Annotated in this window: 57 protein-coding genes and 3 pseudogenes (1 of these 60 running past the window's edge); 25 read left to right on the plus strand and 35 right to left on the minus strand. The window is 58.1% G+C overall.

Annotation, left to right across the window (positions count from 1 at the left end; all coding sequences use genetic code 11):
- Positions 1-424: 424 nt before the first annotated feature.
- Positions 425-976 (minus strand): carboxymuconolactone decarboxylase family protein, encoded by a 552-nt coding sequence (locus tag FQ320_RS15340; RefSeq protein ID WP_148473798.1) that lies wholly within the window; start codon positions 974-976, stop codon positions 425-427.
- Positions 977-1,024: 48 nt separating this feature from the next.
- Entirely contained in the window at positions 1,025-1,981 is a 957-nt protein-coding gene (locus FQ320_RS15345) for a LysR family transcriptional regulator (RefSeq protein ID WP_148473799.1), read from the minus strand.
- A gap of 120 nt (positions 1,982-2,101) precedes the next feature.
- Here FQ320_RS15345 and FQ320_RS15350 point away from each other — a divergent pair, with 120 nt between their 5' ends.
- The 5 genes from FQ320_RS15350 (at position 2,102) to FQ320_RS15370 (ending at position 7,722) form a co-directional block, all read left to right on the plus strand.
- Entirely contained in the window at positions 2,102-3,499 is a 1,398-nt protein-coding gene (locus FQ320_RS15350) for an acyclic terpene utilization AtuA family protein (protein ID WP_148473801.1), read from the plus strand.
- A complete protein-coding gene (locus FQ320_RS15355; protein ID WP_148473803.1) occupies positions 3,496-3,807 on the plus strand; it encodes a hypothetical protein in 312 nt (103 codons plus the stop codon). Before FQ320_RS15350 ends, FQ320_RS15355 begins: the two co-directional genes overlap by 4 nt.
- A gap of 34 nt (positions 3,808-3,841) precedes the next feature.
- Positions 3,842-4,819, plus strand: a complete 978-nt coding sequence (locus tag FQ320_RS15360) for a TAXI family TRAP transporter solute-binding subunit (protein WP_148473805.1) — start codon at positions 3,842-3,844, stop codon at positions 4,817-4,819.
- Positions 4,820-4,900: 81 nt separating this feature from the next.
- Positions 4,901-6,778 (plus strand): TRAP transporter fused permease subunit, encoded by a 1,878-nt coding sequence (locus FQ320_RS15365; RefSeq protein WP_148473807.1) that lies wholly within the window; start codon positions 4,901-4,903, stop codon positions 6,776-6,778.
- Positions 6,779-6,780: 2 nt separating this feature from the next.
- Positions 6,781-7,722 (plus strand): 3-hydroxyacyl-CoA dehydrogenase NAD-binding domain-containing protein, encoded by a 942-nt coding sequence (locus FQ320_RS15370; RefSeq protein ID WP_148473809.1) that lies wholly within the window; start codon positions 6,781-6,783, stop codon positions 7,720-7,722.
- Between the two features lie 445 nt (positions 7,723-8,167).
- On the opposite strand, the gene FQ320_RS15375 is transcribed toward FQ320_RS15370, so the two are convergent.
- The 9 genes and pseudogenes from FQ320_RS15375 to FQ320_RS15415 all read right to left on the minus strand — a co-directional run bounded on the left by FQ320_RS15375 (position 8,168) and on the right by FQ320_RS15415 (position 16,049).
- Complete coding sequence (locus FQ320_RS15375; RefSeq protein WP_148473811.1) at positions 8,168-9,184, minus strand: Gfo/Idh/MocA family protein; 1,017 nt, start codon at positions 9,182-9,184, stop codon at positions 8,168-8,170.
- Positions 9,184-10,221, minus strand: a complete 1,038-nt coding sequence (locus FQ320_RS15380) for a Gfo/Idh/MocA family protein (protein WP_148473813.1) — start codon at positions 10,219-10,221, stop codon at positions 9,184-9,186. Before FQ320_RS15380 ends, FQ320_RS15375 begins: the two co-directional genes overlap by 1 nt.
- 10 nt (positions 10,222-10,231) lie before the next feature.
- Complete coding sequence (locus FQ320_RS15385) at positions 10,232-12,088, minus strand: TRAP transporter large permease subunit (protein ID WP_148473815.1); 1,857 nt, start codon at positions 12,086-12,088, stop codon at positions 10,232-10,234.
- 70 nt (positions 12,089-12,158) lie between these two features.
- Complete coding sequence (locus tag FQ320_RS15390) at positions 12,159-13,196, minus strand: TRAP transporter substrate-binding protein (RefSeq protein WP_222861614.1); 1,038 nt, start codon at positions 13,194-13,196, stop codon at positions 12,159-12,161.
- 43 nt (positions 13,197-13,239) lie between these two features.
- Positions 13,240-13,962 carry a GntR family transcriptional regulator gene (locus FQ320_RS15395; RefSeq protein ID WP_148473816.1) on the minus strand — a complete coding sequence of 241 codons (723 nt, stop codon included), beginning with the start codon at positions 13,960-13,962 and terminating at the stop codon, positions 13,240-13,242.
- 404 nt (positions 13,963-14,366) lie between these two features.
- On the minus strand, positions 14,367-14,585 hold the full coding sequence (tnpB, locus tag FQ320_RS15400) for an IS66 family insertion sequence element accessory protein TnpB (protein ID WP_148473818.1): 219 nt from the start codon (positions 14,583-14,585) through the stop codon (positions 14,367-14,369).
- Positions 14,582-14,863 carry a hypothetical protein gene (locus tag FQ320_RS15405; RefSeq protein ID WP_222861615.1) on the minus strand — a complete coding sequence of 94 codons (282 nt, stop codon included), beginning with the start codon at positions 14,861-14,863 and terminating at the stop codon, positions 14,582-14,584. Before FQ320_RS15405 ends, tnpB begins: the two co-directional genes overlap by 4 nt.
- A gap of 26 nt (positions 14,864-14,889) precedes the next feature.
- Positions 14,890-15,053: pseudogene (locus tag FQ320_RS15410) on the minus strand (DNA repair protein RecN); the annotation flags it as partial.
- Between the two features lie 159 nt (positions 15,054-15,212).
- Positions 15,213-16,049 carry a LysR family transcriptional regulator gene (locus tag FQ320_RS15415; protein WP_148473822.1) on the minus strand — a complete coding sequence of 279 codons (837 nt, stop codon included), beginning with the start codon at positions 16,047-16,049 and terminating at the stop codon, positions 15,213-15,215.
- Positions 16,050-16,211: 162 nt separating this feature from the next.
- Between FQ320_RS15415 and FQ320_RS15420 the strand changes: the two genes are divergently transcribed.
- From FQ320_RS15420 to FQ320_RS15450, 7 genes are all read left to right on the plus strand, one after another.
- The gene (locus FQ320_RS15420) at positions 16,212-17,156 is read left to right on the plus strand and encodes a glyoxylate/hydroxypyruvate reductase A (protein WP_148473824.1); all 945 of its coding nucleotides are present in this window, start codon (positions 16,212-16,214) and stop codon (positions 17,154-17,156) included.
- A 32-nt stretch (positions 17,157-17,188) separates the two neighbouring features.
- Positions 17,189-18,403 carry a pyridoxal phosphate-dependent aminotransferase gene (locus FQ320_RS15425; protein ID WP_148474114.1) on the plus strand — a complete coding sequence of 405 codons (1,215 nt, stop codon included), beginning with the start codon at positions 17,189-17,191 and terminating at the stop codon, positions 18,401-18,403.
- A gap of 300 nt (positions 18,404-18,703) precedes the next feature.
- Positions 18,704-19,648, plus strand: coding sequence for a LysR substrate-binding domain-containing protein (locus tag FQ320_RS15430; protein WP_148473826.1), 945 nt, complete (start codon positions 18,704-18,706; stop codon positions 19,646-19,648).
- A 298-nt stretch (positions 19,649-19,946) separates the two neighbouring features.
- Positions 19,947-20,789, plus strand: a complete 843-nt coding sequence (locus FQ320_RS15435; RefSeq protein ID WP_148473827.1) for an aspartate dehydrogenase — start codon at positions 19,947-19,949, stop codon at positions 20,787-20,789.
- Between the two features lie 69 nt (positions 20,790-20,858).
- Entirely contained in the window at positions 20,859-21,821 is a 963-nt protein-coding gene (locus FQ320_RS15440) for a tripartite tricarboxylate transporter substrate binding protein (protein WP_148473829.1), read from the plus strand.
- A 14-nt stretch (positions 21,822-21,835) separates the two neighbouring features.
- The gene (locus tag FQ320_RS15445) at positions 21,836-22,324 is read left to right on the plus strand and encodes a tripartite tricarboxylate transporter TctB family protein (RefSeq protein WP_148473831.1); all 489 of its coding nucleotides are present in this window, start codon (positions 21,836-21,838) and stop codon (positions 22,322-22,324) included.
- 86 nt (positions 22,325-22,410) lie between these two features.
- Positions 22,411-24,027 carry a tripartite tricarboxylate transporter permease gene (locus tag FQ320_RS15450; RefSeq protein WP_255509546.1) on the plus strand — a complete coding sequence of 539 codons (1,617 nt, stop codon included), beginning with the start codon at positions 22,411-22,413 and terminating at the stop codon, positions 24,025-24,027.
- Positions 24,028-24,230: 203 nt separating this feature from the next.
- On the opposite strand, the gene FQ320_RS15455 is transcribed toward FQ320_RS15450, so the two are convergent.
- Together FQ320_RS15455 and FQ320_RS15460 are read right to left on the minus strand one after the other, a co-directional pair.
- Positions 24,231-24,938, minus strand: a complete 708-nt coding sequence (locus FQ320_RS15455) for a DUF3047 domain-containing protein (protein ID WP_148473835.1) — start codon at positions 24,936-24,938, stop codon at positions 24,231-24,233.
- 113 nt (positions 24,939-25,051) lie between these two features.
- On the minus strand, positions 25,052-25,507 hold the full coding sequence (locus FQ320_RS15460) for a DoxX protein (protein ID WP_187393916.1): 456 nt from the start codon (positions 25,505-25,507) through the stop codon (positions 25,052-25,054).
- Positions 25,508-26,262: 755 nt separating this feature from the next.
- Between FQ320_RS15460 and FQ320_RS15470 the strand changes: the two are divergent.
- A pseudogene (locus FQ320_RS15470) lies at positions 26,263-26,517 on the plus strand (ATP-binding protein); the annotation flags it as partial.
- Positions 26,518-26,913: 396 nt separating this feature from the next.
- On the opposite strand, the gene FQ320_RS15475 reads toward FQ320_RS15470, so the two are convergent.
- Positions 26,914-28,059 (minus strand): alpha-D-ribose 1-methylphosphonate 5-triphosphate diphosphatase, encoded by a 1,146-nt coding sequence (locus FQ320_RS15475; RefSeq protein WP_148473839.1) that lies wholly within the window; start codon positions 28,057-28,059, stop codon positions 26,914-26,916.
- Between the two features lie 50 nt (positions 28,060-28,109).
- Between FQ320_RS15475 and FQ320_RS15480 the strand changes: the two genes are divergently transcribed.
- Entirely contained in the window at positions 28,110-28,784 is a 675-nt protein-coding gene (locus FQ320_RS15480) for a DUF1045 domain-containing protein (protein ID WP_148473841.1), read from the plus strand.
- Here the strand turns inward: FQ320_RS15480 and phnN are convergent.
- From phnN to phnG, 7 genes are read right to left on the minus strand one after another with little or no spacing between them, the layout of a single operon-like run.
- Positions 28,766-29,308, minus strand: coding sequence for a phosphonate metabolism protein/1,5-bisphosphokinase (PRPP-forming) PhnN (phnN, locus tag FQ320_RS15485; protein ID WP_148473843.1), 543 nt, complete (start codon positions 29,306-29,308; stop codon positions 28,766-28,768). The two genes, FQ320_RS15480 and phnN, sit on opposite strands and share 19 nt — an antisense overlap.
- Positions 29,305-29,988, minus strand: a complete 684-nt coding sequence (phnL, locus tag FQ320_RS15490; RefSeq protein ID WP_148473846.1) for a phosphonate C-P lyase system protein PhnL — start codon at positions 29,986-29,988, stop codon at positions 29,305-29,307. The genes phnN and phnL overlap by 4 nt, the downstream gene beginning before the upstream one ends.
- A gap of 4 nt (positions 29,989-29,992) precedes the next feature.
- Positions 29,993-30,763, minus strand: coding sequence for a phosphonate C-P lyase system protein PhnK (gene phnK / locus FQ320_RS15495; protein WP_148473848.1), 771 nt, complete (start codon positions 30,761-30,763; stop codon positions 29,993-29,995).
- Positions 30,760-31,629, minus strand: coding sequence for an alpha-D-ribose 1-methylphosphonate 5-phosphate C-P-lyase PhnJ (locus FQ320_RS15500; protein WP_148473850.1), 870 nt, complete (start codon positions 31,627-31,629; stop codon positions 30,760-30,762). The genes phnK and FQ320_RS15500 overlap by 4 nt, the downstream gene beginning before the upstream one ends.
- Positions 31,626-32,714 carry a carbon-phosphorus lyase complex subunit PhnI gene (locus FQ320_RS15505; RefSeq protein WP_148473852.1) on the minus strand — a complete coding sequence of 363 codons (1,089 nt, stop codon included), beginning with the start codon at positions 32,712-32,714 and terminating at the stop codon, positions 31,626-31,628. The genes FQ320_RS15500 and FQ320_RS15505 overlap by 4 nt, the downstream gene beginning before the upstream one ends.
- Positions 32,714-33,274, minus strand: a complete 561-nt coding sequence (phnH, locus tag FQ320_RS15510; RefSeq protein ID WP_148473854.1) for a phosphonate C-P lyase system protein PhnH — start codon at positions 33,272-33,274, stop codon at positions 32,714-32,716. The genes FQ320_RS15505 and phnH overlap by 1 nt, the downstream gene beginning before the upstream one ends.
- Positions 33,274-33,729 carry a phosphonate C-P lyase system protein PhnG gene (phnG, locus tag FQ320_RS15515; RefSeq protein WP_148473856.1) on the minus strand — a complete coding sequence of 152 codons (456 nt, stop codon included), beginning with the start codon at positions 33,727-33,729 and terminating at the stop codon, positions 33,274-33,276. The genes phnH and phnG overlap by 1 nt, the downstream gene beginning before the upstream one ends.
- 93 nt (positions 33,730-33,822) lie before the next feature.
- On the opposite strand from phnG, the gene phnF reads away from it, so the two are divergent.
- Both phnF and FQ320_RS15525 read left to right on the plus strand, forming a co-directional pair.
- Entirely contained in the window at positions 33,823-34,536 is a 714-nt protein-coding gene (phnF, locus tag FQ320_RS15520; RefSeq protein WP_148473858.1) for a phosphonate metabolism transcriptional regulator PhnF, read from the plus strand.
- Positions 34,537-34,601: 65 nt separating this feature from the next.
- Positions 34,602-35,792: an alpha-D-ribose 1-methylphosphonate 5-triphosphate diphosphatase gene (locus FQ320_RS15525; RefSeq protein WP_148473860.1), complete on the plus strand. Its 1,191-nt coding sequence runs from the start codon at positions 34,602-34,604 to the stop codon at positions 35,790-35,792.
- 64 nt (positions 35,793-35,856) lie between these two features.
- Here FQ320_RS15525 and FQ320_RS15530 read toward each other — a convergent pair whose 3' ends face one another.
- From FQ320_RS15530 to phnC, 6 genes are all read right to left on the minus strand, one after another.
- Entirely contained in the window at positions 35,857-36,486 is a 630-nt protein-coding gene (locus FQ320_RS15530) for a chloramphenicol acetyltransferase (RefSeq protein WP_148473862.1), read from the minus strand.
- Positions 36,483-37,124, minus strand: coding sequence for an SDR family NAD(P)-dependent oxidoreductase (locus FQ320_RS15535; protein ID WP_148473864.1), 642 nt, complete (start codon positions 37,122-37,124; stop codon positions 36,483-36,485). The genes FQ320_RS15530 and FQ320_RS15535 overlap by 4 nt, the downstream gene beginning before the upstream one ends.
- A complete protein-coding gene (gene phnE, locus FQ320_RS15540; RefSeq protein ID WP_148473866.1) occupies positions 37,124-38,449 on the minus strand; it encodes a phosphonate ABC transporter, permease protein PhnE in 1,326 nt (441 codons plus the stop codon). Before phnE (FQ320_RS15540) ends, FQ320_RS15535 begins: the two co-directional genes overlap by 1 nt.
- On the minus strand, positions 38,446-39,303 hold the full coding sequence (gene phnE / locus FQ320_RS15545; RefSeq protein ID WP_187393927.1) for a phosphonate ABC transporter, permease protein PhnE: 858 nt from the start codon (positions 39,301-39,303) through the stop codon (positions 38,446-38,448). Before phnE (FQ320_RS15545) ends, phnE (FQ320_RS15540) begins: the two co-directional genes overlap by 4 nt.
- 84 nt (positions 39,304-39,387) lie before the next feature.
- Positions 39,388-40,296 (minus strand): phosphonate ABC transporter substrate-binding protein, encoded by a 909-nt coding sequence (gene phnD / locus FQ320_RS15550; RefSeq protein ID WP_148473868.1) that lies wholly within the window; start codon positions 40,294-40,296, stop codon positions 39,388-39,390.
- Between the two features lie 60 nt (positions 40,297-40,356).
- The gene (gene phnC / locus FQ320_RS15555) at positions 40,357-41,175 is read right to left on the minus strand and encodes a phosphonate ABC transporter ATP-binding protein (RefSeq protein WP_148473870.1); all 819 of its coding nucleotides are present in this window, start codon (positions 41,173-41,175) and stop codon (positions 40,357-40,359) included.
- A gap of 481 nt (positions 41,176-41,656) precedes the next feature.
- Here phnC and FQ320_RS15560 point away from each other — a divergent pair.
- A pseudogene (locus FQ320_RS15560) lies at positions 41,657-41,974 on the plus strand (IS481 family transposase); the annotation flags it as partial.
- 413 nt (positions 41,975-42,387) lie between these two features.
- Complete coding sequence (locus FQ320_RS26450) at positions 42,388-42,663, plus strand: IS110 family transposase (RefSeq protein WP_255509533.1); 276 nt, start codon at positions 42,388-42,390, stop codon at positions 42,661-42,663.
- Here the strand turns inward: FQ320_RS26450 and FQ320_RS15575 are convergent.
- From FQ320_RS15575 to FQ320_RS15605, 7 genes are read right to left on the minus strand one after another with little or no spacing between them, the layout of a single operon-like run.
- Positions 42,583-42,795 (minus strand): type II toxin-antitoxin system CcdA family antitoxin, encoded by a 213-nt coding sequence (locus FQ320_RS15575; RefSeq protein WP_370513077.1) that lies wholly within the window; start codon positions 42,793-42,795, stop codon positions 42,583-42,585. The two genes, FQ320_RS26450 and FQ320_RS15575, sit on opposite strands and share 81 nt — an antisense overlap.
- Before the next feature lie 31 nt (positions 42,796-42,826).
- Complete coding sequence (locus tag FQ320_RS15580) at positions 42,827-43,753, minus strand: isoaspartyl peptidase/L-asparaginase family protein (RefSeq protein WP_148473871.1); 927 nt, start codon at positions 43,751-43,753, stop codon at positions 42,827-42,829.
- Positions 43,750-44,667 (minus strand): polysaccharide deacetylase, encoded by a 918-nt coding sequence (locus FQ320_RS15585; RefSeq protein ID WP_148473873.1) that lies wholly within the window; start codon positions 44,665-44,667, stop codon positions 43,750-43,752. The genes FQ320_RS15580 and FQ320_RS15585 overlap by 4 nt, the downstream gene beginning before the upstream one ends.
- Entirely contained in the window at positions 44,664-45,419 is a 756-nt protein-coding gene (locus FQ320_RS15590; RefSeq protein ID WP_148473875.1) for an SDR family NAD(P)-dependent oxidoreductase, read from the minus strand. The genes FQ320_RS15585 and FQ320_RS15590 overlap by 4 nt, the downstream gene beginning before the upstream one ends.
- On the minus strand, positions 45,410-46,435 hold the full coding sequence (locus FQ320_RS15595; RefSeq protein ID WP_148473877.1) for a ketopantoate reductase family protein: 1,026 nt from the start codon (positions 46,433-46,435) through the stop codon (positions 45,410-45,412). The genes FQ320_RS15590 and FQ320_RS15595 overlap by 10 nt, the downstream gene beginning before the upstream one ends.
- On the minus strand, positions 46,432-47,133 hold the full coding sequence (locus tag FQ320_RS15600; RefSeq protein ID WP_148473879.1) for a creatininase family protein: 702 nt from the start codon (positions 47,131-47,133) through the stop codon (positions 46,432-46,434). The genes FQ320_RS15595 and FQ320_RS15600 overlap by 4 nt, the downstream gene beginning before the upstream one ends.
- Positions 47,120-48,130 carry a GntR family transcriptional regulator gene (locus FQ320_RS15605; RefSeq protein ID WP_255509534.1) on the minus strand — a complete coding sequence of 337 codons (1,011 nt, stop codon included), beginning with the start codon at positions 48,128-48,130 and terminating at the stop codon, positions 47,120-47,122. Before FQ320_RS15605 ends, FQ320_RS15600 begins: the two co-directional genes overlap by 14 nt.
- 185 nt (positions 48,131-48,315) lie before the next feature.
- Here FQ320_RS15605 and FQ320_RS15610 point away from each other — a divergent pair, with 185 nt between their 5' ends.
- The 7 genes from FQ320_RS15610 (at position 48,316) to FQ320_RS15640 (ending at position 55,783) form a co-directional block, all read left to right on the plus strand.
- A complete protein-coding gene (locus FQ320_RS15610; protein ID WP_148473881.1) occupies positions 48,316-49,884 on the plus strand; it encodes an ABC transporter substrate-binding protein in 1,569 nt (522 codons plus the stop codon).
- Between the two features lie 101 nt (positions 49,885-49,985).
- Positions 49,986-50,960: an ABC transporter permease gene (locus tag FQ320_RS15615; RefSeq protein WP_148473883.1), complete on the plus strand. Its 975-nt coding sequence runs from the start codon at positions 49,986-49,988 to the stop codon at positions 50,958-50,960.
- Positions 50,960-51,898 (plus strand): ABC transporter permease, encoded by a 939-nt coding sequence (locus FQ320_RS15620; RefSeq protein ID WP_148473885.1) that lies wholly within the window; start codon positions 50,960-50,962, stop codon positions 51,896-51,898. Before FQ320_RS15615 ends, FQ320_RS15620 begins: the two co-directional genes overlap by 1 nt.
- Complete coding sequence (locus FQ320_RS15625) at positions 51,895-52,860, plus strand: ABC transporter ATP-binding protein (protein WP_148473886.1); 966 nt, start codon at positions 51,895-51,897, stop codon at positions 52,858-52,860. Before FQ320_RS15620 ends, FQ320_RS15625 begins: the two co-directional genes overlap by 4 nt.
- On the plus strand, positions 52,857-53,882 hold the full coding sequence (locus FQ320_RS15630; protein ID WP_148473888.1) for an ABC transporter ATP-binding protein: 1,026 nt from the start codon (positions 52,857-52,859) through the stop codon (positions 53,880-53,882). Before FQ320_RS15625 ends, FQ320_RS15630 begins: the two co-directional genes overlap by 4 nt.
- A complete protein-coding gene (locus tag FQ320_RS15635; RefSeq protein WP_148473890.1) occupies positions 53,879-55,351 on the plus strand; it encodes a carboxypeptidase M32 in 1,473 nt (490 codons plus the stop codon). The genes FQ320_RS15630 and FQ320_RS15635 overlap by 4 nt, the downstream gene beginning before the upstream one ends.
- A 102-nt stretch (positions 55,352-55,453) precedes the next feature.
- A complete protein-coding gene (locus tag FQ320_RS15640; protein ID WP_255509535.1) occupies positions 55,454-55,783 on the plus strand; it encodes a recombinase family protein in 330 nt (109 codons plus the stop codon).
- On the opposite strand, the gene FQ320_RS15645 is transcribed toward FQ320_RS15640, so the two are convergent.
- Positions 55,738-56,366 carry the 3' portion of an Ldh family oxidoreductase gene (locus FQ320_RS15645; RefSeq protein ID WP_148473892.1) on the minus strand. It continues 418 nt past the right edge of the window, so the window shows 629 of its 1,047 coding nt (coding positions 419-1,047); its start codon lies off the right edge, out of view; its stop codon occupies positions 55,738-55,740. The two genes, FQ320_RS15640 and FQ320_RS15645, sit on opposite strands and share 46 nt — an antisense overlap.

Here is a 56,366-nt window from a genome sequence, read left to right on the forward strand (position 1 = left end):
ACATCTTTGCATTCAACATGTCTTCTATAGTGCGTCTCTCACGTAATCCTAACTCTGTGTGGCCCATCTTCCGTTCTCCTTGCTTTCCAGCAAGATAGGGGATTTGTCGCAACCCAGTTTAGAATGTTCCCCGCGTACACATGGAGTGGGTGATAATGAGGATTATGTAATATATAGACGCTAAGGCCATCAAACCTAGACTCAGCACTTTGGTATCGGGGACGTTTCGGTAAATCGCATTTCGCAATGTGTATCCTGCCGCCGGTTGGCGGATTTGATCAGGCTTTCTTTAAGCCATCCTGTTATCAGAGCCGCCTTCGCATGGGATCATCCAAGTGCACACTTTGGTGCGTTTTTAGTGCGGAGCTGCGAATGCGCGAAATATCTACCTGTTCCCCTTGTTCAGATTTCCAGAGTATCTTGATCAGAATGGATCATCTTCTCCATCTGGAAGGGGCACGTTGAAAGTATTTATGGTCATTGAAATCAGTGTGTAGTAACCAAGTATTCCAACCAGCTCGACCGCCCCCTGAACGCCAAAGTGTGCTACCACTGCCGCATAGGTTGAATCTGAAATTTGGTGGGTTTGATGAAGCTCTTGTGCAAAGGCATAGACTGCCGCTTCATCATCGGCAGTAAAAGTGGGTATTTTTCGGCAACGAATATCCTCAATGATCGGAGCCGCGAGCCCCTCTTGCAATGCGATCGGCGCATGAACGGCCCATTCAAAACCCGAGGCCCAAAAGGCCCCGGTCACTAAAATTGCCAGTTCCGAAATGCGTGGCGGTAACTGAGTATCATACCGACAGAACGCTCCCAATGCTTGCGCCCGGTCGGCGAGTTTTGGCGATTGCAGCCAGACCCGCAGCGGACCCTGTACCAAACCGCGCTTACTCCCTGCGATCGCGTCAAAGGCGGTCTGCTGTTCGGCGGTGAGGGCGGTTTCATCTAGTATGGGGTGACGATTGTCTGGCACGGGGGTAACCTTTCATAGTGATAGTAGAAGCGTGCTGCGCCGCTCAAATCAGCGGCTGGATGCAGGGTTTGAGCTGTTTTCAAATCGGATGAGACCGCGATAAGCGGCAAAAATACCGTTCGGAATGGTACGGTGGAGTTCAGCAAGGAATGAGGCTGCGGCCAGTGACAGATCTTGCTGTCGGCGCGTCAGCAGACCAAGACTACGCTCGGCTTCAGGACCGGTGATACTGCGCCACGTAAGGTCTGGACGGATGACCACAGGCAGACACAGGGCCGGCAACGCACTGACGCCGAACCCTGCCTGAACGAGCCCCGAGATTGTCGCAAGCTGATCCACCTCTAATGCGATTTGCATAGTAATTTGGGCATTTTCTAATGCGCGGTCAGTTAGCTGACGAACTGATGTGGTTTGCGTCATCAATATTAACTTTTCGGCATTCAGTTCGGCCCAAGTAACGGTCCGACGTTTTGCCAATGGATGATCTTTGCGCAGAATCGCCACGATTTTATCATGAACCAAGGGCTGAAATGCAATGTCAGGCTCAGATGTCGGTTCCACCGAGATGCCAAAATCGACCTGACCTGAACGGACCATTGCAACTACATTATTGTGGAGCACATCACAAATCACGAGCCGAACAAGTGGATGATCGACAGCAAAGCGCGCCACCACGTCGGGCAGCATCCCTGCCGCCAGTGAAGGAAGCGCGGCGACTGCCGCTCGGCCATGCTGTATGGCGGCGACATCGGACATTTGGCTGAAGGTTGACCTCCAGCCATGCAAAAGGCGATGCGCCAAAGGCAGAAAGGTCTGCCCTTCCGAGGTCAGGAAAACGGTCCGCGAGGTTCGTTGGAACAACTTCATGCCCATCGAATCCTCTAATCGCTGAATCGATAAACTGAATGCAGGTTGTGACAGGCCGACATGGTGTGCCGCTTTGCTGAAGCTTCCCAGCTCAGCAAGAGCCAAGAAATTTTCGACCTGCTTGATCGTCGCGTGCATTTATAAAACCAATAGTTGGATTTGATTTATTAATTCGACAAATATTAACGTAAGACGGTAGGCTTGTCACAGCGATTTTTGGCGGGGGAGCCTCAGACTGGATCGCGGATGGGGGAGCATATGCAAAGTAATCTGTTTCGGATTGGCTGTGGCGCTGGTTTCGGCGGCGACCGGCTTGATGCTGCAGTTCCTGTTGTGGATGCCCTCGTCGCCTCGGGTGGCCCTGCCTGTCTGATGTTCGAAACCCTGGCCGAACGCACGCTTGCGCTTTCCCAATTGGCGCGCAGAGGTGGGGGCGTAGGCTATGATCCGCATTTAATGGATCGTCTGCGTCCAATTCTTGGTACTTGCCTGCAACATGGGATAAGCATCGTCGGAAATTTCGGCGCGGCCGATCCGGTCGGTGCGGCCCAGGCCATCGACGCATTGGCGCGAGAGATCGGCGCGCGGGTGCCAAAGATTTTTGTCGTCTCCGGCGACGATTTGATGGTGAGCCCGCATCGCGCTGAAATCGATCCGACCTTGCAGGCGTGCCTGCCGGCGGGGGCCTTGCCCCTCAGTGCGAATGTGTATCTGGGCGCGTCACAAATTCGCGACGCGTTGATTGCTGGAGCCGATATTGTAGTGACGGGCCGCGTGGCCGATCCGGCATTGGCACTGGGGGCCGTGGCAGCGCATTTTGACTGGTCATTTGACAATCTCGACCTGATAGCCGCTGGGACGATGGCAGGCCATCTTCTAGAATGTGGTGGTCAGGTTACAGGTGGGTACTTTGCCGATCCCGGCATGAAGGATGTGCCAGACCTTGCAAATCTGGGCTTTCCTATTGTCGAGATTTCCGCCGACGGGGCGATGGTGGTGACGAAGCCAGAAGGAACCGGGGGATGCGTGAACGCGCGCACGGTCAAAGAGCAACTGCTTTATGAGATCCACGACCCGGCGGCCTATCTTACTCCGGACGTGGTCTTGGACCTGACCAGTGTGTCGGTTAAGAATCTGGGCCAGAACCGGGTCGCCTTGCGGGGCGCTCGTGGCACAAGACGGCCTGAAACTCTAAAGGCTACTGTGTGTTATGATGGTGGTTTTATTGGTGAAGGTGGAATTTCCTATTCAGGCCCCGGTGCCGATGCACGGGCCCGTCTAGCGATTGATATCCTGCGCGGACGTCTTGCACCGGATTTGCAGATGCGTGCGCAGACGGTCAGCACACAGGCTCAAATGACCGCCCTTTTCGACGACGGCCCCAAGCGTCGTATCGCGACGAGTCCAGCAGGTTCATTTGACCTGACCGAGATTGCCGAGATCCAAAATGATGTGCGTGTGCATATCGCCGTACGATCAACCGATCGGGCCGAGGTTGCGCATGCGATGCATGAACTTGGTGCCCTATACACATGCGGGCCAGGCGGCGGAGGCGGGGTGCGCAGCACTATCCGCAGCCGGCTTTACACAAGCTCGGCGCTAATCCCGCGCGATCTTGTTGACGCATCCTGCCAAGAATGGAGCGATGCACGATGACCGTTCTACACGAAATTGCCCATTCCCGCGCTGGCGACAAGGGCGATCGCCTGAATGTCAGCGTCATCGCCTATCGCGCTGAGGATTATACGCGGCTGGTCGAACAGGTCACTGTGGCTCGCATCCGCGAAATGCTTGCCGATCGCAACCCCGGCGCGATCGAACGCTATGAGTTGCCCAACCTTGGGGCGCTGAATTTTGTAATCGACGCGGTTCTTGATGGCGGCGTTAACGCCAGCCTGGATCTGGACGGACACGGCAAGTGCCTGTCTTACCGCATTCTCGGGATGCATTTAAACCCGAACTAAACGTACCTGTGAATTTCTTTGGAGGAGGAAAAATATGAAACTTATTAAAGCACCCCTTGCCGCTATTGCGGCACTGGCAATCTGTGGCGGCGGTATGGCTGCGGCGCAGGACACCCGGCTGCTCATCGGCTCGACCTCGGCATCGTCCAGCCAGTATGGATACTTTGTGGCTTTGGGCCAGCTGATTAACGATAAGGTTCCCGGAGTCAGGGCGTCGGTTGCTGAAACAGGAGCCACTATGGACAACCTGCGCAGGATGCAGCGCGGGCAGGTTCATATGGGGCTGGTTACGACGAATATCATCGAACACGCCTATAACGGCACTCAAGAATTCGAAGGAAACCCACAAGAGGCGCCGCTGCTCTGGGTTTATGCCCCCGCGCCGCAAAATGTCGTCGTCCGGGCTGATGCCGGCATCACGACATTGGAGGACCTGAGTGGCAAACGGTTCAATCCGGGTATTCGTGGCTCGGCCACGGAAGCGACGGCTGAAGCCGTGATGGCTAAACTGGGCGTTACGCCAGATTATGTGCGCGGATCGACCACGGATGTCGTTGACATGATCAAGGACAACCGCGTCCTGGGATATGTGAAATCGGGTGCCGGCAATCGTCTGGATGCGTCGTCGCTGGACATCAATACCTTTACACCGGTGCAGGTGGTGTCACTGACGGATGCTCAGGTCGACACCATCAAGGCCGAGATGAAGGATATTTCGGTTGTGTCTATCGATGACGCTGGCGAAGACATCGCTCCCTACAAGACATGGGCCTTTGCACTTGCCGTTTCGGCCACGCCTGAAATGGACGAACAAACCGCCTATGAGATTACCAAAGCTGCGATGGAAGATACGACCGTCCAGCGCAATGCCCTGTCATCCCTGGCAAATTATGATCTGTCCGAGTTGACGATGGAATACGGAACTGTCCCCCTGCATCCAGGTGCAGCGCGATATTTCACCGAAAAAGGGTTCGACATCCCTGAGCATATGCAGCCAACCACAAGCCAGTGATAACTTTGCGTCCCGGGACGGGTTTGACCACCTGTCCCGGGATTCACGCGAACCGCAGCTGCACCTCAGGAGAAATTTGCGATGCGTGATACTGCCGCCAAGATACTGGCTGTCTTCATCGGACTGTTCGTTCTTTACACATCCGCAGCCGGACCGTTTGAAAGCCTGGTGCAGCGAGCGCTGTTTCTAGGTCTGGTGGTTACTCTGGCGGCACTAATGTATCCGCTGGCGCCTGGCAGTCGTTTGCGCCCGGTCGCCATCGTACTTGATCTTGCACTGGTCGTCGTAACATGGATTGCCTGCGGCTATATCGTCCTGAACTATGATAAGATTATGAACTCGCTGCCCTGGGCCACCGGGGCGGATGTCGCCATGACCGTGGGCCTTGTGTTGGCGATCCTGGAAATGGGACGCCGGGTTGTTGGATTGATTTTTCCAACGCTGGTGGTCATCGGTTTGGTCTATGCGCTTTTGGGCCATTACATTCCTGGCCTGCTGGGACACAGCCAGTTCGATCCGTATTTCGTGACTGAAACCCTGTTCTTGGGCGATTTAGGTATCTGGGGCAGCCTCCTCAGCATCGCCGCGACTGTTATTGCGGCTTTCGTCCTGTTTGGCGCATTTCTGCTACACACTGGCGGTGGTCAAACTTTCATGGATCTAGCGATGCGCGTCGGCGGCAAAAGCCCCGGCGGGGCCGCAAAAATGGCAACGATCGCATCCGGGCTCTTTGGAATGGTCAGTGGCAGTGCCGTAGCCAATGTTGCCACAACCGGCAACTTCACGATTCCATTGATGAAACGTCTGTCATACCCGGCCCCTTTTGCCGCTGCTGTTGAGGCCGTTGCCTCCACGGGTGGTCAATTGGCGCCGCCGATCATGGGCGCGGCCGCATTCGTCATGGCCGAGATTTTGGGTGTCAGTTATGTCACCGTCATGGTCGGGGCAATCCTGCCTGCCCTGTTGTTCTATCTATCGGTTTTCATGACCGTCCACGTCGTCTCGCTTCAACGCAATCTGCGTATCGTGGATGAGGAAAGCATTCCGAGCTGGCCAACGATCCTGCGCTGGCGTCGTTTGTTGCCGGTGATCGCCGCTCTTGGTGGGTTATTTTTCGGAATTCTAACGGGCCGGTCAGTTCAGACGGCTGCGTTCATCGGAATAGCTGCGCTACTCTTGGCGTTCGTGTTGGTCTCTATCGGCAGCAACCGCCCCAAGGACATGTTTCGTCAGATGCTTGCAGCGCTTGACGATGCAGGGCGGGGCCTGGTTATCATCGGCATCCTGTTAGCTGGTGCGCAAATCCTTGTCGCCATGATTAACCTGACGGGAATTGGCGTCACATTATCGTCTTTGATCGTCACTTTGGCAGGTAATTCGGTGGTGCTGGTTGCGATCATCGTCGGTTTGATCTGCATTGTGATCGGAATGGGCCTTCCGACCACCGCAGCGTATGTTTTGGTCGCTGCTGTTTTGGCGCCTGCTCTCACCAGCGTTGGCGTTAAGCCGTTGGCCGCGCATATGTTTGTGTTCTACTTCGCCACTATTTCCGTCATCACTCCGCCCGTTTGCGTCGCCGTATTTGTTGCAGCAGGGATCGCGCAGACCAACTGGCTACCCGCTGCACGCGAGGCAGTGCGGCTGGGTGCGATGACTTATGTCGTACCGTTCATGATCCTGATTTACCCGGGTATGATTGGCCAGGGTGGCGCTCTGGCCATTGGCGAGGCGCTGCTGTCCGGTCTTGTGCTGGTGGTTGCCATTCCCTTCCTGCTAGCCGGGATGCCGATGACCGGGAACCGTCTGCTTGATATCGCGGCCTATCTTTTGGCCATCGGCATCGCTTTGATCCCGCACCCGGCCGCACCCGTCTTTGCTGCGCTTATCTTGTTTGTAGGATGGTGGATGGCGCGAAAAAGCCGCTTGACTGCGGTAGAACCCAATGCGTCACAGGAGTGAAAATGCCCCGTACTGCACCAGATAAAGTCACAGAAGTTGCCATAGTCGGAACGGGTCTGATCGGCTCCAGCTGGGCGGCATTGTTCCTTGCAACTGGCCTAAAAGTTCATGCGATTGATCCCATGCCGGACGCTGAAGTCCGTCTGCGCGACACGATCCGCTCGATGTGGGGGAGCCTACAAGAGCTGGGCCGCACATCGCAGCCAACGCCTCCGCTTGATGCACTAAGCTTTTCCCCAATCCCCGGTGCCGAATTAGCCTCTGTGCAGCTTGTTCAGGAAAGTGCGCCGGAAAATCTCGGCCTTAAGCAACAGCTTCTGGCAGAGATTGAAGCGTGGGTTCCCGCTGAAACGATTATCGCCTCATCCACCTCAGCCCTTCTAATAGGTGACATTCAGGCCAAAGCCCGCCATCCGGGCCGTTGTCTTGCAGCGCATCCCTTCAACCCGCCGCACATCCTGCCCTTGGTCGAGGTCTCGGGTGGACCCAAGACCGACAACGACGTGCTGGATTGGGCGATGTCCTTTTATGAATGGCTTGGCAAGACTCCGGTCCGCCTGTCGCGACAGATCGAAGGGCATATTGCTGGACGCCTCGGGGCGGCGATGTGGCGCGAAGCCGTATCACTGGTTGACCAAGGCGTGGCAACGGTCGCCGACATCGACGCCGCCGTGCGCAATGGACCAGGCCCACGTTGGGCAACTACCGGCTGCCACATGGTCTATCATCTAGGTGGCGGCGACGGCGGTATGGCCCATTATCTTGCGCATCTGGGCGCAAGCCAGCAACGACGTTGGGACGATCTAGGCACGCCTACCCTGACAGAAGACCTTTGCCAAAAACTGACTGAGGGTGTCACCCAAGAGTCTGGCGGCCGAAGCATCGCAAGCTTAATGGAAGAGCGCGACCGAAAGCTGGTTCAGATCATGCAATCGCGTGGGTAGGATCGTCTTGGATATTCGGTTCGGTGCGAACAGAACTGCCTAAGTGTGCCAAAACGAAGGGATTTCCGATCTCGCTGCTCAACCGAATAGTCAATCCTGCGACGATACTTCATTCACAATACTCCATCTATTCTTTAGGATTATTGCGTTGAATGGCGTTGTTGCGGAACTCCAGCCTGAAACGCGCCCTACCCTTTCCCGGTTGGTTCAGACTACGCGAACGATCTCAGCGGTACCGAGAGCTGAGAAGCGATTCATCAGTGACGGCGCAGGCCGAGCAGTTCTAAGAAATTGCGTCGGACATTTTACCCCTCGGCTGGACGAAGAAGACGCGTTCTGACCTGCGCAACTATCAACAAGCGGCTGGAAAAAAGCGTACAATCTCTGGCCAAAATCGCGGGCTGATGCGCCGGTGTGGCACCGTTCAGTTCGGTAAAAGCTACAGTCAGCTTTGGCTATGGCGTCTGACAGCCATGGTTTGCGCTTGCATCGCTAATTCGCAGACACGAAACGTCCGTGATTGCGGACAAGTTGTCTCCGTCCGGTTGCGGATATCGGCCAGCAAATCTGCAAAATAAGGCAATTCTGCGTCGGAGCAGTCAATATGTTCGCATCGCGTGCCATTGACCAAATACAAATGGTCTGTTCCGGGCCGCCCCGCGACGTCTACATATTTTCTCAGCTCAATTGTGCCTTCGGTCCCCGTAATAAACAATCGTCCATCGCCCCAGTTCGGCAGCGCATTCGCCGTGTACCAATCCACCCTTATATAAGCATGTGCCCGATCGGAACGCAGCGCGATTTCGCCAAAATCCTCAAATTCTGGATGGCTGGGGTTGGCGAAGTTACCAACCGAAGCGAGAGTGATCTCAGCATCCTCGCTGTCAGTGAAATGAAAAAACTGTTCGATCTGATGCGAAGCGATATCGGTCAGGATGCCGCCATAGGTCGCCGCATCAAAGAACCAATCGGGCCGCGATGGCGCGTTAAGTCGGTGTGGGCCAAGGCCGACGGTCTGGACAACCCGACCGATCGCCCCTTCCCGCACCAGACGGGTCGCGACTGTGGTCGCTGGAACCTCAAATCTTTCAGAGAAATTGACGGACCATATGCGCCCGGTCTGCTCGACAGTTTCACGCAGGCGGTTCAGTTCCTCGGGAGAAATGCAGCCGGGCTTGTCCGTCATCACATCCTTCCCAGCCATCATCGCGGCAATTGCCAGATCGGCGCGTTGGTCTGGGCGGCAAGCGATCAAGACGAGGGCAATACTCGGATCATCAAGGATTGCCGAAAGTTCAAGTTGCGGTGAATCGGGGAAGCGCTCCACGAACCCCTCAACTGGCTGCGGCGCACCATCCGTCCACCAACACGCCAATTCCGCGCCTGCATCCAGCATTCCCTGGGTCATGCCAAAAATATGGCGATGATCAAGACCGAGCGCGGCAAAACGTATCTTACTCATCAGACAGTCCTCACTTCGACTCTATGGCCTTCAGCGCTGGATCTTGTCATCGCATCAATCAAGGCATGAACACGAAGCGCCTCTCGCCCCGGAATTCTGGGAGGCTGGCCTGCTGATATGCTTTGCGCGAAATCCAGGATCAGATCGCGGTGCCAATCGCATGGGAAGGCCATCGGATCGGCCCCGCCCCCAGTGCCCGAGGCCTCTCCCAATTCTTCGGTCCGGCCGTCTCGCCAAGTGACCTTCAGCGAGCCGCCCTTTAAGATTGCAGTACCCTTGGTGCCATCCAGCACCAGACTTTCAGTGTCGCCTGGATAGGTGGCGGTCGTCGCGACGACGGAACCCACCGCGCCGTTGGCAAAGATGATCCCGGCGGCGGCGAAATCTTCGGCTTCCATGTGATGCATGCGCGTGGTCGCGGTCAGGGCCTGCACGGTTTTTGCCGAGCCTGTCAGGCTCAACATCAGGTCAAGGACGTGGATCGCCTGCGAGATCAGCACCCCTCCGCCATCGCGGGCCAAGGTGCCGCGCCCCGGAACGTCATAATAACCCTGATCGCGCCACCAAGGAATTTCTGCTCGCACCAGGGCTAAATCACCAAGCGCCTTTTCCTCAATCAACGCACGCAACCGCAACGCGGATTTGCGGAACCGATGCTGGAACACGATGCCAAGCGTGACGCCGCGCGTTTCACACATGGCCACGATGGCTTGCGCTGCCTCAAGGTTGCGTTCCACCGGCTTTTCCATCAAGATATGCTTACCGGCACCTGCCATCACCGCAGCAATCTCGGCGCGTTGGTTCGGAGGCGTGGCGATAATCACGCCATCGGTTTCCGGATCGTCTGCGATTTCTTTAAGGCTGGCAAAAACCGGAAATCCGAACTTCTCGCCCACGGCATCGCCCTTGGCCTTGGTCCGGTTGAAAACGCCTGAAACATGTACCCGGCCGCGCAATTCCGCCAGAGCGTCCAGATGCGGTTTTGTCGCCATTCCAAGGCCGATGACAGCCAAGCGCGCAATGGGTTTTTGGGTCATTGCGACCTCCTTACGGGCCGAACCATTGGATCGGCAATGTTGTGAGTTGCGGGAAGAAGGTAATCAAGCCAAGCACCACAAGCTGCGCTGCGATGAAGGGGACGATGGCTCGGAATACATCGGTTGAGGGCGCGCCGCCCACACGCGCGGTCGTAAAGACCAGCACCCCCAACGGCGGCGTCAACGCGCCAATGACAAGGTTCATCACCATGATGATTCCGAATTGCAAGGGGTCAACCCCAGCAGCAACAACGACCGGCACAAGGATTGGAACAAGAATGACCAACGCGGCGATCATCTCGATAAATAGACCGACAAAGATCAAGAACAGATTGATTAGCAAAAGCAGTGCGATGGGATCACTTGTTAACGCTCCAAGCCACGCAGCGATTTTCTGCGGCGCTTGCTCGAATGTCAGAATCCAAGCGAAAGGCGACGAAGCCGCGATGATGACCGCAACGGCGACAGTATCTTCAACCGCTTCTTTGAAGGCCGCCAACAGGTTCGCCGATGTCAGCCCGCGATAGATAAACGCGCCGCAAAACAGGGCAAAGACAAAGGCAATCGCCCCCGCCTCAGTGGCGGTGAAGATGCCAAACCGAACGCCGCCGACAATGATGACGGGCAGGCAGAGCGCCGGAGTTGCCAGCAAAAACGAGCGCCATTTTTCGCCACCGCTTGAGCTTGTCTGTTGCCCGCCGTAGCCGCGTCGGACCGAAACCAGCCAGACCACCAACGACAGCGCCGCTGCCATCATTAGCCCCGGAACAATGGTGCCGACAAACAATGCCCCGACCGAAACGGAAGCCAAAGCAGCATAGATGATCAGCCCTAGTCCCGGCGGGATAAGGTTGGCTAAGGTCGATGCCGCCGCCGTCAGCGCACACGAAAACGCGCGGGAATAGCCGTGTTTTGCCATCTCTGGCACCAGCAGTTTGGCCGTTGCTGAAGCATCTGCAGTGGACGAGCCCGAAACACCGGCCAGCATGACGTTCGTCACGATATTTGCTTGGCCCAAACCGCCGCGCAGATGGCCGACCAGATGAAAGGCCAGATCTACAATGCGTAGGGTTATGCCACCCGCGTTCATCACCGCGGCTGCCAGAATAAAGAACGGAATCGCAAGCAGCGTAAAGGAGTTCAACGCACCCGACATGTTTTGGGTGATGGTCACCAGCATCAGCGGCGGTAACGGTGTAAGAGCCGCAAAAGAGCCTACGACAAGCGCAAACACTATCGGCAATTCGGCAAAGATCAACACAAGCGATACAATCATCAGAATTGTGGTGCTGCTCGCCTCGCCAAAAAAGGCGCTTCCGCCCTGACGCAGCGCGAAATAGAGAATTAGACCCCCGGCCAGAACGGCAAGCCCGCTCCACCATGCTCGAGCCTTTAAGGGAGCGGACAGAAAGATCAGGCCCAACGCGCCACCCACAGGCACTGCCATAAACAAATAACGCAGCGGTATTCGCAGCGCCGGCAGGACCTGCAAGGAGCGGTTCATGAAATCAACGCCGTGGATCAACATGACGATACAGGCTGTTGCCGAGACGACCCGTAGAACGACCGCGTGAGCAGACTGAAATCGTGGAGTCAATTTTGGCACAAATAGCGATATCGCGATATGCCGTTCGCGGAAGGTCAAGATCGCCATTCCCAAAAAGACCGCCCAAACAAATAGAAACTGCGCCGCTTCTTCGGGCCAGGGCAGTGAGGCGTTCAGGACATAGCGGCAAAAGACCTGCAACACGACCACACAGGTGGCAGCCAGCATCAAAAGGACGGCCGCCGCCTCCAAAACCTTGTCGAGCAAGAGGTATAACGGCGTCGCCTTGGTCGCGCCGGGGATCATTTTGGTCGTGATCATTCGGGTATTCTTTCAGCCTCGTTCTTGGTTTTCCCCGCCCAACGCAGCACGCAGGACGGGGGTTTTCCAGTTACGCCAAGCCGCGGATCTTCTCGATCATCGCGGCCGTCTCGGGGCTGGTTGCGCCAAAGCTTTCATAAAGCCCTGCGCTCTTCTCTTCCCATCTTGCCTTTTCCTCGGCCGGGAAAGGATGCACGATGCAACCCACGGCCTTGAGGTCTTCCAACGCTTGGTCGGCACCGGCGCGGTTCAGCGTCCGCTGTTCTTCAAACGCTTCTTTGGCCGTGGTGCGGCATAACTCTTGCAGATCAGCGGGCAATTTATCCAGCCAAGCCGCGTTCATACGGATCGCCTTGGGAAGGAACCAGTGATAGGTTGGCAAGATATTCTTGGCCTGTTCGTGCCACTTGAACCCGAGGATTGAGAAATAGTCAGAGTCCAACCCGTCGATGACGCCTGTGGACAGGGCCGAGTATTGCTCCGAATAGGGCAGCGGGGTTGGATTTGCGCCCAAGGCTTTCCAGAAATCAACCCAGATACGCACTTCCGGCACGCGTAACTTTACACCTTGCAAGCTGGCCAGATCCGTCACCGGCTCCTTGGTGAGCAGGTGGCGAAAGCCAACCTCGCCATATGCAATAAACTCCACTCCAGTTTTTTCGCGTGCGATTTGGCTGATTTCTTGCCCTATATCGCCTTGCAATACAGCATCGACATGCGCTTCGTTCTTGTAGATGAATCCGGGCGCGCCGGCCGTCGCCGCAATCTCAGGCGCGATGGCCTCTTCACTGTCAGGGCCTGCTGCGGTTACCTGAATGGTGCCGATCCGGCTCATCTCCAAAAGCTGCGCAAGGCCGCCAAGTTGGCTCGCGGGGAAATGCTGCGCGTCGATACGACCTTCGCTTTTTTCGTTCAGCACTTTGGCCCAGTTGTCGAAGGCATTTGTAAACGGCGAGCCGATTGCTTCGGAGTGGGCGATTTTGCAGACAAAGGTTTCCTGCGCCCAAGCACTGCGCATCAGCATTGGCGCCGCCAGCGCAGTGCCACCAAGTTGCAGCAGAGTCCTGCGCCCTATCACATTATGTGTTAAACTCATATATTCCTCCATATTTTGCCTCACCCTCTGGGTTCGGCGCTCCCTAATCGTTTTGCTAAGCCTCATTCGGCGGCGGGCTGCCTGAACCAAGATTCTCCAAAGGTTCAAAAAAGTCAGGCAACGCACATGCGACCACCGGAATATCTTCTAGAATCCGGCGCAGGTGGTTGCGAATGTGCTGCTCCGCAGTAGCGGCGTCGCCTGCGCGGATCGCCTCGACAATCTGCCGGTGCTGTTTCACCAGAATGCGGCGCGGCAATTGGCGAGCACTTAGGTGTCGGACACGATCCATCTGCGTCTTGAGTGGCTGCAGAAACTCCCATCCTGCACCCTGCCCCGCGATCTCTGCCAGTCGACGATGAAACGCCTCATCCAATATCAAAAACTGGACAGGGTCGTCGTTTTCTATGGCAGCTTCTTGAGTGGTCAGGATAGCGTCAAGTTCACGGCAAATTTCAGGACTTGTGTGTTTTGCGACCCAACGAACGATATCTGCTTCGACAGCTTCCCGTATGAATTGCGCAGACATTACAGCCGCTATGTCAATGCGAAGAACAAAACTGCCACGTTGTGGACGGATCTCGATAAGCGAAGCCTCTGCGAGCTTAATGAAGGCTTCACGCACAGGTTGGCGGCTGGTGCCGTAGCTCGCAGCTATATCAGCTTCGAGAAGTCGGGTGCCAGGCGCCAGATGACCGCGAATAATGCGATTCCGCAATACCCTGTAGAGCTGCGGACCAACGGGCGCACCTAAATCCAAGGTTATGGAACTTTGCATCACATCTATTCTGCTTTTTTGTCTTCATCTTGCAGTACTTTTCTCACCCTGCAGTTAATCAACCATACTAGTCAACATTAATCACTGGAACATTCCACCCGGCGCTGTTGCACGACTGAAATTGGCCGCAACGCCCCTTTTCCCGGACACACTTATCCTGCGGCTATTGAGACGCGTATGCCGTGGGCGGTAAAACGGTTCAGCACTGCAACTATGAGGGCCGGAGCAGAGTCCTCCGTTTCACAGAGTCTGGCATTTAAAGATCGGCGCGCGCTTGGGCAGCTTCGGACAGGCTCTCGGTCCAAATCCCTGTACCATCCGACACCAGATCAAGCGCAGCGGGAACGGGCAGACTGGCAAGGCGGGCGGACAGTCCTGCGAGATGATCAATATTGCATCATCGGCTAGAACGCCGTCCATCTGGCTGGCAAGCGCGTATTGCAGATCCAGCGGGTCGGGACCAAGCGTGCGCAACGTAAGGCCCGGAATGCAAACACGGCACCACTGGTGGGCTTCTGATGCAGGACGTCCTGCGCCGATGCGGCCAACCCCGCGATTCCTTTCCGCATATCTGTCACGCCGCAGGCCAAATATACGCGAACACCGGTGCCAGGACCGATCATGCCGTCTCCACCGCGCCGATCAGAGACGTCAGGGCGACCGGGTCTATTGTGCTCTCAAAATGCAAACAGCGACCGCGCAGACGCAATTCAACAGCGGTTGGTGATAGCGCTTCGGGGACAGGCAGTTGCGGCACCGCAACCCCGGACGTGACCGGAATATCCACAGAATAAAAGAGAGCGCCAGCGTCAGACGACCAAAGCCCTTTCTTTTTCAGGTCGTGGCGCCACGCATAAATTTGTTGTCGCCTACGCTCATGACGCTGGGCCACCTGTGTCACGCTCGCCCCTCCGACCCTAACCGACATGCGGCGACCTGTGGTGAATGGGTGAGGACCAGCACCTGTTGCCCCTCGGCCAGAGCCGACAAACGCCGCCCGACAGCATCGGCGTTGGCCCCGCCGACACCCCGGTCGATCTCGTCAAGATCATCGTCAGGCCAGTCGCTGCGCGAGTCAGGCAAACCTTGATCTGGTCTCGGGACGCGTTGTCAGCTTTTCGATGCGGGAGTTAACACCACATCGGCAAGAAGCGCCGCCTGTTCAGGGCTCCGAAGACAAGGCCGGTGGTGATGACTGATTCTCGAAGCAATCACACCTTGTACAAAACGAGTCTGAAACGCCTTGGCTATTATGATCGGAACAGCCGAACATGGGCTTCGTTAAGGTGACGATGCAGGAGAACCAGATTTCTTTTTTGCTTCAGAGTTGGAAGTGGAATGCGCCGCACCGATGTCAATTCTGCCAGGCCCTGCCAGTCTGGAACGATACTGTATCCGATGCCACGACCAACCGCGATTCCAATAGCCTCCAACGCATCCAACTCACACAGAACGCGATCGTGCGGAATCCATTTCCTGATCCACGGCATGCTAAGTTTCCCGCCCCAACTGGTCGAGTCGTAGATCAATGCCCGCTCGCTGGCGATGATCTGCTCGACCGATCGATCGTCATCCGCTGAAACGATCATGATGAAGGGCTGCGTCTCTATGTGAACAGACGTGATTGATTTCGGGATTCTGAACGGCGGATGAACGACGAAGGCCGCATCGATTTGGTCATCCAGGAGCTTAGCGTACAGGTCTTTTGATGTTCCCGGAACAAAGCTGAGGCTTGCCGTCGGCGCATACTTGGCGAATTGGGCAAGAACATTCGGGATCCGATCGCTCAGCGCCGTCGAGATCGATCCTAGTCGGACAGGTCCACCAAGCCCCGCCTCGTCCAGATCTGTGGCAATCTGGCCGACCTGTTTCGCGATATTACGCAAGCGAGGCAGGATCGATAAACACTGCTGAGTTGGGGCGACCTGCTGCCCCACCCGCCTGATCAGATCTTGCTTCAACTCAGCCTCGATACTCCTGATGCGCTGAGCCACCGCCGCGGGCGTCATGTTTTCCTTGCGCGCGGCGCCAGCAAACGAACCCGAGTCCACCACGGCAAGAAGTGTCTGAATAAAACGCGTGTCCATATGAAACCTATCTTCTGAAAGAACTAAAACATACTAACGGTAACTTTTGAACTTTGGTAGTGATTGGTCGGAACACGTGGGGCGAACCCTGCTATGTCCCGCCCGCCGATCCCGCATGCCGGTTATCAAGCCGCATCAGACTTAAACGCTGAGATATTGCCCATGAAGCCTATCGTCCCTTTTGTTCACAGCTTGTCCGAAGGCGTTGCGCTTGCCTGGGCGGATGCGCTGCAGGGTGCCGCGCCTGACATCGATATCCGTTTCGTCACGGACATCCCGGAAGCCGAGCTGGGCAAAGTCGAAGTGGCGATTGTGGCGAACCCTGATCCGGCGGCCCTGACGTCATTTCCCAATCTGAAATGGGTGCAAAGTCTTTGGGCGGGCGTAGAACGTATCCTGCGCGAGATGCCCGGAGATGAGGTCCAGATTGTTCGTCTGATCGATCCACAACTTGGTGATACCATGGCCGAGGCCGTGCTTGCCTGGACCCTGTACCTGCATCGCTCCATGCCAACATATGCGGCTCAGCAAGCCGAACGGATATGGCTGCAGCACGAACTGCGCACCGCGTCCGAACGCACGATTGGCATCCTCGGTCTGGGCAATCTTGGCCTGAAATCCGCAGAGCGCCTGACGCAGAACGGTTTCAACGTTCTCGGGTGGAGCCGCTCCGCAAAGGATCTGCCGGGGGTAACGACGTTCAACGGCGCTGACGGGCTGGCCGAGATTGCGGCACAGTCGGATATCATCGTCGTCCTACTTCCGTCGACACCAGACACACGCGGATTGCTGGACGCTCGGTTCATCTCGAACATGAAGCGCGGTGGCTCTTTGATCAACTTCGCGCGCGGCGATATCATTGAGCGTGACGACCTCGTCCATGGGTTGGAAGCGCGTCAGATCGAACATGCCGTTCTCGACGTTTTCGCCGTAGAACCCTTACCAGAGACCGATCCGCTTTGGGGCAATCCGCACATCACCATCTTGCCCCATATCTCTGCCCCGACGACCAAGCGCACCGCTTCCGAGGTCGTAGCAACGAACATCAATGGCTATTTCACGACTGGAAAAATGCCAACCACTGTTTCCCGCAAGGCTGGATACTGATCCGCCTGCCACCAAGCTTACTGGAGCCAGATATGACGACTCTCGATGAAAAATTCCGGCTGCTGGCCGCAGACAATGCGCCCGGCCAAGAGGTCCGTCAGAAATTGACCGACCTCGACGCTCACATGCGTGGCGGTCTCTTCAATGGCGTTCCCGTCGATTTCTCCCATGGGGATGTTGACGCTTTTCCGCCAACACCGGGCTCGGACGATGCATGGAATAAGGGCTTCGCGGTCGGCGGACAGCAAGCCTATACTGAATATCGCGGCGCCGCGGCCATCCGCACCGGGCTGGCCGAGCGTCTGGCCGCCTTCACCGGACACCCCATTTCGGCAGAGCGTGAACTGATTATCACCCCCGGCACACAGGGCGCGCTTTTCCTTGCGCTTGGCGCGACAGTCACAGCGGGAACCAAGGTTGCTGTTGTCGAGCCCGACTATTTCGCCAACTCCAAGCTGGTCAGGTTCTTTGGCGGCGAAGTGGTTCCTATCGCTCTGTCCTATTTGGGCAGCCGATCTGAAAACGGTCCCGATCTCGGACAACTTGAGACTGCATTCAGCAACGGCACCGAAGTCCTTGTGTTCTCGACTCCGAACAATCCGACGGGTCTGGTTTATTCAGCAAGCGATATCAATGCGATTGCTGAATTGGCCTCAAAGCATGGCGTGACCGTCATCGTCGATCAGCTTTACTCCCGGCTCCTCTATAGCGGTGAAAGCTACACGCATCTTCGCGCCCATGAAAAGGCGCCCGAAAACCTGATCACCATCATGGGCCCCTCCAAAACCGAGTCGCTCAGTGGCTTCCGGTTGGGCACGGCCTTTGGCACCGCAAAACTGATCGAGCGGATGGAGCGCCTTCAGGCGATCGTTTCGTTGCGAGCAGCGGGATATAATCAGGCCGCGCTTGATACATGGTTCAATGAGCCTGAAGGCTGGATGAACAACCGAATTTCGCAGCATGAAGCAATCCGCGACGAGCTGATTGATATTTTCCGCGAGGCAACTCTTGGCATCGCTGTGCCGCAGGCAGGAAGTTATGTCTTCCCGGCGCTCCCGACATTGACCGTCGCACCGGAAATGTTCGTGCGTTTACTTCGGCATCAGGCTGGTATCACCGTGACACCGGGATCTGAATTCGCTCCGTCAACCAGCGCAAGCATACGGCTGAACTTTTCCCAAGATCATAAGGCGGCGGTTGCGGCTGCAGGACGGATCGTTGAAATGGTCGAAAGGTATAAAGCATGAGCCAGATTGCCCACCGGCCTGTCCCGTAGGGCCGCTATCTGCCTGCCGTGCGCCTCGGCGACTTGATTTATACGTCGGGGTTCACACCACCCAAAGATGGCAAGCTGATATATTCCGGGAGGAAAAAGCCAACGTTTCAGAGGAGATCGACCGGATAGAGGTGCGGCATCCAAGGGAAGATCTCCCAGTCTGCGGCGCGTTCGATTTCGACCGGATTCTGCACCGTGCAACTATTGCCTTGCCCCCGACATTGGGGCCCTATGCACGACAAAAGGTTATCCATCGAGAGGGATTATCCATATGACGCGCCGGTTTCCTTCGCTGAATGCCCTGCGCACTTTTGAAGCGGCTGCGCGTCATTTGAGTTTTTCGAAGGCCGCCGAAGAGCTGAATGTCACTCAGGCCGCCGTGTCACGCCAGATCAAGATACTGGAAGACGACTTTGGCATTGCGCTGTTTCACAGGCGTACCCGGGCTGTGGAATTGACCGAAGCAGGCGGTCGTCTGTATCCGCAGCTGCAGGGAGCATTCAATCAGATCGAAGCCGCCTCCAACAGGGTTTGGGGCAACAGGGGCAGCGGAATTCTTACGGTTTCGGTGCTGCCAACCTTTTCGGTGAAATGGCTGATGCCTCGGCTTCTGAACTTTGCCGAACTCCACCCGGAGATAGAAGTTCATCTGATCAACACCATCGCTCCGGTCGATTTCGACCGTGCGGAGGTGGACCTTGCGATCCGGGTCGGCTCGACCTCACCGCAGTTGAGCAATGCCTCTCAAGTCGGAATTGATCTCTTGATGGTTCGCGGAAGCGAGCCACTGGCTTATCAAGAGCTATTGCCTGACCAGATGATCGCAGTTGCATCGCCCGGTTATCTCGAACGGCACGGTCCGATCGCCACTGCCGAAGATCTGGAGAGGATCACGCTGGTTCACATGGCCACACGCCAGAACGCGTGGAGCGACTACTTTGCCGCAATTGGCTGGCAGCAATTGCCACAGCAGGATGGTCCATCCTATGGCCATTTCTTTTTGTCGCTTCAGGCCGCCATCGAAGGACGGGGTATCGCCTTGGTGCCGCAGATACTTGTCGAAACAGACATACAGGCAGGGCTGTTGGCGCAAGCATTGCCCTACAAGATTCAGAGTGCGGGGGCTTACTACCTGATCGGCCGCAAAAGCGGCTGGCAGCAAGAGAAAACCAAGATCTTTCGAGACTGGATATTGGAGAGTATCGGGGCGGTTTGAGGGCATCGCTTTGAGTGCGCAGTAGCCTCGATCATCGCAGGCGCGGGCGGAAAAGACTGCGGCTCGGAACAGCTCTCAAAATCTGGGGTATAATTAAAAGTTATGCATCGCGGCCCCTATTGTAATTTGTCTAACCCAGCTCCTATGCGCTACGATCTACAGAACGCTGGAATGGCCTAAATGGCGCTTCGCTCGGTCCATGTGGCTGTTATTGAACAACTATCGCTGGTTCCGGATGATGCGCCGACGGTCAGGTTTCTACCGCAAAAACGCGGGACATATTTCAAAAGGAGAGGGCATGCCGAAGAACGAGATAGACACACCTATCGCAGCTGCGCCGACGACACGGGTGGCAATTGCCAGCCTTGGTGCTGTCGGACTCAAGTTGGCGCAGGTTATTGATGCCGGATTTGAGGGGTATCGCCTGACGGCGGTTTCAGCGCGCGATCTTGATGCGGCTGCGGAACGGGTCGCTTCGTTCAGGACGCCGCCAAAGGTGCTCCCGGTTTCAGCGCTTGAAGAATTCGCTGATATAGTGATTGAGTGCGCTCCCGCCGAGATCTTCTCAGACATCGCAGAACCGTTCCTGCGGGCGGGTAAAACAGTCATTGCGCTTTCTGCTGGTGCGGTCCTTCGCAACGAGCATCTGATCAAGATCGCTGCCGACCATGGCGGGCGCATCATAGTGCCGTCAGGCGCTTTGCTGGGACTCGATGCTGTGGCTGCGGCTGCACAAGGCAAAATCGAATCCGTGCGGATGATCACACGCAAGCCCGTGCGTGGCCTCCTTGGCGCGCCGCATCTCGAAACCCATGGCATCGAGATCAAAGACATCACGGAGCCAATGAAGATTTTTGAAGGATCCGCCAGAGAGGCCGCCGTCGGATTTCCGGCAAATCTGAATGTGGCCGTCGCCCTTTCGCTTGCCGGTATCGGGCCCGATCAGACCATGTTGGAAATCTGGGCTGACCCCGCACTTACGCGCAACAACCATCAGATTCAGGTGGTTTCGGATAGTGCGTGTTTTAGTATGCAGATCGAAAACATCCCCTCCGAAAACCCGAAAACGGGTCGGATCACTGCCCAGTCCGTTCTGGCAGTGCTGCACAAGATGAAAAGTCCGTTGCAGGTGGGAACATAGGCCCGGGAAACACAACAATTTCCGGATCTCGAAACGTAAGACACTATAAAAAAACTCAGGGAGATTCGTATGTATCTGTTAAAATCTTCGGCACTTGCAATCGCTTGTTGCCTTGCACCTATTGCATCGTTCGCCGCGGTAGATCTCGAATGTTCGACCGCAAAGGTACTGGTGGGCTTCCCCCCCGGTGGCGGCACTGACTTTCAGGCGCGCGTGGTCGTGGACGCAATCAATGAAGTGTCAGATGGTGTCCGCCTTCAGGTGGTCAACGTCAGTGGCCAAAGCGGCAACAAGGCAGCCCGCGAAGTCATCGACGCCGCACCAGATGGCTGCACGCTGTTCTTTCATCACGCGGCAATTCTCAGCAGCTATCTGACCGGGCGTGCAGAAACATCCTGGGACGCGTTTGCGCCGGTCGCGATGGTAAGCTTTGAGCCGGCAATCTACGCCGCCAGCAAGAATGATGATTTCAACACGCTTGCTGAACTGGTGGACTATGCATCGGCCAACCCCGGCAAAGTAACTGCGGCAGTCAGCGTCGGCTCGGATTCGCATTTTTTCGCACTGCAACTGCAGGACCTGCTCGGCGTTGAGTTGAACTTGGTCGGATATAATGGCGAGGCCGAGCGCGTCACGGCTCTCTTGTCGAACGTCATCCAGTTTGCTCAGGTGACCGAACAGACCGCCGCGCAGTACCTGGGTAATGAGCTGGTGCCTTTAACCTACGCCTACACCGAACGCTCCGAGAGCCTGCCAGACATCCCGACCACAACAGAAGCGGGCTATGATTTCGTCGCAGGCACGACCCGCGGGTTCTTGATGCCCAAAGACACTTCGCCCGAAATAGTTGAGCATTACGCAGATCTCATTGAACAGGCGATGCAGAATGAGTCGGTCAAAGAAGCCTTTGAGCGCTCAGGAACAATCGTCGATTATCGTGACCCCGAAGCCTATACTGCCTGGTGGAAAGAAACCGCAGACAACTGGGAAGTACTGGCAGTCAAACTGGGCATCTTCCAGCCTCGCGGCTGATACCGGTTTGAGCGTTGGAAAAGGAGGCGACTTTGAAGCGAGAGGCGTTGCTCGGAACCGCGACAGTTCTTCTGTGTGCTGTCCTGTATTATGAAACGACCCTTATCGCCGACTATGGGTTCGCTCAAGTCGGAGCGGATGTCTGGCCCAAGATCATTCTTGGCGTGATATCCGCTCTGGCGCTTCTTCAAATCGCGACAGGTTTAATTCGGCCAGCCCCAACCTCAAAAGCTGATGAAGGCATTGCGGTTGAGGGTTGGTTGTTTCGTGCATTTGTGCCGATCACCGTATTTGTCGGCGTGGTTCTTTTTTCGCTGCTTGTGCCCTATATCGGGTTCACATTTTCCGGGCTGATAATGGTATTCATGCTTCTCAGCGTTATCGGTCCGAAATCTCCACGCGCCATTGCGCTGCATGCCGCCATTGCCATCGTATCGGTGTTGAGCGTTACCGCCTTTTTCACACAAGTGATGGGTGTCTTGCTGCCGGGTTGGTCCTTGTGAGATATTTTCCAGGAATGATGGTGTAACAGATGGCGGTGTTGTTTTCAGCCCTGGCCGATATCATGCAGCCCGCGACATTTGCATTGATGGCTCTTGGCGTCTTCGGCGGTTTGGTCGTCGGTGCAATTCCAGGCTTTTCCGCCACGATGGCGATCGTAATTATCCTGCCGCTCACCTACTCTCTGGGCGCAATGCCCGGCCTGGCTGTGATGATCGGTGTCGCCGTCGGTGGCATGTCCGGCGGGTTGGTCTCGGCCATGCTGCTTGGCATTCCCGGTACGCCGGGGTCTGTAGCCACCACCTTTGACGGCCTTCCCCTCGTGCGGCGCGGAGAGCAAGGCAAGGCTTTGGGGCTGGGAGTTTGGTCATCCTGCATCGGCGGCGTGCTGAGCGGCTGCGCCTTGATTGTCTTCGCTCCCTATCTGGGGCGGATCGGCCTTGAAATCGGGCCCTGGGGCTATTTCACCATGGTTCTTTTTGCCCTGACCATAACGGCAAGCCTATCAAGCGGTATGTTGCTCAAGGGACTGATTGCAGCCGCGGCTGGGCTCCTGGCCGCCAGCGTCGGCGAAGAGGAGATGAACGGAGTCACACGATTGACCTTCGGCAACAGGGCAATTGATTCTGGGTTCGACTTCCTGCCCCTCATGATCGGGGTCTTCGCCTTCAGCCAATTGCTAAGCGACATGCCCAACACGAAAGTCGCACGCCGCACCCTGGCAGGTGAATTGCCGCAGAATTCGCCTCGTATTCAGCACCTCTGGGCCATACGAGAGCTGCTCAAACGCTGGACAACCGTCGTGCGTTCAACCGTGATCGGCTTGATCGTTGGGGTCATTCCGGCCACCGGTGCCTCCATCAGCAATATTCTTGCCTATGATCAGGCCAAACGAAACTCGAAGGAACCCGAACAATTCGGCAAGGGTGCCTACGACGGGATCATTGCCCCTGAAACCGCCAACAATGCGACCCAAGGCGGTGCCTTGTTGATGCTTATGGCCCTTGGCATTCCCGGTGATGCCGTGGCTGCAGTGCTGCTGGCGGCGCTTGTCATTCATAATGTTATTCCCGGCCCGAGCTTCATCACCGATGAGCCTGGTCTGGCCTATGGAATCTTTGTCGCGTTTATCCTGTCGCACTTGTTGATGGTGGTGTTTCAGGTGATTTCTCTGCGCTTTTTTCTCAAAGTGGTGAGCCTACCGATATATATCATGGCGGCAGCGGTGCTGTTTTACTGCGCCCTTGGTGCCTACACCGTGAACAATAGCATGTATGACGTATGGGTCATGATCGCTTTTGGTGCTCTGGGGTTCTTTATGACGCGGTTTGGATATCCCATCGCCCCCTTCGTTCTTGGCGTGGTTCTGGGCGGCATTGCCGAGGTCAATCTGATCCGCGCTTTGTCGATCTCCTCAGATTACATGCTCTTTGTGACCAGACCCTGGTCCCTGCTTTTCGTTGGATTGATGCTGTTGTCAGTACTGATGGCCATTGCGGCGCGTCATAGGATATCGGCACGGGCCCTCGCACTCCTGCAATTGCCACTTCTCTTGATCATCTGTGCAGCACTCGCTCAGATGTCGGGCGTCGTACGCCCGGTTTTGTCTATAATCATACTGGTCGGGGCGCTGTTCAATATCTACAAAGCGTTTTATCGCAAAGATGGGGCCAAGGACCCTAAGCGCGGGCGTTGTCAGAACTAGCTAGCCCGCCATGAACATCTGAAGCCCCCGGGCGGGTTACCGTTTCCCGGCGCAATTCCGATCCGTCCCTATCGAACGGACGACATCACCATGAAGCTCGCTGACAAAAGATGCGTCATCATTGGCGGCGCCCACATTTACCGGAAACCCGCTGATCGGCTAAACTATGGTGTCACCTTTATATTCGTAGCGTGAACCATACGCTATTCTGCAGAGGACAAGACGATCTCACGAAAAAATCCGTCGCTGTCCGCGCCAGTGTTGTCGCTGTCACAAAAGAATCCCAGCACCTGTAGCCGCGGCGTCCCCGTACCGCCGATATCGCTGTAAAGCTGGCGCAGATCCACGACTTGATCGTGCCAAATCCCGACATTTTCGTCCAAGCCATTGGCAACCAGATGATGGAAAGTGCCAATGATCTTATAATCACCCGGGGCATACATCCGGTTGCTCCAGATGATCTCGGCTCCTTTGATATCCCCCGCTTCGTTCGAGAATTGCAGATAGAAGCGGAGCGGATGATCATCGCCATCTTCGAGGTCTTCGTCGAGCGAACTTTCGATCGGCATTGTCACTTTCCACTGCCACGAGAGGATCGGCAGATCACTCAGTGCGATATCCGTGTCCCGTGCAAGGATAGAGCCGCTGTTGTGTGTCGTGCAGCGCAACGCAGGCGCGCCGGCTTCTTCGGTCATCTGATACTGGGTGGGTCTGATCCGAAAGAACGTCCGTTCTTTCCAGCCGTCACCAAGATTATCCGTGTCGAGATCATCCAATAGTTTGATCGGCCCCGACCTCGCCACAAGTGGGCTGTCTGTCTCCCAAAACGGTGGGCGCAACCATGAATATGCCGCGTAGCCCGTAGCCAGAATGATTACAAAAGCTACGGTCTTAACGATTGGCTTGCGCATAGTCGTGCCTCCTTATGGTCAGAGATCCTAATGCACCAGCCGGTGCGAAGGTCGCAAATGGAACAAGACCGTGCAGGCTTCAACAACCGAACGTAACATCCTTTTCTCTTCGATCATGGGGTTTTAGCACGCTCATTGCGCCATCCGTCGACTGTGAAATGATCATACTCGCGCAACACGAACAATGCGATCGCCGCACCCAAAGCTGGGACCGCAGCCCACATCAAGTTATTGGGATATTGGGTGAAGTTCATGAGGTTCGGAATTGATGCCAACACCCCGGCTGCCTGCATCAAAGCCATCACAGCATAGCTCATGCCGCGCTGAAAGCCGAGAACGAATGTGAGGACGATCACCATTTGGATTACCCCCACCAACGTCGCCATGTGGCTTGTTACAAACTCAAGCCCGTAGGAGTTTTGGAAAACGTTTTCGAACCATTCGGGGCGATAGAATTTGAGCGAACTCCACACGCCAAAAAAAGCAGCGATGCTGAGCCGCATGATCAGAAGTGAAATGGATATTTTCTTGTCGTACATTACTGGGTCAACTTCCTCTTCCATGGACATCGTTTCACGTCATGCCGTCTTGATCTCGCCGGATCCAGCTTTGTTACGGATCTAGCTATTTCAACCATAGAAGTTATGAGGTTACGAAACACAGTCTTGTTATTCTGTGAGCAAAGGAAACCCGTATTTCCAAAAACTGACGCCCGTACAGGGCTTGGACCCTTATGATTTGAGATGGGGTTCGGCTTCCGCCGGAACCGGCACGAATAGCAAAAATGGACCGTGAGCGTCAAAGCCACCAAGGGCATATTCCGTTGAAACCCTCTTGTTGAATTAAGGCTTGGTCGCTGATTCACTTACGGTAGTGAAGCGGGGGATCTGCGATGCTGGGACCAAGGCAAGAGGCGCAAGGTGCGCTGTTTTATGAGTTCTCGATAGAAGATCATGTCCCGCAGGATCACCTGCTGCGATCCATTGATCGCTTCGTAGATCTGTGCGGTATCCGCCAGCATCTAGCTCCGTTGGTCAATTTGGACACGATCTGGCTAGGCGGAAGGCCGGCTGGGCGGAACGTTGGCAAATTCTTTCGAATTACGGACATCCAGCACGGTCGCGCGTTCGATCTCGCTCCGATTGTTGGCGGGTTCCGGGCGCGCCGCGAGAGGACGTTGGTCAGGGGGAATCTGGCCGTCTTTTGTCCAGCGTCGCAGGGTGTGGTCGCTGATCTGTACTTCGGAACAGGGCAGGAGGCTACGCGCGCCAGCGGCACCGTGATCAGAGCAACTGCGGTTTGGCGGTTTGGAGTGCTGATCATCCTGCTGATCATCGATGAACTGGGCTTCGTTCCGCTCAGCAAGACCGGCGCCGAGTTGCTGTTCGAGGTCATCTCCCACCGCTACGAGCGCGGCTCCCACGTCATCACCTCCAACCTGCCATTCGATGAATGGACCGAGGTCTTCGGCTCAGAGCGCCTCACGGGCGCAATTCCGGACCGCCTGACCCATCACGTGCATATCCATGAAATGAAAGGCGAAAGCTTCGGCTGCGCGAAAGCCGCAAAGCCCAAACCTGAATTCCATAGGTCCGCGATCAGAAGGACTGGCCTGCAGCCAGCGCGCCTTGGCACGCGTCAGCTATCTCCACAGCACGCGTGCCAAGGCGCGGTTAACTCCCAACCAAACTGTCCAATTTTACACCGGGAAACGGACCCGTTTTGCGCCGGGATTGACACAGGGATGACAATGAAGAGACCGCTGTATGCTGCCAAAACAGATGAGGCAGGTCGGATCAATTGCGTTTGGTATGCCGAGGTAAAACGCGCGGCGCCACGGCCGATCCGCAATCCGAACCGGCATCTTCCCCTCCTGCACAATGCAGATTGTGCAGGGTCCAATGTGCAAGCGATCAAGGACTGGATGACGCAAAACGCCAACGCAGCAGCAGAGTGACGCCCACTCAAAGCCGCGTCAGAATACGCGAATGCCCGTGCTCCATGTTTCGTTCAAGACGGGCGTGCCGTCGTTGGCGGCAAACCGTATGACGTCTGCACGTTGTCCAATCCCCAGCGTTCCGCGGTCGGTTAACCCGACAGCCCGCGCCGGTGAGGCTGTGACAGTCCGCATACCGCGCGCTAGATTTCCCCAGATATCGCCGAGCTGGACCGCAGCCATCAACAACCCTGCGGGCACATAATCGGACGACAAAATATCCAGCCGATCGATCTGTGCCAGATCAGCCGCTGCCACATTGCCCGAATGTGACCCGCCCCGGATCAGGTTCGGAGCGCCCATGATTGTGGCGATCCCGTGGGAATGGCAGGCATCGGCAGCGGCGACAGTGGTGGGAAACTCTGCGACGCGCACACCGTAGGACTGGCTGGTGGCAACCTGTTCGAGCGTCGTATCATCATGGCTGGCCAAGGTCGCCCCAAGCCGCGCTGCGGCAGCGACTGTCGCAGCCTCGTGCTTGGTACCCAAACGCGATTGCAGCCCATAAAGAAAGCCAATGTAGTCATTCCATTCGCCGTCACTGAAACTGCGCTTGCCGCGCACATAGGTTTCAAACTTTGACAGGTCCATGAACTGCCGCTGTCCCGGCGTGTGGTCCATCATCGACACAATGCCGATCCGGTCATCGACCGTGAATTCATCAAGCTCCCCTGACAGGGTTTCAGAGCAGATTTCAGCGCGCAAATGGATATGGTGACTGATCCGCAACAGCCCGGCTGCGCGCACATTCAGGATTTCATCGGTCATGCGGCGGGCGTATTTTTCGTATCCCAGATGACCCTCGGACACGATGGACCCCACCCGGATCGCATCGAAGACCGTTGTGATCCCCGTGCCTGCAAGTTCGCGGTCATGGGCCAGAATGGCGGCACGATATGGCCAGTCCACCTTGGGGCGTGGCGCGAGGTGGCGTTCAAGGTTATCGGTGTGCAGTTCAACCAGACCGGGCGCGAGATAGTCACCACCCAGATCAATGGCCCCTTGCGGAACAGCCCCGCCTTGTCCGATATCAGATATGATTCCATCGGTGACGACCAATGACCCCGTCAGGATTTCATCGTTCAGGATCAGTCTGGCATTTGCGAAAATTGTCTGGTTTGTCATGTCACTGTCACGCGGGTTTGGCAGATGCGTTCATCTACTGGGGAATTACGATGTTTGAACGCTATGCGATTTTCTATACTCCAACGGGCCCTTTGGCCGCGTTCGGGGCACATTGGCTGGGCTGGGACAACGGTAAGGGACAAGCGGTGCCGCAACCGGATTTCGGACAGATCGACATCGGCGCGGTAACACAGACACCGCGCAAATACGGGTTTCACGGCACATTGAAAGCCCCGTTTCATCTGGCCCAAGACACCGGCCTGACCGAATTGCAAATTGCCGCCACGGCCTTTGCGGCCCGTCAACCTGCCTTTGCAATTGGCGCGGTTGAACTGCGCCATGACAGCGGATTTGTGGCCCTGCGTCCTGCAAACGAGACGCCGACGTTGCGCGACTTTGCGGCCCGTATCGTCAAAACATTCGATCCATATCGTGCCCCTCTGACGGAGGTCGATATCGCCCGCAGACGCACCGCGCATCTGAGCGCCCGCCAAGACCAACAGATGTTGGACTGGGGCTATCCCTTCATCTTTGATGACTTCCATTTTCACCTGACCGTGAGCGGGCGCTTGTCCGCCGATGCGGCAGCACAGGTCATCGCAACACTGTCTAGACACCTTGAACCCATCGTTCCAAATCCCTTCGTCGTCGACGCCATCACGCTGATGGGGCAAGACACTACGGGTATGTTTCATCAAATCCATCGCTACGCCCTGACCGGGTAAAGCCGGTCGAGCGCTGCCTGAACCGTCTGCTCAAGCGGCCCGCTATTGTCGAGGTGAAGCGCCTCAATGCCATCAGGCAAACGCGCGGCAGCACGGTCTAGCCGCCCTGCAATCTGCTTGTCCGTCTCGCGGCCGCGAGCGGCCAGCCTTGCGGCAAGCACATCATGGTCAGCCGTCAAATTGATCACTTCAAATCGTGCAAAGCGGTCTTTCGCGAGGATAAGGGCCGCGCGGGACAGGTTCGCCAGTACATCGCGCCCGTCTTGCAGATGCGTCTTGATTGCAGCGGGGATTGCATAGTGCAACCCATGCGCCTCCCAGCTCAGGGCAAAGGCATGCGCATCCTCAAGCGCTTGAAATTCTGCAACCGTGACCCCGTCAAAATCCTCGCCACCTGCGTCGCCGGGCCGGGTGATGACACGCCGGGCCAGCACGATGCGCGGATCGCGAGCCGCGATTCCTTGCATGACGCTGTCTTTGCCCACACCTGACGGGCCGACGACAGCGATAAAACGCCCGCTCATGCCGCCAGTCCGGGGGTGAATTGGGTGACGTCCAGCTGTCGGTCACAGATTTCCTCGCGGGCGGCATGGTCGTGGAATATCCCGATAATCGCGGCACCACGCGCCTTGGCCTCGGTGATCATGGCCAGCACAGTGGCGCGGTTGGTTGGGTCAAGGCTGGCCGTGGGTTCATCCAGTAAAAGCGCCGGATAGGGAAAGGCAAAGCCGCGCGCAATGTTGACGCGCTGTTGTTCGCCGCCCGAGAATGTCGTCGGGCTAAGTGTCCAGAGGCGTTCAGGAATGTTCAGACGAGTCAGAAGCGTCTCTGCCTGCGCCATTGCCGCGTCCCGCGAAGTGCCGGTGGCCAGTAAAGGCTCTGCCACCACATCCAGCGTAGAAACCCGTGGCACAACGCGCAGGAACTGACTGACATAACCCAGCGTGCGCCGGCGTAGCTGGATGATCTCGCGCGGGGCGGCGCTGGCCACATCGACACCGCCCACCATGATCCGGCCCGAGGCCGTCAGGTAGTTGCCATAGATCATCCGCATCAGCGTGGATTTACCCGCGCCAGATGCCCCGACCAAAGCCACGCATTCACCCGGAGCCACTTGCAACGAGGCACGCGCCATCACCGGAATTTCAGCCGCACCCTGGTTGTGAAGCGTGAAGGATTTTGAGACATTCTCAATATAAATCATTGCCTTAAACCTGCAATACAGAGGACACCAGAAGCTGCGTATAAGTATGCTGCGGATCGTCCAGCACCTGATCCGTCAGCCCCGTTTCAATCACATGACCGTCTTTCATCACCATCAGCCGGTCTGCCAAAAGGCGCACAACGGCCAAGTCATGTGTGACAATAATCGCGCTGAGGTTCATCTCGCGCACAAGGCCGCGCAGCAGATCCAACAGCCGCGCCTGCACCGACACATCAAGCCCACCCGTGGGTTCATCCATGAACACCAGTCGCGGCCCTGTCACCAGATTGCGCGCGATTTGCAGGCGTTGCTGCATCCCGCCGGAAAACGCCGTGGGGCGATCATCAATCCGGTCCTCGGCGATCTCCACGCGCCCCAGCCAGTCGATCGCCGCGGCGCGTATGTCCCCGTAATGACGCGCATTGACGGCCATCAATCGCTCGCCGACGTTTCCGCCTGCGCTGACATTCATGCGCAGCCCGTCGCGGGCGTGTTGATGCACAAAGGCCCAGTCGGTGCGGCCAAGCATCCGGCGTTCCGGTTCTGACATCGTTATTGTGTCACGAAGACCATCAGCGCGGGTGTCAAAGCGCACCGCACCGCGATCCGGCGTCAGATGCCCTGCCAGACAGTTCAGCAAAGTTGACTTCCCCGACCCGCTTTCGCCCACGATGCCCATGACTTCACCGGGATAGAGATCAAATGACACATCCGAGCAGCCGATCCGTGTCCCATAGAATTTGGCTATGCTTTCAACTTGCAAGAGCGGTGTCATGCTGCGTCCTTTTCGTATGGCACACCCTGCGCGCCCACATGGCCCGCCTTGCGACGGGTGGTGCAATAATCCGTGTCCGAACACATGAACATCCGCCCACCCGCATCATCCACGATCAATTCGTCCAGATAACTGTCCTGCGCCCCGCACAGATCACAGGCGTGGTCGGCTTTGGTGGGCAGGAAAGGATAGTCGTCAAAATCAAGGCTGACGACCTGCGTATAAGGCGGAATGGCATAGATGCGCTGTTCGCGCCCTGCGCCAAACAATTGAATGCCTGCCATTTCCAGCTTCGGGTTGTCGAACTTCGGAATCGGCGACGGGTCCATGACATAGCGCCCCTCGACCTTGACCGGATAGGCATAGGCGGTGGCAATATCGCCGTGCTGGCTGATATCTTCGTAAAGTTTCACATGCATCAGCCCGTATTCTTCCAGGGCATGCATCTTGCGGGTCTCGACTTCGGAGGGTTCGAGAAAACGCAGCGGTTCGGGAATCGGAACCTGATAGACGAGGATCTGATCTGCGCGCAGATCCTGTTCCGGGATGCGGTGGCGGGTCTGGATGACGCTGGCCTCGGTCGTCGCTTCGGTAACAGCCACTCCAGCGGTCTTTTGGAAGAACCGTCGGATCGACACCGCGTTGGTCGTGTCGTCGGCCCCTTGGTCGATCACCTTGAACGTATCATCAGGCGTCAGCACCGCCGCCGATACCTGCACGCCGCCCGTGCCCCAACCATAAGGCATCGGCATTTCACGACTGGCGAATGGCACCTGATGGCCAGGGATCGCGAGCCCCTTGAGGATCGCACGCCTGATCATCCGCTTGGTCTGTTCGTCCAGATAGGCAAAATTGTAATCGCTCACTCTGCGGCCTCCTGATGGATGTTGGCTTGTGCCTCGCGGCGCAGCTTGCGGATCAGTTCAAGCTCCGATTGAAAATCGACGTAATGGGGCAGTTTGATATGCTCCAGAAAACCCGTCGCCTGAATGTTATCGCTATGATATAAAACAAACTCTTCGTCCTGCGCGGGTGCGCCAAGGCAGTCTTCGCCCAGCTCTTTCCACCGCAAGGCGCGATCCACCAAAGCCATGGAAATCGCCTTGCGCTCGGTCATCCCGAACACCAGCCCATAGCCGCGTGTGAACTGCGGCGGCTGCGTTTTGGAGCCTTGAAACTGGTTGACCGTTTCGCATTCCGTCACCGTGATTTCGCCAATCTCGATAGCGAACCCCAGCTCGGGAATGTCCATTTCAACGGCCACGGCCCCGATGCGCAATTCGGCGACAAAGGCATGGTTGCGCGCATAGCCGCGCTGCGTGGAATAGGCCAAGCCAAGGATGAACCCTTCATCACCCCGCGTCAGCGATTGCAGCCGCAAGGCACGACTGGCAGGTAATTCCAACGGGGTGCGGGTCAGGTCGTCAGGCACGTCTTTGCCCGCTGGCTCGGTCTGGATCAAATCCTCGCGGTCCAGAAAGGACATGATATGCGGCGTCGCGGTCTTTTGTGGTTCTGCAACCTGCACGTCGCCCGCATCACCATCGGCGGCCAGTTTGAAATCCAGCAAACGATGAGTGTAGTCAAACGTCGGCCCAAGAACCTGCCCCCCCGGTGCATCTTTGAATGTGGCCGAAACCCGCCTGTCGCAGGCCATGTCTTCGGTATCTATCGGGTTTGATCCGCCAAAACGTGGCAGTGTCGTGCGGTAGGCGCGGATCAGAAAGATTGCCTCGATCAGATCACCCCGCGCCTGCTTGATCGCAAGGGCGGCAAGGTCAGGATCATAAAGCGAGCCTTCCGCCATCACGCGATTGACCGCCAGCGTCATCTGCGCGCGAATTTGTGCGACACTTAACTCTGGAACAGATGTGTCGCCGCGCCGCTCTTCGGCCAGCCACGCATGGGCGTTATCAATGGCGCGCTCGCCACCTTTTACTGCGACATACATCAGGTCACCCGTGTTGTGCGTGGCAAAGCCGCAAGGCGTTCGCCGCACGTGAAAATGAAATCCAGCCCGAGGGGGAAAAGCTTTGCGTTGGTTTTGAAAGCTTGAGTTTCGGGTAAGGACAAGGCGGCCTTCTCCTTGATCCCCGGCCCAACCAATACCGCACCATCGTTTGACAGATTTCGGCGTTCAACAATCACCGTGGTGGACCTGTCAGGATATTCTGCCGTTCCAAGCCGGAAATCCGCCAATGGCAAATCATCCCATGCACCGACCGCAAACATCGCGTGTCGCGCCTCTGCGAAAGGCGCGCCGGTGTAAAAGGTGATCCAGTCACGCAGTTGCGGAGTGTCATGGCTGGCAGCAAGATGGATCGGCGTTTCCGGATCGCATAACGTGAGCACAACAACACCTGCCGCAGCGCTCAGAGGGGCGGGCGGTTGCGCTCCGGCCACAGTGACGATTTCGCCGGGCCGGGCCATGGCAATCATGACAGCGCGAAAGGCATAGGCGGCGTCGATCGACGGATCAGCAAAACCGCCCTCAAGGACTTGGGCCTGCATCAATCTTCTCCCCGGACCATTGTAAAGAAATCCACTTTGGTTGCAGCGGCTTTGGATGCGCGGGTGGTCTTGCAGCTGGCCATTGCATTGCGCAGCGGGGCCAGTAGGCCCGCGTCAACGGCTTCGGCGGCATTTGTCTGCATCAGCGCATCAACCAATGCGGCGCAAAGCGCATGGTCTTTGCCCCTGCCCTGCACATAGCCATGCCCGATCGTCCCGTCGGCCAGTTTGACCGACGCGCGCGTGACGGTCATTTCACCCAGATTGAAGGCCGCGCCAATTGCCCCTGCACGGCCGCGCACCATGACGCCGCCGATTTCCGGCGCGCGCAATAATGTGTGGGCCGGATTAATGGTCATGTCCGCCCAGAGCGTCGCAACATCCGCCGCGGGGGACTTCGCCAACAAACTGAGCCAGCCTTTACGCGCAGCATTTGGATCGCTCACCATATTCATCTAGACACCTCATGAAGTTGTATATACAACTAGACAAATATTAACGGGTAACATTGGGTCTGCCAATCCCCCGAAGTGTGAAGTTTTGATGACATGCCCCCCCGAACCCCGATCTGGAAGGCCATTGCTGACACGCTGCGAAGTGATATCGCAAAGGGCCTTTATCGCCCCGGAGACAAACTGCCGACAGAAGCCACCTTGGCGCAGCGATTTGGGGTGAACAGGCACACGGTGCGGCACGCGCTGGCCATGCTTGCCGAGGAAGACCTTGTCTATGCCAGACGGGGCGCCGGCGTTTTTGTGAAGACAACGCCCACGGACTATCCCATCGGCCGTCGTGTCCGCTTTCACCAAAACCTGACCGCCGCAGGCCGAACACCTGCCAAGAGGGTTCTGTTGCTTGACACCCGCCTGCCAAGTGCATCAGAGCAGGACGCGCTCCAACTGGGCAGCAAAGAACCGGTGCATGTCTATGAAGGCATCTCACTCTCTGAGGACCGCCCCATCGCGCTTTTCCGGAGTGTTTTTCCCGCTGCGCGATTTCCAGACCTTTTGACCCATCTTGGCCGGGACCATTCCGTCACGGCGGCACTTGGTCAGTTTGGTATCGTCGATTACACCCGTGCCTTGACACGCGTGAATGCAAAGCTGGCAACGGCGACACAGGCGCTACATTTGCAGATTGCCGAAAACTCACCGGTTCTGCGGACCATCGGGCTGAACGTCGATACCAACAACACGCCAATCGAGGTTGGGCGCACCTGGTTCGCGGGCGACAAGGTCACACTGACACTTGCCGACCCATAGGGTTTCATAATCCTGATACATGGCTCCGTTAAAGTTGTAAAAAATCTGGCGGATCAGGCAACCAAATGACCATTATTCAGAATATGCGCCTTTCTGGTGCAACAGTCCTGCGTGGCGACAGTTTGGTGTCGGATACGCTTTCCATTGTCGAAGGGCAGTTGCGCGACATTGGCGCAGAAAGACCGCATCACAATGTAAATCTGACGGGATATTGGGTCTTGCCCGGCATTATCGACCTGCACGGCGATGCGTTCGAACGGCATCTGGCACCGCGCCCGACAGCGCCATTCCCAAGCGATATCGGCCTGCGATCTGTTGACCATGAGGCCGCCTCAAACGGGGTCACTACAGCGTGGATGGCACAAAGCTGGTCATGGGAAGGTGGCAGCCGCGGCCCCGCTTTTGCCGAAACCTTCATGGACGACCTCGCCGCCTACCGTCCGCAAGCCCTGACCGATCTGCGCATCCAGTTGCGTTGCGAAACCCATACGGTCGACACCGAACAGCGGCTTTTGGCGGCGGTTGTCAAACACAGGATCGACTATGTCATTTTCAATGACCACATTGGCGAAGCTCTTGATATGATTGCAACCGATCCCGAAGCGCTGGCCATATGGGGCAAACGCGCGGGGCGCAGCCTGCAGGCGCATATAAAGCTGGTGAAAGACACCCAAGGCCTGTCTCACCAAGTCCCGCGCTATCTGTGCACGCTCGCAACTGCATTCGACAAACTGGGCATCAAGTACGGCAGCCACGATGACCGTGATGCCGCCACCCGCGACTATTACAACATGATTGGTGCGCGCGTTTGCGAATTTCCGACACGTATTTCCCCGGCGCAAGTTGCCAAGGCAAACGGCGATCCGGTTCTGATGGGTGCGCCCAACGTCGTGCGCGGAGGCTCGCAATCAGGCAATGTGTCGGCCGAGGACATGATCCGTCAAGGCATGTGTGATGCTCTGGTATCGGACTACCACTACCCGTCACTGGCGCGGGCGGCTTTGTTGCTGGCTGACAGGGGTATCGTGCCTTTTGGACAAGCGTGGCAGATGATTTCGACCAACCCAGCCCGCATTATGGGGTTGTCTGATCGCGGCGCAATCAGCGACGGGAAACGCGCCGATCTGGTGATCATGCATAACGGGACCCGCCAGATTGAAGGGACGATTGCGAATGGTCGCTGGTCACATCTGTGTGGCGCATTGGCCGCCCGTATCAGTGCGATGCCCCATCAAATCGCCCATGCCGCGGAATAGATCCGCAAGGGTTGCGCCCTGTATCTTCGTAACGGCGCAACGCATCATTATGTGATATGTGCCGTCAGATCGTGCCCTCATAGCGCTCCAGAAATTCCTCGGCGCTGAGGCTGCGGAAATCCTCAAGTGTGCTGCGCAGGCGTGCGTGTGGCCAATCCCACCATGCAAGCGCCATCAGCCTGTCAGCAACACCAGACGTGAAACGGGGTCGCAACGGAACAGCCGGAATGCCTGCAACGATCATAAACGGCGGCACATCCTTGGTCACAATCGCGCCACCCGCGACAACTGCGCCATGACCAATTGTAACATCGGGCCGCACCTGCGCACCATGGCCAAGCCATGTGTCATGGCCGATCACCGTGCGCCGGGTCTGTCTGTGATCGAACCAAGCGTCATCATGATCCGCATCGTCGAAATAATCGGCCGAGCGATAGTGAAAGTGATGCAAACTCGCTTTTTCCAGGGGATGGTCCGTTGCGCCGATCCGCACAAACGCTGCGATATTCGAGAACTTGCCCACGGAGGCGTTGGCAATATCGGCAAAACGGTCGCAGTAGGAATAGTCGCCCATTTCGCAATGCGCCAAGCGGCTGCCGCGTCCGATCTCCACATATCGCCCGAACGTCGCATCCGTTATCTCGCAATCGGGATGGATAAAAGGAACATCAGGCTTCAGTCTCGTATCGCTCAAAATGCCCGCTCCTCGCCAGTCCACATGAAGAACTTGCCGCTCTGGTCGAGCGTCAGCGTTTCCGCCAGAGCCACGATCCCTGACGCGACCTCGCGCGGGGTCAAATCAGCCTCTGCCCCGCCCATATCGGTTTGCACCCAACCGGGATCGACAAGAACGACGGACACACCATCAGGGCGCAAATCGGTCGCAAGCCCCTGCATAATCTTATTTACCGCCGCTTTGGACGCGCGATAGGCAATGCGGTCCGATTTTGCATATCCCATATAAGACATCTGTCTTGAAATTGTCAGTATGCGGGGCCTGCTGCTGCGGCGCAAATGATCCAGACAGGCCATGCTGACAGCCAATGCACCGGCAACATTGACCGCAAATGTATAGGCCATCGCGTTCCAATCCATATCGGTCGTCGCGCTGTCCGGTCCGACAATACCTGCGTTATTGATGACAATATCAATCGGCTGGTCGATAGCTGCCATCACTGCCTGGACCTGCTCGGGATCGGTCACATCAAAGATGACATCGCCACCTTGCCCCGCACGCGTGGCGCACAGCACGTCATGCCCCAGATCCCCGGCGCGCGCAGCCAGCGCTGCACCAATGCCCCGGTTGGCACCTGTAACCAGAAAAGCTGCCATCAATGGCCACCCTCATCACCCTTGATCAGCTTACGGCGCAGCCAGCCCGAAAACGTATCCATGACCATGACCATCAAGATGATCAGAACGATATAATAGGACACTTCTTCCCAATCCTTCTGCGTTTGCATGGCTTGCGTCAGCAACAAACCGATCCCGCCGCCCGTAATCGCACCAATGATCGTCGCGCTGCGGGTGTTGGATTCAAGGTAGTAGAGCACCTGGCTCAGCAGAATGGGCGTGATTTGCGGGATCACACCGAAACGGTAACGCTGCAACGCCTTTGCCCCCGTGGATGCAACGCCTTCAATCTGCTTTTCATCCACGTTTTCCAACGCCTCTGAAAAGCTTTTGCCAAAGCCGCCGGTATCGGTGATCAACATCGCAAGGGCCCCGGTCATCGGGCCGGGACCAAAGGCACGCGACAACACGATCGTCCAGATCAGCCCGTCAACTCCCCGAACGAAATCAAAGAACCGCCGCACCGCAAATCGCGCCGCCCCCAATGGGGCAAAATTCCGCGCTGCCAGAAAGGCCAGTGGCAAGGCCACCATAGCGGCGCCGAAAGTGCCGAGGAAGGCCATCAGGATCGTCTCGCCGATTGCAAATATCACATCCGTATGCCGCCACATCCGATTGCCCCAGAAATCCTCCCACATGCCTGCGACATTGCTGCGGGCGGAATCAAGCTGCGGGCCGGTCAAAAGCGCCAGCAGGCCATGGCCGTAATAGGGGCTGTCCAGCGTGAACCAGAACAGCTCCCATCCCGGGGAATAATGAAACACCTCTGTGCGGGCGCGGGTCACCGTGAGGCGGCCTTCATCCGTTGTGATCGCAAGGCGCGTGTTCGAGGCGCTGACGAAGTCGGGCACGTCGTCACCAAGGTTCGACATCACCCGCCCGTCAACCACCTGCGCTTCGATCGTGCCAAAATCAGGTATTTCGAACGTGATTGCGTTGTCGGGCAAGAACCGAACAATATGTCCCGCGCCAAGTGCCACGACAGGCGCATCTGCCTCACCACTGACCCAATCGGGGCGCGTGCCTTCGGGATATTCGCCTTTGCGTTCACCCTCGATCGCATAGCTGATAGCGCCGCTGCGATTGTCGCGGGTCACATGGGTCTTGTAAGACCAGCTATCCGACGCGAGCGTGATGGCATTGTCCATGCGGGCCCGTTCCGACAGCCCCATGAAGTCAAAAGCGAAGAAGATATAGACGAAATAACCAAAAATCACCGCCGGCACCGCGCAAGCGATCAATCGTTTGCGTTGGAACAGGCCTGCGGCCTGCTGATGCATCGGCCCCATATCAGTGGCGGTCATTGCGGCACCCCCTTGGTCAAACGGTTGCGGAAATAGCTTGATAATTGGTCGAAGAAGACAATCGTTCCAAACAGCAACAGAAAGATCGCTGCGGCCTCGTCAAACTTGCCTTGTCCCCAGCTCATGGCGTTCTTCAGCTCATAGCCAATGCCACCCGCGCCCACGAACCCGAGGATGGCCGAGGCGCGAATATTGACTTCAAATCGCAGCAAGGCATAGCTGAGGAAATTCGGCGCCACCTGCGGGATGACCCCCAACAGCATCCTTTGTGACCAGTTCGCACCCGCCGAGGCCAGGCCTTCGACCGGCTTGAGGTCCGCGTTTTCGGATACTTCAGAAAACAGTTTGCCAAGCGCGCCCGTGGTATGAAACGCAATGGCAACCATCGCGGGCACCGGCCCGCCGCCCAGCACAAAGATCAAAACGAGGGCGATAACGATCTCTGGCACTGCCCGCATAATGTCCATGATCCGACGAAATACAGGAATCATCATTGGCCATTTTGAAAGCCCGCGCGTCGACATCAACGACAGGATAAGCCCGAACAGGGCCCCGACTAAGGTGGATACGGCGGCGATATTGACTGTCTCAACCAACGCGCCAAAATAGGTGACCATATGCGCGGGCAGCAATCCGCGCTTTTCCCACGCTTCGGACAGAACCCCCGCCGGAAAATCACCCAACTGGCTTAAGCCTGACCAGAACCCGCCTGCATTGCGGTCGTCGGCCACGTAAAAGCCACCGAAAAAGAGCAAGAAGAAGATCAAAAGCGTCAGGGCGCCATAAAGGCGGCGGCGCTGCACCATAGCCATGTAATGTGCGTGGATCGTTTGCGCGCGACCCCGGCCCTGCATCATATCCGTCGTTGCCATCTGCGCCCTGCCCCAAAAATTACGGGCCCCGACCGTGTCGGAACCCGTATAAGTTACTAAATTGCCTTAGTTCGACTGCGCCTGACGCACAGCGATAATGCTTTCATAGTAGGAATGGTCGATCGGAACGAAGCCGGCAGTATCGCCAGCAGCAACGCCATAGGCGCACTCGGGGTCTTTGGTGATAAGTTCTTCAACAAGCTGGATCATTGTCGCTTTGACGTCGTCTGGCAGCGCGTTGCGCAGCACAACAGGGCCTTCGGGGATTGGCTTGGATTTCCATATTTCGACCAGATCGTTCATGTCGACCAGACCCGCATCCACAGCCCTGCGCAATGCGCCAGAGTTATAGCCATCTTCCCAGTTGCCCTGACCATCGGCCCAAGTCACACCTGCGTTGATATCGCCATTGTTGACCGCAACGATGGTCTGCTCATGCCCGCCGGTAAACTTGACTTCACCAAAGTAATCGCCCGATTCCATCGTTGCACCCGTCAGCTGGGGGATTTCCACAGAAGGGATCAGATAGCCGGATGTCGAATTCGGATCACCAAAGCCAAACATCTTTCCCTTCACATCCTCCAAAGATGTGATGCCGCTATCGACACGGGCAAAACCGATAGAATGATAGGTGAACGACCCGTCAAGGTTTGCCTTGACCAGAACCGGCGATACGACCTCGGGGTCTTCCAGATAGACAGCCGCGTAAGATGATGCACCCAACCATGCCATATCGATGGTCCCGCCCAGCAGACCCTGAATCACACCGTTATAGTCAGCGGGGGCGAACAGCTTGGTTTCAACACCCAGAGCTTCTTCGGTGTAATCCCGCAAGCATTCGTTGTTGTTCAAACGGTCCTGCGCGTTTTCACCGCCCAGCAGGCCGATGCGGAATTCGGTGATCGCATGTCCGTCAGCCATGGCAGCGCCGGACATGGCAGTCGTCATAAGTGCAAGTGCGATGATCTTTTTCATCTGTCGTCTCTCTTTGGTTGAAATGCACCCGGCAATGGGGCGCAGGGGAAAGGAAAGGCGTTATTGCGCCGCGATATCGGCCAGCATTTCCCTGGCCGCTTCCATCGTTTCGATCTGGGTGGATGTCGTCGCCTCTGAAAAGTTCGCATCGGCCCCGTAGATCTCACGGGCCATGCTTGTGGTCAGTTGCTCTGGCGTTCCGTCAAATACGATCCTGCCGTCGCGCATGCCGATCACACGGTCACAATACCGACGGGCCGTGTCCAAGGTATGCAGGTTGGCAATAACCATGCGGCCGTCTTGTTCGTGAATATCGCGCAGCGACTGCATCACAACTTGCGCATTCATCGGATCAAGCGATGCGATGGGTTCATCCGCCAGAATAATCCGCGGATCCTGCATCAAAGCCCGCGCAATCGCGACCCGCTGCTGTTGCCCCCCTGAAAGCGCCTCTGCCCGCTTGGGCGCATGTTCAGCGATGCCAAGACGCTCCAGAATATCAATGGCGCGGTGGATGTCCTCGTCAGGGTAAAGATTGAACAATGTTGACAGAGTAGAGCGCTGGTTCAAACTGCCATGCAGCACGTTCGACACAACATCCAAGCGTGGCACAAGATTGAATTGCTGGAAGATCATCGCGCATTGGGACTGCCAATTGCGCCTGGCGACCCCCCGCAAGGCTGTCACGTTCAACCCGTCAAAGGTGATCTCGCCCGAACTGGCGTCCGTCAACCGGTTCAGCATCCGCAACAGCGTGGACTTACCCGCGCCAGACCGGCCAATAATACCGATCATCATTGGCTGATCGACAACAAAACTCGCCGCATCTACGGCAATATTCGCGCCAAACGTCTTCGTAACCTTATCAAGTCGCAGCATGTCGGCCCCCTTTGTTAAGGGTCCACTAATCAAGTTATGCTTCACATTTGTGTCGGTCTTGAAAAACTTTCATGACGATGCGATCGGCCAAGTACCTTTAGAACAGCGCAAAAGGTACGCCTAAAGGGAGAAAGTTCGAACCAAGTTTTTTGGTCGCTCTCGAGTCATGGGAGTCTCATCTTAAAGCGGCCCTTCGTCCAAACGACTGATTACGGATGTCCGCCAAATGAGTTAGTTTGGGTTCTCATTCCTCACCTAAAAATCCTCATCAAACTCAGCGGTCAAAGTTTTTGACCGCTGAGAACCTGCGAAAAAAGCAAAACGGTGCATGCGCGGCTTTGTTTTGACAGCCGGGCTCGGCTGGAATTTCAACGGTCCCGAGATTAGGTGTTCCATCCGGGATGATCACATAGACCCTCGGCGATTGGCGTTTTTCATGGCAAGATCGGTTCTGAGGGACATTCGAGAGGGGGGTGCGACCATGTTGATCCATCTTCACAAACAGGCGACGATGACACCAAAGATAAGGGCGGCGATTCAGGCCAGCGACGAACCTGCATCAGCCCTGGCGGAACGCTTCGGAACGACTGAGCAGACGGTGTATAAATGGAAGCACCGCGACAGCGTTCACGACCGCAGCCACACGCCGCACCGCCTGCAAACGACGCTGACCCCAGCCCAGGAGGCCGTTGCGGTGGCCTTGCGCACGACGCTGCTGGTGTCGCTTGATGACCTGCTGGCGGTGGTGCGCGAGTTCCTGAACCCGAATGCCTCTCGCTCTGGGTTGGACCGTTGCTTGCATCACCGCCAGCGCGCCGCATAATGAAACCAACCAGATGAGCCGAACTCTCTTTTAGTTTAAGCAGCTCTTGGTTCCAAAAACCCTGACGACGGACAGTTCCGCCGCATCATGCCGAATGCACTGTTTCGGAATCACGGACAAAGGCAGCGTAGACAAAGCCCTGGCACGGCTGTGGCTTGCCTATGGCGACAGATCGCGGCCTGTGTTCACCTTGCCGCGTCCTTCGACCTGAGTGGCGAGGGCCACCCGCGAGGCAGAGCTGATCCCCTTGGGTGAGCTGCAACGTCTGATCGGGCGCGAGTTACACGGCGAGGACTGGGCGACATCGAACCTCCCCGCCCGCCGCAGGCAAACTGGATGCCTGAACCGAGAACTGCATCTTCGGCGAGGATGCCTTCTTCCCGGCGTGGATGGTGGATATCTCCAGCGACCACTATGAACTCGACCTGCCCACGGCCAAGAAGCGGCTGGGCTGGACGCCGAAGCACAGTTTCGGGAATTGGTCGATCATTGCTGCGGCGATCACAACCTTTGCGCCGCCGATAGAGACTTTCTCAAAAGACCGCGACGTCGCGGCCTGTGTCTGCCTCAAACCCAGACAGCACTCAAGCGGCGGTAAAAAGCGGCCTGGGCGGACGTCGAAGATGGGCCACCGCCGCGCGCAGGCCGTTTTGCACCGCGCGTGAGAGATTGATTTTGAACCCGCGCCCCTGCGCCAGAAAATCAGCATCAAGCGACAGATTGGTCGGTTTGCGCGGCTGTACTGTCATCGGGGCACCTTTGTTGCAGGTGCACAGAAGATAGGATGCCTGGACCATGCGCGTCACTCATGCGCATGGTCCGTGTGGATCACCGATAGATCAGCGTCTCGAAGTCGCCGTCCTGGGTGACCGATCCGCGGTACATACCGTCGCAGTTGAACGGCAGGGTGATGTTGCCCTTTGCGTCCACCGCGATCAGCCCGCCAGAGCCGTCATTCTTGCCGAGATCCTCCATCACCACATGGCGCGCGGCGTCTTCCAGCGATTGGCCGGCGTGGCGCATTCTTGCGGCGATTTCGGCGGCGGCGGTATAGCGGATGAACACCTCGCCGTGGCCGGTGCAAGAAACGGCGCAGGTGGCGTTGTCGGCATAGGTGCCCGCGCCGATGATCGGTGTGTCACCCACCCGGCCCGGTGCCTTGGCGGTCATTCCGCCGGTCGATGTGGCGGCGGCAAGGTTGCCGTTCACATCGCAGGCCACCGCGCCGACAGTGCCGTGACGGCGGGCGGGGTCGTTGTCTTCGATACCTTCGGCGCGCATTTTCATCGTCGATTGCAGCGCGTCCCACCGTTCCTGAGTAAAGAAATAGGCGGCGTCTTCGAACGGCAGTCCGGCATCGCGCGCGACCTTAAGAGCGTTTGGCCCGATCAGCATGACGTGATCGGTGTTCTCCATCACCGCGCGGGCGGCGCGGATCGGGTTGCGCGGACCAAAGATGCCGCTGACAGCGCCCGCCATGCGGTTCCTGCCGTCCATCACCGAAGCGTCCATTTCCTGCACGCCTTCGGTGGTGAACACGGCGCCGCGCCCCGAGTTGAACAGCGGTTCGTCCTCAAGCGCGCAGACCGAGGCGGTGACCGCATCCATCGCGCTGCCGCCTTTGGCCAGGATTTCCTGCCCTACCTCAAGCGCGCGGCGCAGACCGGCGTGGTATCCGGCCTCCAGCGCGGGCGTCAGGTTTTTCGGCAGTATGGTGCCGGCGCCGCCATGGACGGCCAGTGAAAATTTGCTCATTTGGTGCCTTTCTGCGGCTGGTTCGGGGACATGCCCGCCTGATCGGCGCAGTATTGCGCGATTTCCGCGTGGGTGGCGACCCAGCAGTCGCCCTTGGCGGTGATACGCTCAAGCAGCTCTTCGAGAATGAAGATCCGGCTGCGATAACCGGTGACATGGGGGTGCATGGTCAGCAGGAACAACCCGCCCTCGTCATAGGCGCCCTCGAACTCCCGGGTGAAAATATCGAGCACAGCCGCCGGCGGCGTATAGGGGCGTTGCGCGCCGAACCGATTCATCATGAAGTAAACCGCATCGTCGCGAATCCACTCGACCGGAAGTTCGACTATGCCGGTGGGTTCGCCATCGGCAAGGATTTCGTAAGGATCATCATCGGCAAACAACGAACTGTCGTAAACAAGTCCCATTTCCCGCGCGATGGCGAGAGTGTTGGGGCTGTAATCCCACGACGGTGTGCGCATGCCAACCGGACGCTTGCCACAGATCTTTTCCAGCGTATCGGCGGAACGCAGCATCAGGTCGCGTTCGGTCTCGGCGTTCAACTTGGTGTTCAGCTCGTGAATCCAGCCGTGAATGCCTATTTCGTGACCATCTTCGGCCAACGAGCGCTGTTCGTCGGGGTGCAGCAGGGCCGAGACGGCGGGGACAAAGAAACTCGCCTTTGCGCCGAAACGGTCAAGCACTTTGCGAATCCGCGGGATGCCGCGCCTTGTGCCGAATTCGCCCCAGCTGAGCCGAGAGACCGATGCGCCGCCGTCGCGCAGCTCGTTGGTTTCGTGGTCGCTGTCAAACGACAGGGCGACGGCACAACGCGCACCGTTTGGCCATTTTTCGGGCAATAGGCTGCGACCTGCGCGGACGGCGTTAACCTTGCCGCGCCATGTGGGTTCGTCCCATTCGTGTGGCTCGCTCATGCGTGTCCTCCATCAACCTGAATGATCTGTCCGGTGATCCATGCCGCCCGATCCGAGCACAGGAACGCCACTGCATCGGCAATATCGCTGGCCTTGCCAAGGCGGCGCATGTGGATATTGCCCATGATCTGCTGTTGCCGTTCCGGGCCGAAAGCGTGCCATTGTTTTTCCGTCGAAGGGTTCGACAGGATGAAACCGGGGGCGACGGAATTGACCGTGATCCCTGATGGCCCCAGTTCCAGCGCCAGTTGTTTGGTCAGCCCGACAAGCGCGTGTTTTGCGCTGCAATAGGCTTGAATCCCGGTCAGGCTGGCCTTCAGGCCCGCGCCCGATGATATCGTCACGATCCGGCCTGAACCGCGTGTCTTCATCCCCGGTGCAAAGCCTTGCGCGCACCACATCGCCGCGTCGACGTTGGCGGCAAAGATCGCGGCCCAACCGGCGGCGTCGATCTGTTCGAGCGGGCGGCCGATCTGACCGCGCACGCCCCCCGCAGCGGTGATCACCCCGTCAACCGGCCCGTGGCGTTCGGTGACTTCGGCGCAGACGGCAAGGGCGGCGTCGCGGTTGCCCAGATCGCCGGCATGGCAGGTGACGCCGGGCAAGGCGCAAAGCGGCTCTAACCCGGCGCGATCAATGTCGATGGCGGCGACGGATGCGCCCGAGTCGACCAGCGTTTTGACGATGGCGGCACCGATGCCCTGTGCCGCGCCGGTGACGGCGAATGTCTGGCCTTCGAATGTCAGCTGCATAGGGGCAATAACCTTAGCAAAAGTTCGGTGGATTGGACCTCGCGGCCGTCCTCGATGTCGTGGATCAGGGTGCAGAGCAGTTCCAGCGCGGGGGTGGCGACGCCGTGGGTGCGGCCAATATCGACCAGCACACCGACCTGTGCATCCACCTCGGTCTTGCGTTTGCGCACGGCAAGATCGCGGTAGATCCCTGAATGGGTTTTCGCCGTCTTGCGGTTGTGGCCGACCATGGTGTCGAGTGCGGTTTTGATCCGCGCCGGGTCGCCGGTCAGGAAGCCTTCCGGATCAAAACCGTTGAACCCCAGCGGCGTGACACCCTCGGCGGCGGCCAGTTGCATCACCTCTTGCCCGAGCCTTGCATAGACCGGGCGGGTGGCGGCCGGGTCCATCGCATCGGACATCGAGTCAGGCGTCAGCGCCGTGGCGAACAGCAAAGCGCCATAGCCAAGCTTGCCCCAGAGATAGCCCCAGATGTTGTCTGTCGCCACGGCGTCGGGTTCGACCAGCGAGAACAGCGCGTGCATGTCTCTCAGACGGTCAGTCATTGAACCGTCCAGCTCGCCCAAGGCCACCGCCGCGCGATTGCCATAGAGAATGCGGCCCGGTTCCAGCCAATCCGCGCCGTAATTGACGAAACAGCCCATGGTCCGCTCGGCACCAATTTTATCGGCGATCACTCTTTCATTCAACCCGTTCTGCGCCGACACGACAAAGCCGTCTGCCGCCAGATGCGGCATCAGCATCTCCATTGCGCCCGCCGTATGGTGCGCCTTGACCGCCAGGATCACCCGGCGGAATGTGCCGGTCAGCGTGTCAGGCGTGTCGGCGGTCAGGGCTTGGGTGAACTCCTCGACCGGGCCTTCGATCCGCAGCCCGGACCGCATGGCGACAACGTGATCTTCGACGATATCGACCATATGCACCGCATGACCGGCGCGGGCGAAATAGGCACCAAGGATCCCGCCGATCGCGCCGGAACCCCAGATCAGGATTGGATCATTCTGCGCGTCACTCATGCCCAGTCACCTTGCAGCAGGGCGCGGGTTTCTTCCACCGCGATGCCCCAGATCCGGTGCATGTCCTCGTCGGGTTTCTGGTAAACGCCGCCGTAATTGCCATCGCCGATCAGTTCGCGCACGCCTGCCGCGTTGCGGTCGCGCAGCCGGTCGAAATCGACGAAAGGTTTCTGGTGGTTTGGCAGGGCGCGGCCCTCAAGCCTTGTCCAGGGAAAGTTCTCCATCCATGACGCGTGCGAGGCGATCGGATCAAGTGTCTGCACCGCGTCCCATGTTTTGGGTGCACGCCACCAGTCGTGGAACCGGCAACGGGCGCCGTCGCGGTCCTGCATCCATTCGGCGCAGACCGGCTGCACCGGCGCGTTGCCGCCATGGCCGTTGACGATCAGAATCCGGCGAAATCCGGTGTCATAGAGACTGTCGAGGATGTCGCGGATCAGCGTCGCATAGGTGTTGAGTTTCAGCGAAACCGTGCCGGGGAAGCCCATGAAATACGGCGTCAGACCATAGGGAACGGCGGGGAAAACCGGCACGCCCAAAGGCTCGGCGGCGTCTGCGGCCATCTTTCCGGACAGGATCGAATCCACCGAAAGCGACAGGTGGGCGTGTTGTTCGGTGCTGCCCAGAGGCAAGACGCAGCGGTCATCGGTTTTCAGGTATTCCTCGACCTCGAACCAGTTGCTTTCACTTATCTTCATTGGTGGTCTCCTTTGTTCCGGCGCGGACCCGCATTCTGTCGATCAACGGCAGCAGTTCGGTGCGGACGGTATGAATATCGGGGGTGTGGCGGTATTCGATGGCGGTCTGATCGGGGCGCAGCCGGTCGCGCAAATAACCCGCGCCGGTCGAATGGATCAGGATGCTGCATTGCTCGAGCTTTGCGGCCAGATCGGGCGCATCGCGGGGCAGCGCGGTGATATGGCCCACATGGGGCGCGAAACGGCCGATCCCGGCCTTCAGCACGCTGAGAAAATCGTCAAAATACGACACGGCGGTGACTTCTGCCTCGGGGGGGAGGGCCGCCAGAGCGATGCGCGTCGTCTCGTTCGGGATCAGCACCATATCCGCCATCGGCGTGTCTGGGAAATTCCGCTGGGCCTCGGCGGTCAGCGTGCGGGGGCAAAACAGCAGATCGGCCCGGGGCAGAGGGGCGGTTTCACCGACGATCCAGGGGATCGCAATGTCGCAATCTCCAAGATGCGGCAACAGGTCTTCGGCATAGGCGGCGGTCGCATCGCGGAACGTGCCGACCACGAGAATCCGCAGCGGATGCGAAGTGGTTCGCGGCGCAAGCGACACCCGATACGCCACATCCTGCGGCGACAGACCCAGATCGCGCCCGGTGGCGATCAATTCGGCGATCTTGCGTTCAAAGGCGGCCAACTGTCCGGCCCCGGCCATGGCTGCGCGGCCCCGGTCGGTGACAAAGGTGCCCGAGCCGATCCGCCCTTCGATCTGGCCACGCTCCTGCAAGGCGGCGTAAACCGTGCTGACCGTCACCGGCGACAGGCCCAGCTTGGCGGCCAGTTGCCGCACCGAGGGCAGCCGCGCAAGGGGCGCGATTTCACCCGTCGCAATGCCGTATTCCAGCGCGCCACGCAGTTGCACCGACACGGAAACCGACGACGACGGATCAATCGCGGCGGCGATACGTGCAAAGGTTGGGGCCATCCCGTTGGAGTCTATGCTGTTCATAAGAGTATCAATATAGGATAACGCTTTTCGGATCAGAGCCAGATTACAGGCATAGCGTCGCTGCGCAAGCCCGTCCGGCGCAATTATATTTCCGAGTTAGGCTAAAATTCGCACTAATCACACTTGACGTAAAAAAGAACTGCCCTGTAGTGTTATAGATAACTATAACAGATGGAGACATGGGAATGCTGAAAACCACACTCAAGTCGGGCATAGCCGCGCTGGCCCTTCTTGCCGCCGCCCCCGCCGCCATGGCGGATGACCTGATCATCGGGTTGCGCGCCGGTCCCGATTCAATCGACCCGCATTGGTCGACCCTGGGCAGTCAGGCCGAGGCCCTGCGCCATGTTTTCGACACCCTGGTCGATGTTGACGAAAAACTGCAGCTCAAGCCCGGTCTGGCCGTGAGCTGGGAAGTGATCGACGACACGACCTGGGAATTCAAAATGCGCGAAGGCGTGAAATTCCACGACGGCAGCGATTTCACCGCCGAGGATGTCAAATTCTCGATCGAGCGTATCCCAGAAGTGACCGGCCCGATGCCGATGACGCTTTATACCAAATACGTCGATTCCGTCGAAGTGGTCGATGATCTGACCCTGCGCGTGAAAACCAAAGGCATGGCACCATCGCTGCCCAACGATTTCACCCGCCTGTTCGTGGTATCCTCGGACACCGGCATGGAAGCCCGCAACGAGCAGTTCAACTCGGGCGAAATGGCGATCGGCACCGGCCCGTTCACCTTTGTAAGCTGGCAGCCCAAGGGCGATCTGGTGGTCGAAAAGTTTGACGGTTACTGGGGCGACGCGCCAGCCTGGGACAAGGTCACCCGCCGCGAAATCCCCGACGATGCTGCCCGTGTCGCCGCGTTGAAATCGGGTCAGGTGGATCTGATCAACTATGTGCCCGCCACCGATTACATTTCGATGAAGAACGACGACAGCCTTGAAACCTTCGTGTCGGATTCGGTCTATATCCTGAACGTCGCGCCAGTGGTGAAAGATGTATTGCCGCAGCCGATCATAGTGAACGGCAAGGCGTTGGATGTTAATCCGCTGCAAGACCTGCGCGTGCGCAAGGCGATGGATCTGGCGATCAACCGCGACGTGCTGGTCAATGTCGTGCTTGAGGGTCTGGGCACACCGGCAAACCAGCTGATGCCCGAAGGGTTCTTTGGTTATTCCAGCGAAATCCCGGCGCCAGTCTATGACATCGAACAAGCGAAGGCTCTGCTGACCGAAGCCGGTTATCCGGATGGGTTCGAGATTGATTTCACCTGCACCAACAACCGCGTGCCCGGCGATGCCGTGGTTTGCGAGGCGCTGGCGCAGATGTGGTCGCGTCTGGGTCTGAAGGTCAACGCGCAGGCGCTGAACGGTACGGTTTTCTTCCCCGCCGCCCAGCGTGAAGAATACACCATGACGATGTCGGCATGGGGCACGCTGACCGGTGAAGCTGCTTATACCTATGGTGCGCTGGTGCACACCAAAGACGAAGAAAAGGGCTTTGGCAACTTTAACCGCGCAGGATATTCGAACCCCGAATTCGACAAGGTGTTCGGTGAAGGGTCGCAGACTCTGGACCCCGACGCACGCAAGAAACTGTACGAGAAAGCCTCCTTTATCGCCATGGAAGACCGCGCCTTGATCCCGACCGTGATCCTGCAAAGTGTCTGGGCGGCCAAGGCGGGCAAACTGGACTTTGTCCCGCGGATCGATCAGGAAACCCGCGCATACGCAATCACGCCGGAATAATCCGGCTCACTTGAGGCGGCGCGCCAGATCCGGCGCGCCGCTTTTCCACGATACGCCGACCCGACCATTTCCGGCGGTAAAGGCGAAACGCGAGGTTCCTGATGTTCGGTTATCTGGTCGGAAGACTGTCACAGGCGGTCGTCGTCGTTTTCGTCATGTCGGTGATCGTCTTCGTCGGGGTCTATGCCATCGGCAACCCGATTGATGTGATGATCGATCCGGGCGCAACGGCCGAGATCCGCGAAAACCTGATCCGCCAGTATGGGCTGGATCAACCGCTGTGGCGGCAATATTTCACCTTTATCGCCAATGTGTTCCAAGGCGATCTGGGCAATTCCATGGTCTATAACATCCCGGTCACCTCGCTGGTGTTCTCGCGGCTTCCGGCGACGCTTGAGCTGGTGATGGTGTCGGTTTTCATCGCCTCGGTCATCGGCATTCCCGCCGGGCTTTACGCCGGCTACAAACCGAACAGCATCGCCGCGAAACTGATCATGGCGCTCTCGGTGCTTGGGTTTTCGGTGCCTACCTTCTGGATCGGCATGTTGCTGATCATGGGTTTCGCGGTCGAGCTTGGCTGGCTGCCCTCGGGCGGGCGCGGCGCGGTGGGCGATTTCCTGTGGTTCAAGACCTCGTTGGCGACATCGGATGGTTGGGCGCATGTGATCATGCCCGCAATCAACCTGTCGCTGTTCAAGATGGGTCTGCTGATCCGTCTGACCCGCGCCGGTATGGTCGAGGCGATGGGCGCCGAATATGTCCGCTTTGCCCGCGCCCAGGGGTTGCCCGACCGCGAGATCGTATTTTCCCACATCCTGCGCAATATCTCGATTCCGGTCGTCACGGTTTTCGGTCTCGAACTCGGCTCGACCCTTGCTTTTGCGGTGGTGACGGAAACCGTGTTCAACTGGCCCGGAGTCGGCAAGCTGATCATCGATTCCATCCTGCAACTGGATCGCCCGGTGATGGTGTCCTACCTCGTGATGGTGGTGGTGCTGTTCGTGTTCATCAACCTGACCGTCGATCTGATCTATGCCCGGCTTGATCCGCGCGTGCGCCTGAAAGGAGGCTCGTAATGTCCGAGACCCTGATTCCGGGCGGCAACACTCTCGCGGTTCCTGCCGCGCCCCCCGCCGAAACCCGTGTCATGCGGATGCGAAATTTCTGGTCCGATTATCGTCGCTCCTGGGTCGCGATTGCCGCGCTGATCGTCATTGTCGCGCTGATCGTGGGATCGTTCGGGGCGCCCTGGCTGGTGCCGCAAGACCCCTATGATCTGGCAAATCTGGATTGGCTGGATGCGTTCCTGCCCCCCGGCACCGAAGGCTCTGGCGGCTATGTGCATATTCTTGGCACCGACAACGCCGGGCGCGACATGCTGTCGGCGATCCTTTACGGGCTGCGCACCAGTTTTGTGATCGGTATTTCCGCCGGGGCTCTGGCCCTGACCGTGGGGATCACCATTGGCCTCACCGCCGCCTATTTCGGCGGGAGGATCGAGGCGTTTCTGATGCGGATTGTCGATCTGCAACTGTCGATGCCGGCGATCCTTCTGGCGCTGGTCATGGTGGCGATGCTGGGACAGGGTGTGGCGCAGATCATTCTGGCGCTGGTCGTCGCCCAATATGCCTATTTCGCCCGGACCACCCATGGCGCGGCCTCGGTTGAACGCCGCAAGGATTATATCGAGGCGGCACGCTCGACCCCGCTGCCGACCCGGCGGATCATGTTCAAACACCTGTTGCCGAACGTGTTGCCGCCGCTGATCGTGGTTGCAACGGTACAGGTCGCCAGCGCAATTTCGCTGGAGGCGACCCTGTCGTTCCTTGGCGTCGGACTGCCGCTGACCGAACCCTCGCTTGGAACGCTGATCTCGAACGGGTTCAAATATATTCACGCCGGGCGGCCTTGGCTGTCGATCTATCCCGGTCTTTTCCTGATGGTCACGGTGGTGGCGATCAACCTTGTGGGCGATCAGGTCCGCACCGTAATCGACCCGAGGAACAGCCGATGACCGCCGCACTTGAGGTCAGGGGCCTGACCACCCGCTTTGAAACTCGTGGCGGCGATGTGACTGCCGTGAACAACGTCAGCTTTTCGGTGGAAAAGGGTCGGATTCTCGGGTTGGTCGGTGAATCCGGCTCGGGCAAAAGCGTCACCGGGTTTTCAATTCTCGGGCTGATTGATCCCCCCGGCGAAGTCTGCGCCGGCGAGGTTCTGGTCGACGGCAACGACCTGCGCAAACTGTCCGACGAAGACATGCGCAAGATGCGCGGCAACCGGGTTGCCATGGTGTTTCAAGACCCGATGATGACGCTGAACCCGGTTTTGCGCGTCGGCGATCAGATGGCCATGGCCGTGCGGGTGCATCGCAAAATGTCGAAAGCCGAAGCCTGGGAGGAATCCCGCAAAGCGCTGGATACCGTCGGCATCCCCTCGCCCGAGGAACGGTTGCGCGCCTATCCGCACCAGTTGTCGGGCGGGATGCGGCAACGGGTGGCGATTGCCATGGCGTTGTTGCACAGCCCGGCGGTGATCATCGCGGATGAGGCGACGACTGCGCTTGACGTGTCGATCCAAGGGCAAATTCTGGCCGAAGTGCGCGATCTGGCCGACCGCACCGGGGCTGCCATCGTCTGGATCACCCACGACCTTGCCGTGGTGTCGAGCCTGGCTGACGACATCTGCGTCATGTATGCGGGCCGGATTGTCGAACGCGGCACCGCCGAACAGGTGATCGGCCAACCGCGCCATCCCTATACCAAGGGGCTGCTCGATTCGATTCCGGCGCGTCACGAACCGGGCACGCCGCTGCCGCAGATCCCCGGATCGACGCCACAGCTTTCGCGCCTGCCCTCGGGCTGTCCGTTCCGCCCGCGCTGCCCTCGCGCGACCGAGGTCTGCGCCACCGAACCGCCCGTCGTGACCGTCGACGGGCAGACCGTGCTGTGCCATCATCCGTTGGAGCGTACATGACCGACCCCATCCTGAAAATCGATCACGTTTCCAAACGCTTTACCCGGATGCCGGGGCTGGCCGAGCGGTGGGTGGGCAAATTGACCGGCGGTGGCAAACCCGTCGTCGTGCACGCTCTGTCGGATGTGTCGCTTGAGGTGACAAAGCGCGAGGTGCTGGGCATCGTCGGTGAATCCGGCTGTGGCAAATCCACTCTTGGCCGGGTTGTCGCGGGAATTTATGCCCCGAGCGACGGCAGCGTCACCCTGCACGGCAAACCGATTGCCCGCGAACATGGCGGCAATGTCGACAAGCTGACCACACAGGTGCAGATGATCCATCAGGACCCGTTTGCGTCCTTAAATCCACGGATGAAGGTGGGCGAGACACTGGCCGAAGGTCCACGCCATCACAAGATCATCCCGGCCAATCAGGTTCGTGAACGGATGCGCGAACTGCTGGAAAAGGTTGGCCTTGAAGGCGCCTATGCCGACCGACTGCCGCACCAGTTTTCCGGTGGTCAGCGCCAGCGCGTCGCCATCGCCCGCGCCCTTGCCATGGAGCCCGAGGTTCTGGTGCTGGACGAGGCTGTCGCTTCGCTCGACGTCTCTATTCAGGCGCAGGTGCTGAATCTGTTCATGGATCTGCGCCGCGATCTGGGTCTGACCGCGCTGTTCATCAGCCATGATCTGTCGGTCGTGCGCCATGTCTGTGACCGGGTGGCGATCATGTATCTCGGGCGGCTGGTCGAACTGGCCCCGGCGGACGAACTCTATGCCGAACCGAAACACCCCTATACACAGGCGCTGTTTGCCTCGGTGCCCACGGTCGGGACCGGCAAGGGGCGGTTCGAAGCGATCAAGGGTGAAATCCCCTCGCCGATCGACCCGCCGCCGGGCTGTGCGTTTCACCCCCGCTGCCCCTTTGCCGGGCCGCGGTGCCGCGCAGAAGTGCCGCGCCTGACCGGGGCGGGCACCGCGCGCACCGTCGCCTGTCACCTGAATGACGGCGGAGTAGAGATGAAAACGGAGGCTGCGGCTTGACCAGTGATCTGAAGGCCCGTGTCGGCCAGTTGAACGATATCCTGTGCACGGTGAATACGCTGAACTGGGATGCCCGCACCCAGATGCCAAACGGCGGCGCCGAAACCCGCGGCCAACAGATCGCCACTCTGATGGGCATCGCGCGCGAGATGATCCTTGATCCGGCGATGCAGGATGCGGTGGACGCGGCAGGCGATGACCCGGCCGCCGCCGAAGTTCAGGGCGCGATCCGTCACCATTCCCGCCTGCCCGCCGAATTGCTGCGTCAAAAGGCAGAACAGGCCACCGTCGCCAGCGCGGCATGGCAAAAGGCGCGGGAGACTTCGGATTTCGCGCTGTTTCAGCCGCATCTGGAACGGGTCGTCGCCCTTGCCCGGCAAAGCGCCGAGGCTTTGGGCTATGACGGTCACCCCTATGACCCGATGGTGCAGATCTATGAACCGGGCGAAACGGCGGCGAGCCTGTCGGCGTTTTTCGACCGGCTGCGCGCCGGTATTCTGCCGGTGCTCGATCGCGCCCGCGCCCGCCCTGCCCCGCGGACCGATTTCCTGTATCGTGATTTCCCGCCCGAATTACAGCAACGCTTTGCCGCCGATACTGCCACCGCCTTGGGCTATGATTTCAGCCGGGGGCGGCTGGATACTGCCGTGCACCCGTTCGAGGTCAGCTTTACCCGTAACGATGTGCGGATCACCTCGCGTTGGCCGCGTGGTTACTTGCCGATGTCGATCTTCGGGTCGATCCACGAGGTTGGCCACGCTCTTTATGAACAGGGGGTCGCGCCACAGCATACGCGCGGGGCCTTCGCCACCGATATGATCGGGCTTTATGCCGTCGGCGGCACAAGTTTCGGGATGCATGAAAGCCAGTCGCGGCTGTTGGAAAACCACGTTGGCCGCACGGCCGCCTTCTGGGCGGTGCATTATTCCCGGTTGCGCGACACCTTTCCCGAGCAGCTGCGCAATGTCACTGCCGAAGAGTTCATCGCCGCGATCAACCGTGTCGAACCGGGCCCGATCCGAGTGGAATCCGACGAACTCACCTATGATCTGCACATCATGTTGCGGGTGAAAATCGAGATGGCGCTGATGGATGGCAGCCTTGCAGTGGCTGACATCCCCCATGTCTGGCGCGAGGCGATGCAAAAGGATCTGGGCGTCACGGTTGAAAACGACGCGCAGGGCTGCCTTCAGGATGTGCATTGGTCGGTCGGCTATATCGGGTCTTTTCCAACCTATAGCATCGGCAACGCGACCGCCGCGCAACTGATGGGCCATTTCGACGAGTCCGCGCCCGATGTCCGCCGCGCGCTGGACCGTGCCGACACCGGGCCGCTGCGCGCCGCGCTTGGCGATGCGGTCTGGCAACATGGCCGCACGCTCAGCCGGGCTCAGATCCTTGAGCGGCTTGGCCTCGTGGCGAATGATACCACCGCCTATGTCGATTATCTGGCCGGCCGGTTCGCCTGATGAGGTAACAGCCAAAGGTGACGGCGCGGTGTGACAGTCAAAACCGTAAACAGCATGGGAGAGCCAGGGTTGTGACGGTTTCACCGGCGGAACCATCCAAATGTGACAGAGCCCCATGGCCCCTATCGGATATGCCCGCGTCAGGATCTTGCGATCCAGATCGACCGGTTGAAACAGGCGGGCTGTGACGTCATCCACTCGGAAACCGGCTCGGGCGCAACTCGTCACGAACTGGCGACCGTGCTGGAATTTCTCCGCGCCGGTGATGTGCTGGTCATGCACCGGTTGGGCCGCTCGACCCGCGCCGTGCTGAACCTGTTGCACGCGCTGGCGGTGAAATCGTCAACCTCGGGTTGTCGAAAACCCACCAGCGCGGACCAATCCGTTCAGCCGACCGGGGGCAGGCCCAGTTCGGTCGCCAATTCGCCGTAACTCCGCTCGGTCACCGGGTCGAGCGTGATGCCCTCAACCCGGCGGCGGGCGGCAACAGCCCATTCGCGGTCGCCCGGGGCCATCACCCGCGCCCCGTCACGGGGGGGCGACGCGCGCAGGGTCTCAAGGTATCGCAATACCCCTGCCCGCACGATGTCGGCCCCGGCGAATGCCTCGGGGTCCAGCGCGATGACAAAGGCCCCAAGCCCGCGCGGCGTCGAGAAATCGGGCCCGCCCATTGGCGCAATCTCGGGCGACAGCTTCATCCCGGTCAGGACCGCCGACAGGATTTCAGCCACACCGCCCAATGCCGCACCCTTGAACCCAAAACCGGCCCCAAGCGGAGCCAGCATTTCCACCAGATCGGGGTTGTTTGTGTCCTGCCCTGCCCCGTCAGAGGCGACCCCGTCCGGCAGGGCTGTGCCGGTCGAACTGTAAAGTTGCACCCGGTTATAGGGCACGGCGCTGGTCGCCATATCCAACAGCCAGGGATCGCCGCCGGTCGGGCAGACCACCGAAATCGGGTTGGTGCCGTGGAACCGCTCGGCCCCGTCATGCAGGCGCACGAAACTGTCGGAGTTGC

The organism is Oceaniovalibus sp. ACAM 378, assembly GCF_008085915.1.
Lineage (GTDB): Bacteria > Pseudomonadota > Alphaproteobacteria > Rhodobacterales > Rhodobacteraceae > Oceaniglobus.

Coding starts and splice junctions, on each gene's coding strand:
- FQ320_RS15345 (WP_148473799.1), bottom strand. CDS start 1,981: ATGCACGCGACGATCAAGCAGGTCGAAAATTTCTTGGCTCTTGCTGAG.
- FQ320_RS15350 (WP_148473801.1), top strand. CDS start 2,102: ATGCAAAGTAATCTGTTTCGGATTGGCTGTGGCGCTGGTTTCGGCGGC.
- FQ320_RS15355 (WP_148473803.1), top strand. CDS start 3,496: ATGACCGTTCTACACGAAATTGCCCATTCCCGCGCTGGCGACAAGGGC.
- FQ320_RS15360 (WP_148473805.1), top strand. CDS start 3,842: ATGAAACTTATTAAAGCACCCCTTGCCGCTATTGCGGCACTGGCAATC.
- FQ320_RS15365 (WP_148473807.1), top strand. CDS start 4,901: ATGCGTGATACTGCCGCCAAGATACTGGCTGTCTTCATCGGACTGTTC.
- FQ320_RS15370 (WP_148473809.1), top strand. CDS start 6,781: ATGCCCCGTACTGCACCAGATAAAGTCACAGAAGTTGCCATAGTCGGA.
- FQ320_RS15375 (WP_148473811.1), bottom strand. CDS start 9,184: ATGAGTAAGATACGTTTTGCCGCGCTCGGTCTTGATCATCGCCATATT.
- FQ320_RS15380 (WP_148473813.1), bottom strand. CDS start 10,221: ATGACCCAAAAACCCATTGCGCGCTTGGCTGTCATCGGCCTTGGAATG.
- FQ320_RS15385 (WP_148473815.1), bottom strand. CDS start 12,088: ATGATCACGACCAAAATGATCCCCGGCGCGACCAAGGCGACGCCGTTA.
- FQ320_RS15390 (WP_222861614.1), bottom strand. CDS start 13,196: ATGGAGGAATATATGAGTTTAACACATAATGTGATAGGGCGCAGGACT.
- FQ320_RS15395 (WP_148473816.1), bottom strand. CDS start 13,962: ATGCAAAGTTCCATAACCTTGGATTTAGGTGCGCCCGTTGGTCCGCAG.
- tnpB (WP_148473818.1), bottom strand. CDS start 14,585: ATGATCGGTCCTGGCACCGGTGTTCGCGTATATTTGGCCTGCGGCGTG.
- FQ320_RS15415 (WP_148473822.1), bottom strand. CDS start 16,049: ATGGACACGCGTTTTATTCAGACACTTCTTGCCGTGGTGGACTCGGGT.
- FQ320_RS15420 (WP_148473824.1), top strand. CDS start 16,212: ATGAAGCCTATCGTCCCTTTTGTTCACAGCTTGTCCGAAGGCGTTGCG.
- FQ320_RS15425 (WP_148474114.1), top strand. CDS start 17,189: ATGACGACTCTCGATGAAAAATTCCGGCTGCTGGCCGCAGACAATGCG.
- FQ320_RS15430 (WP_148473826.1), top strand. CDS start 18,704: ATGACGCGCCGGTTTCCTTCGCTGAATGCCCTGCGCACTTTTGAAGCG.
- FQ320_RS15435 (WP_148473827.1), top strand. CDS start 19,947: ATGCCGAAGAACGAGATAGACACACCTATCGCAGCTGCGCCGACGACA.
- FQ320_RS15440 (WP_148473829.1), top strand. CDS start 20,859: ATGTATCTGTTAAAATCTTCGGCACTTGCAATCGCTTGTTGCCTTGCA.
- FQ320_RS15450 (WP_255509546.1), top strand. CDS start 22,411: ATGGCTCTTGGCGTCTTCGGCGGTTTGGTCGTCGGTGCAATTCCAGGC.
- FQ320_RS15455 (WP_148473835.1), bottom strand. CDS start 24,938: ATGCGCAAGCCAATCGTTAAGACCGTAGCTTTTGTAATCATTCTGGCT.
- FQ320_RS15460 (WP_187393916.1), bottom strand. CDS start 25,507: ATGTCCATGGAAGAGGAAGTTGACCCAGTAATGTACGACAAGAAAATA.
- FQ320_RS15475 (WP_148473839.1), bottom strand. CDS start 28,059: ATGACAAACCAGACAATTTTCGCAAATGCCAGACTGATCCTGAACGAT.
- FQ320_RS15480 (WP_148473841.1), top strand. CDS start 28,110: ATGTTTGAACGCTATGCGATTTTCTATACTCCAACGGGCCCTTTGGCC.
- phnN (WP_148473843.1), bottom strand. CDS start 29,308: ATGAGCGGGCGTTTTATCGCTGTCGTCGGCCCGTCAGGTGTGGGCAAA.
- phnL (WP_148473846.1), bottom strand. CDS start 29,988: ATGATTTATATTGAGAATGTCTCAAAATCCTTCACGCTTCACAACCAG.
- phnK (WP_148473848.1), bottom strand. CDS start 30,763: ATGACACCGCTCTTGCAAGTTGAAAGCATAGCCAAATTCTATGGGACA.
- FQ320_RS15505 (WP_148473852.1), bottom strand. CDS start 32,714: ATGTATGTCGCAGTAAAAGGTGGCGAGCGCGCCATTGATAACGCCCAT.
- phnH (WP_148473854.1), bottom strand. CDS start 33,274: ATGCAGGCCCAAGTCCTTGAGGGCGGTTTTGCTGATCCGTCGATCGAC.
- phnG (WP_148473856.1), bottom strand. CDS start 33,729: ATGAATATGGTGAGCGATCCAAATGCTGCGCGTAAAGGCTGGCTCAGT.
- phnF (WP_148473858.1), top strand. CDS start 33,823: ATGCCCCCCCGAACCCCGATCTGGAAGGCCATTGCTGACACGCTGCGA.
- FQ320_RS15525 (WP_148473860.1), top strand. CDS start 34,602: ATGACCATTATTCAGAATATGCGCCTTTCTGGTGCAACAGTCCTGCGT.
- FQ320_RS15535 (WP_148473864.1), bottom strand. CDS start 37,124: ATGGCAGCTTTTCTGGTTACAGGTGCCAACCGGGGCATTGGTGCAGCG.
- phnE (WP_148473866.1), bottom strand. CDS start 38,449: ATGACCGCCACTGATATGGGGCCGATGCATCAGCAGGCCGCAGGCCTG.
- phnE (WP_187393927.1), bottom strand. CDS start 39,303: ATGCAGGGCCGGGGTCGCGCGCAAACGATCCACGCACATTACATGGCT.
- phnD (WP_148473868.1), bottom strand. CDS start 40,296: ATGAAAAAGATCATCGCACTTGCACTTATGACGACTGCCATGTCCGGC.
- phnC (WP_148473870.1), bottom strand. CDS start 41,175: ATGCTGCGACTTGATAAGGTTACGAAGACGTTTGGCGCGAATATTGCC.
- FQ320_RS26450 (WP_255509533.1), top strand. CDS start 42,388: ATGGTGGATATCTCCAGCGACCACTATGAACTCGACCTGCCCACGGCC.
- FQ320_RS15575 (WP_370513077.1), bottom strand. CDS start 42,795: ATGGTCCAGGCATCCTATCTTCTGTGCACCTGCAACAAAGGTGCCCCG.
- FQ320_RS15580 (WP_148473871.1), bottom strand. CDS start 43,753: ATGAGCAAATTTTCACTGGCCGTCCATGGCGGCGCCGGCACCATACTG.
- FQ320_RS15585 (WP_148473873.1), bottom strand. CDS start 44,667: ATGAGCGAGCCACACGAATGGGACGAACCCACATGGCGCGGCAAGGTT.
- FQ320_RS15590 (WP_148473875.1), bottom strand. CDS start 45,419: ATGCAGCTGACATTCGAAGGCCAGACATTCGCCGTCACCGGCGCGGCA.
- FQ320_RS15595 (WP_148473877.1), bottom strand. CDS start 46,435: ATGAGTGACGCGCAGAATGATCCAATCCTGATCTGGGGTTCCGGCGCG.
- FQ320_RS15600 (WP_148473879.1), bottom strand. CDS start 47,133: ATGAAGATAAGTGAAAGCAACTGGTTCGAGGTCGAGGAATACCTGAAA.
- FQ320_RS15605 (WP_255509534.1), bottom strand. CDS start 48,130: ATGAACAGCATAGACTCCAACGGGATGGCCCCAACCTTTGCACGTATC.
- FQ320_RS15610 (WP_148473881.1), top strand. CDS start 48,316: ATGCTGAAAACCACACTCAAGTCGGGCATAGCCGCGCTGGCCCTTCTT.
- FQ320_RS15615 (WP_148473883.1), top strand. CDS start 49,986: ATGTTCGGTTATCTGGTCGGAAGACTGTCACAGGCGGTCGTCGTCGTT.
- FQ320_RS15620 (WP_148473885.1), top strand. CDS start 50,960: ATGTCCGAGACCCTGATTCCGGGCGGCAACACTCTCGCGGTTCCTGCC.
- FQ320_RS15625 (WP_148473886.1), top strand. CDS start 51,895: ATGACCGCCGCACTTGAGGTCAGGGGCCTGACCACCCGCTTTGAAACT.
- FQ320_RS15630 (WP_148473888.1), top strand. CDS start 52,857: ATGACCGACCCCATCCTGAAAATCGATCACGTTTCCAAACGCTTTACC.